The sequence below is a fragment of the Methylocystis suflitae genome, assembly GCF_024448135.1.
In the GTDB taxonomy this organism is placed as follows: domain Bacteria; phylum Pseudomonadota; class Alphaproteobacteria; order Rhizobiales; family Beijerinckiaceae; genus Methylocystis; species Methylocystis suflitae.
This window is the reverse complement of sequence record NZ_JAMRYX010000143.1, coordinates 1-41,187: the sequence shown is the minus strand read 5'-3', so window position 1 is coordinate 41,187 and position 41,187 is coordinate 1. Positions and strand designations below refer to the sequence as shown.

At 63.4% G+C, this 41,187-nt stretch carries 38 protein-coding genes and 1 tRNA gene; 22 read left to right on the top strand and 17 right to left on the bottom strand.

Annotated elements, in window-relative coordinates; translation table 11 throughout:
• The 7 genes from NEI07_RS10900 to NEI07_RS10870 all read left to right on the top strand — a co-directional run.
• The coding region (locus NEI07_RS10900) for an efflux RND transporter periplasmic adaptor subunit (protein WP_256034531.1) at nucleotides 1-621 on the top strand (621 nt) is incomplete at its 5' end.
• A 10-nt stretch (nucleotides 622-631) separates the two neighbouring features.
• On the top strand, nucleotides 632-3,760 hold the full coding sequence (locus NEI07_RS10895; protein WP_256034529.1) for an efflux RND transporter permease subunit: 3,129 nt from the start codon (nucleotides 632-634) through the stop codon (nucleotides 3,758-3,760).
• Nucleotides 3,757-4,401, top strand: coding sequence for a TetR/AcrR family transcriptional regulator (locus NEI07_RS10890; protein WP_256034527.1), 645 nt, complete (start codon nucleotides 3,757-3,759; stop codon nucleotides 4,399-4,401). The genes NEI07_RS10895 and NEI07_RS10890 overlap by 4 nt, the downstream gene beginning before the upstream one ends.
• A gap of 113 nt (nucleotides 4,402-4,514) precedes the next feature.
• Nucleotides 4,515-5,339, top strand: a complete 825-nt coding sequence (locus NEI07_RS10885; protein WP_256034525.1) for a carbon-nitrogen hydrolase family protein — start codon at nucleotides 4,515-4,517, stop codon at nucleotides 5,337-5,339.
• 210 nt (nucleotides 5,340-5,549) lie between these two features.
• Nucleotides 5,550-5,882, top strand: a complete 333-nt coding sequence (locus tag NEI07_RS10880) for an integration host factor subunit alpha (protein WP_124737291.1) — start codon at nucleotides 5,550-5,552, stop codon at nucleotides 5,880-5,882.
• Nucleotides 5,883-5,964: 82 nt separating this feature from the next.
• Nucleotides 5,965-8,064, top strand: coding sequence for an ABC transporter ATP-binding protein/permease (locus tag NEI07_RS10875; protein WP_256034523.1), 2,100 nt, complete (start codon nucleotides 5,965-5,967; stop codon nucleotides 8,062-8,064).
• Nucleotides 8,061-8,756 (top strand): RlmE family RNA methyltransferase, encoded by a 696-nt coding sequence (locus NEI07_RS10870; RefSeq protein WP_256034522.1) that lies wholly within the window; start codon nucleotides 8,061-8,063, stop codon nucleotides 8,754-8,756. The genes NEI07_RS10875 and NEI07_RS10870 overlap by 4 nt, the downstream gene beginning before the upstream one ends.
• A gap of 119 nt (nucleotides 8,757-8,875) precedes the next feature.
• Here NEI07_RS10870 and NEI07_RS10865 read toward each other — a convergent pair whose 3' ends face one another.
• From NEI07_RS10865 to map, 5 genes are all read right to left on the bottom strand, one after another.
• Nucleotides 8,876-9,985, bottom strand: a complete 1,110-nt coding sequence (locus tag NEI07_RS10865) for a hypothetical protein (protein WP_256034521.1) — start codon at nucleotides 9,983-9,985, stop codon at nucleotides 8,876-8,878.
• 263 nt (nucleotides 9,986-10,248) lie between these two features.
• On the bottom strand, nucleotides 10,249-11,271 hold the full coding sequence (locus tag NEI07_RS10860; protein WP_256034519.1) for an adenosine deaminase: 1,023 nt from the start codon (nucleotides 11,269-11,271) through the stop codon (nucleotides 10,249-10,251).
• A gap of 77 nt (nucleotides 11,272-11,348) precedes the next feature.
• Entirely contained in the window at nucleotides 11,349-12,737 is a 1,389-nt protein-coding gene (locus tag NEI07_RS10855; protein WP_256034517.1) for a DHA2 family efflux MFS transporter permease subunit, read from the bottom strand.
• A 61-nt stretch (nucleotides 12,738-12,798) separates the two neighbouring features.
• Nucleotides 12,799-13,524 carry a RadC family protein gene (gene radC, locus NEI07_RS10850; protein WP_256034515.1) on the bottom strand — a complete coding sequence of 242 codons (726 nt, stop codon included), beginning with the start codon at nucleotides 13,522-13,524 and terminating at the stop codon, nucleotides 12,799-12,801.
• Entirely contained in the window at nucleotides 13,521-14,357 is an 837-nt protein-coding gene (gene map / locus NEI07_RS10845) for a type I methionyl aminopeptidase (protein ID WP_256034514.1), read from the bottom strand. Before map ends, radC begins: the two co-directional genes overlap by 4 nt.
• A gap of 257 nt (nucleotides 14,358-14,614) precedes the next feature.
• On the opposite strand from map, the gene NEI07_RS10840 reads away from it, so the two are divergent.
• The 5 genes from NEI07_RS10840 to NEI07_RS10820 all read left to right on the top strand — a co-directional run bounded on the left by NEI07_RS10840 (nucleotide 14,615) and on the right by NEI07_RS10820 (nucleotide 17,656).
• Complete coding sequence (locus NEI07_RS10840) at nucleotides 14,615-15,376, top strand: competence/damage-inducible protein A (RefSeq protein ID WP_256034513.1); 762 nt, start codon at nucleotides 14,615-14,617, stop codon at nucleotides 15,374-15,376.
• 28 nt (nucleotides 15,377-15,404) lie between these two features.
• The gene (gene gpt, locus NEI07_RS10835) at nucleotides 15,405-15,926 is read left to right on the top strand and encodes a xanthine phosphoribosyltransferase (RefSeq protein ID WP_256034512.1); all 522 of its coding nucleotides are present in this window, start codon (nucleotides 15,405-15,407) and stop codon (nucleotides 15,924-15,926) included.
• A 45-nt stretch (nucleotides 15,927-15,971) separates the two neighbouring features.
• Nucleotides 15,972-16,060 (top strand) — tRNA-Leu (locus tag NEI07_RS10830).
• A 181-nt stretch (nucleotides 16,061-16,241) separates the two neighbouring features.
• Complete coding sequence (locus tag NEI07_RS10825) at nucleotides 16,242-17,168, top strand: hypothetical protein (RefSeq protein ID WP_256034511.1); 927 nt, start codon at nucleotides 16,242-16,244, stop codon at nucleotides 17,166-17,168.
• A gap of 143 nt (nucleotides 17,169-17,311) precedes the next feature.
• Nucleotides 17,312-17,656, top strand: coding sequence for a Rieske (2Fe-2S) protein (locus NEI07_RS10820; protein ID WP_256034510.1), 345 nt, complete (start codon nucleotides 17,312-17,314; stop codon nucleotides 17,654-17,656).
• Between the two features lie 119 nt (nucleotides 17,657-17,775).
• Here NEI07_RS10820 and NEI07_RS10815 read toward each other — a convergent pair whose 3' ends face one another.
• The 4 genes from NEI07_RS10815 to NEI07_RS10800 form a co-directional block, all read right to left on the bottom strand.
• The gene (locus NEI07_RS10815; protein WP_256034509.1) at nucleotides 17,776-18,417 is read right to left on the bottom strand and encodes a hypothetical protein; all 642 of its coding nucleotides are present in this window, start codon (nucleotides 18,415-18,417) and stop codon (nucleotides 17,776-17,778) included.
• A 117-nt stretch (nucleotides 18,418-18,534) separates the two neighbouring features.
• The gene (locus tag NEI07_RS10810; RefSeq protein WP_256034508.1) at nucleotides 18,535-19,287 is read right to left on the bottom strand and encodes a hypothetical protein; all 753 of its coding nucleotides are present in this window, start codon (nucleotides 19,285-19,287) and stop codon (nucleotides 18,535-18,537) included.
• A 10-nt stretch (nucleotides 19,288-19,297) separates the two neighbouring features.
• Complete coding sequence (locus NEI07_RS10805) at nucleotides 19,298-19,669, bottom strand: Rieske (2Fe-2S) protein (protein ID WP_018407047.1); 372 nt, start codon at nucleotides 19,667-19,669, stop codon at nucleotides 19,298-19,300.
• Between the two features lie 120 nt (nucleotides 19,670-19,789).
• Complete coding sequence (locus tag NEI07_RS10800) at nucleotides 19,790-20,554, bottom strand: hypothetical protein (protein WP_256034507.1); 765 nt, start codon at nucleotides 20,552-20,554, stop codon at nucleotides 19,790-19,792.
• A gap of 146 nt (nucleotides 20,555-20,700) precedes the next feature.
• Here NEI07_RS10800 and NEI07_RS10795 point away from each other — a divergent pair, with 146 nt between their 5' ends.
• The 3 genes from NEI07_RS10795 to NEI07_RS10785 are packed head-to-tail and all read left to right on the top strand — an operon-like array spanning nucleotide 20,701 to nucleotide 23,765.
• The gene (locus tag NEI07_RS10795; protein ID WP_256034506.1) at nucleotides 20,701-20,991 is read left to right on the top strand and encodes a helix-turn-helix domain-containing protein; all 291 of its coding nucleotides are present in this window, start codon (nucleotides 20,701-20,703) and stop codon (nucleotides 20,989-20,991) included.
• 22 nt (nucleotides 20,992-21,013) lie between these two features.
• Nucleotides 21,014-22,987, top strand: a complete 1,974-nt coding sequence (gene shc, locus NEI07_RS10790) for a squalene--hopene cyclase (protein WP_256034503.1) — start codon at nucleotides 21,014-21,016, stop codon at nucleotides 22,985-22,987.
• A 46-nt stretch (nucleotides 22,988-23,033) separates the two neighbouring features.
• A complete protein-coding gene (locus tag NEI07_RS10785; protein WP_256034502.1) occupies nucleotides 23,034-23,765 on the top strand; it encodes a phosphorylase family protein in 732 nt (243 codons plus the stop codon).
• Here NEI07_RS10785 and hpnH read toward each other — a convergent pair.
• Nucleotides 23,706-24,857 carry an adenosyl-hopene transferase HpnH gene (gene hpnH / locus NEI07_RS10780; protein ID WP_256034499.1) on the bottom strand — a complete coding sequence of 384 codons (1,152 nt, stop codon included), beginning with the start codon at nucleotides 24,855-24,857 and terminating at the stop codon, nucleotides 23,706-23,708. The two genes, NEI07_RS10785 and hpnH, sit on opposite strands and share 60 nt — an antisense overlap.
• Nucleotides 24,858-25,189: 332 nt before the next feature.
• Between hpnH and NEI07_RS10775 the strand changes: the two genes are divergently transcribed.
• Entirely contained in the window at nucleotides 25,190-27,394 is a 2,205-nt protein-coding gene (locus tag NEI07_RS10775; RefSeq protein ID WP_256034498.1) for a hypothetical protein, read from the top strand.
• A gap of 3 nt (nucleotides 27,395-27,397) precedes the next feature.
• On the opposite strand, the gene NEI07_RS10770 is transcribed toward NEI07_RS10775, so the two are convergent.
• The gene (locus NEI07_RS10770; RefSeq protein ID WP_256034496.1) at nucleotides 27,398-28,219 is read right to left on the bottom strand and encodes a hypothetical protein; all 822 of its coding nucleotides are present in this window, start codon (nucleotides 28,217-28,219) and stop codon (nucleotides 27,398-27,400) included.
• A gap of 190 nt (nucleotides 28,220-28,409) precedes the next feature.
• Entirely contained in the window at nucleotides 28,410-29,390 is a 981-nt protein-coding gene (locus NEI07_RS10765) for a hypothetical protein (RefSeq protein WP_256034493.1), read from the bottom strand.
• 102 nt (nucleotides 29,391-29,492) lie between these two features.
• On the opposite strand from NEI07_RS10765, the gene NEI07_RS10760 reads away from it, so the two are divergent.
• From NEI07_RS10760 to NEI07_RS10745, 4 genes are all read left to right on the top strand, one after another.
• Nucleotides 29,493-30,422 (top strand): 50S ribosomal protein L11 methyltransferase, encoded by a 930-nt coding sequence (locus NEI07_RS10760; RefSeq protein ID WP_256034492.1) that lies wholly within the window; start codon nucleotides 29,493-29,495, stop codon nucleotides 30,420-30,422.
• 76 nt (nucleotides 30,423-30,498) lie between these two features.
• Nucleotides 30,499-32,313 (top strand): aminopeptidase P family protein, encoded by a 1,815-nt coding sequence (locus tag NEI07_RS10755; protein ID WP_256034490.1) that lies wholly within the window; start codon nucleotides 30,499-30,501, stop codon nucleotides 32,311-32,313.
• 67 nt (nucleotides 32,314-32,380) lie between these two features.
• Entirely contained in the window at nucleotides 32,381-32,899 is a 519-nt protein-coding gene (locus NEI07_RS10750; protein ID WP_256034487.1) for a hypothetical protein, read from the top strand.
• Nucleotides 32,900-33,007: 108 nt separating this feature from the next.
• Nucleotides 33,008-33,619: a phosphatase PAP2 family protein gene (locus NEI07_RS10745; protein WP_256034485.1), complete on the top strand. Its 612-nt coding sequence runs from the start codon at nucleotides 33,008-33,010 to the stop codon at nucleotides 33,617-33,619.
• A 3-nt stretch (nucleotides 33,620-33,622) separates the two neighbouring features.
• Here NEI07_RS10745 and NEI07_RS10740 read toward each other — a convergent pair whose 3' ends face one another.
• Both NEI07_RS10740 and NEI07_RS10735 read right to left on the bottom strand, forming a co-directional pair.
• Entirely contained in the window at nucleotides 33,623-34,219 is a 597-nt protein-coding gene (locus tag NEI07_RS10740; protein ID WP_256034483.1) for a GNAT family N-acetyltransferase, read from the bottom strand.
• Nucleotides 34,220-34,446: 227 nt separating this feature from the next.
• Entirely contained in the window at nucleotides 34,447-35,592 is a 1,146-nt protein-coding gene (locus tag NEI07_RS10735) for a type III PLP-dependent enzyme (RefSeq protein ID WP_256034482.1), read from the bottom strand.
• Nucleotides 35,593-36,244: 652 nt separating this feature from the next.
• Between NEI07_RS10735 and NEI07_RS10730 the strand changes: the two genes are divergently transcribed.
• Nucleotides 36,245-37,813: a glucan biosynthesis protein gene (locus NEI07_RS10730; RefSeq protein ID WP_256034481.1), complete on the top strand. Its 1,569-nt coding sequence runs from the start codon at nucleotides 36,245-36,247 to the stop codon at nucleotides 37,811-37,813.
• A gap of 3 nt (nucleotides 37,814-37,816) precedes the next feature.
• On the opposite strand, the gene NEI07_RS10725 is transcribed toward NEI07_RS10730, so the two are convergent.
• Both NEI07_RS10725 and NEI07_RS10720 read right to left on the bottom strand, forming a co-directional pair.
• Nucleotides 37,817-38,620, bottom strand: coding sequence for a creatininase family protein (locus NEI07_RS10725; protein WP_256034480.1), 804 nt, complete (start codon nucleotides 38,618-38,620; stop codon nucleotides 37,817-37,819).
• A 68-nt stretch (nucleotides 38,621-38,688) separates the two neighbouring features.
• Nucleotides 38,689-39,873 carry a hypothetical protein gene (locus NEI07_RS10720; RefSeq protein ID WP_256034479.1) on the bottom strand — a complete coding sequence of 395 codons (1,185 nt, stop codon included), beginning with the start codon at nucleotides 39,871-39,873 and terminating at the stop codon, nucleotides 38,689-38,691.
• Nucleotides 39,874-40,041: 168 nt separating this feature from the next.
• Between NEI07_RS10720 and NEI07_RS10715 the strand changes: the two genes are divergently transcribed.
• Nucleotides 40,042-40,512, top strand: coding sequence for a DUF411 domain-containing protein (locus tag NEI07_RS10715; protein WP_256034478.1), 471 nt, complete (start codon nucleotides 40,042-40,044; stop codon nucleotides 40,510-40,512).
• Here the strand turns inward: NEI07_RS10715 and NEI07_RS10710 are convergent.
• On the bottom strand, nucleotides 40,440-41,187 hold a 748-nt coding region (locus tag NEI07_RS10710; RefSeq protein WP_256034477.1), incomplete at its 5' end, for an NAD(P)/FAD-dependent oxidoreductase. The genes NEI07_RS10715 and NEI07_RS10710 overlap by 73 nt on opposite strands.

Here is a 41,187-nt window from a genome sequence, read left to right as displayed (position 1 = left end):
GCCCAACGCGCGGTCGAACTCGCCCGCAACGCGCTGGACTACGCCACGTTGCGGGCCGGGGCGGACGGCGTCGTCACGCAAACGCTGGTCGACCCCGGGCAAGTAGTCGCGGCGGGGCAGCCTGCCGTGCGCATTGCCCATGCCGGCGAATTGGAAGCCGCCGTCTCCTTGCCGGAGGCGTTCGCCGCGGCGGCCGGAAAGGGCGAGGCGACCTTGACGCTCTGGTCGAAGCCCGGCGCCATGTATCGCGCCAAGCTGCGCGAACTGAGCCCCGCCGCCGATCCGATCACGCGCACCTTCGCGGCGCGCTTCTCTATCCTCAATCCGGATGCCGCCATCGCGCTCGGAATGAGCGCCACGCTGCACATCTCCGCATCGGACGCGCAGCCCGTCGTCAGCGTGCCGCTTTCGGCGATCTACAATCAGGGCGCTGGACCCTCGCTTTGGAAAGTCGACGGCGAAGGGAACTTGCAGCTCGTTCCGGTGACAGTGGTGCGCCTCGAAACCGACGCCGCGCTTGTCGCCGGCGGCGTCAAGGACGGCGACAACATCGTCGTCCTCGGCGTCCACAAGCTCGATCCCAACACAAAAGTCCGCGTGATCTCGCGGCAATCGCTTTGAGGATCCCGCCATGGCTGGGGTAAACCTTTCGCGCTGGGCCGTTCAACGGCCGACGCTGATGCTGTTTCTGATGATCGCGATCAGTTTGACCGGCGTCTATTCATACCTGCGGCTGGGACGCGCCGAGGATCCGTCATTCACCATCAAGGTCGCCGTCGTCACCGCCTCATGGCCAGGCGCGACGGCCACCGAGATACGCGACCAGGTCGCCGATCTGATGGAGAAGAAGCTTCAGGAGCTGCCCTTCCTCGACAAGATCGAGACCTATGCCAAGCCCGGCTTCGTGGCGATGCAGGTGACATTCAAGGACACGACGCCGCCAAAGGACGTGCCGCAGCTCTTCTATCAGTTGCGCAAGAAGCTCCACGACATCGCGCCGACGCTTCCGGCCGGCGTGCGCGGCCCGCAAGTGAATGACGAATATGGCGACGTCGACACGGTGATGTACGCGGTGACCGGCGACGGCGCCGACTATCATGTCCTCGACAAGGTGGTCCAGACGCTGCGCCAGCGGCTGCTCGCCGTGCAGGATGTGATCAAAGTCGACGTCTATGGCGATCAGGGACGCCGCATCTTTGTCGAATTCAGCGAGGCGAAGCTCGCGAGCCTGGCGATCCTGCCTCAGGCTGTCTTCGATTCGCTCGCCAAGCAGAACGCCATTACCGACGCCGGCGTTTTCGAGACGTCGTCGAACCGCGTGCGGGTTCAGGTGACGAGCGATCTTAAAGGCGCCGACGCGATCGCCGCGATTCCGATCGAAGCGAACGGCAGGGTGGTCCGCCTCGGCGACATCGCCAATGTCTACGGCGGGTTCGAGGATCCGCCAAGTTTTCTCGCGCGCTTTAAAGGCCAGCCGGCGATCGTCGTCGGCGTCGTTATGGGAAAGGGCGCCAACGTCCTCAAATTCGGCGAGAACGTCGGCGCAGCGGTTCAGGAGATACGCGAAAAGACGCCGGTCGGCATTGACATCGACCAGGTCGCCGATCAGCCGAAGGTCGTCGAGGAGGCGGTCGGCGAATTCACGCGTTCGTTCCTCGAGGCTCTGGTGATCGTGCTCGGCGTGAGCTTTGTCTCGCTCGGCTTTCGGACCGGCATCGTCGTCGCGCTCTCCGTGCCTTTGGTGCTCGCCATTGTTTTCATCTTCATGGGGCCGCTCGGCATCGATCTCCAGCGCATCTCGCTTGGCGCGCTGATCATTGCGCTCGGCCTTCTCGTCGATGACGCGATCATCGCCGTCGAGATGATGATGGTGAAGATGGAGCAGGGCTTCAATCGGATCAAAGCCGCGACCTTCGCCTGGGACTCGACGGCATTTCCGATGCTGACCGGCACGCTCGTGACCGCCGCGGGCTTCCTGCCCGTCGGCTTCGCGAATTCCGCAGTCGGCGAATATACGGGTTCGATGTTCTGGGTATTGCTCGTCGCGCTGATCGCGTCATGGTTTGTCGCGGTGATGTTCACGCCCTATCTCGGCGTGAAGCTCCTTCCCGATTTTACCAAGCTGCATCAGCATCACGATCCGGACGAGATCTATCGGACGCCCTTTTATCGCTGGCTCCGCTCCGTCGTCACCTGGGCGGTTGACTACCGTGGCGTTGTGATCGCGGGCGTGATCGGCGTTTTCGCGCTCGCTGTCTTCGGTTTCTTCGTCGTGCCGAAGCAGTTCTTCCCCTATGCAGAGCGCCTGGAGCTCTTCCTCCAGCTGCGCCTTCCCGAAGGTTCGTCCATCGGCGCTTCGCTCGAGGCCGCGAAACAGGCCGAGACGCTCCTCAAGGACGATCCGGACGCCGCCCTCTACACGAGCTATGTCGGACAGGGCCCGCCGCGGTTCTGGCTCGGCCTCAATCCGCAGCTCCCGAACGAAGCCTATTCCGAGATCGTCATCGTCGCCAAGGACATCGCGGCGCGCGAGCGTTTAAAGAAGAAGCTCGAGGCCGCCATCGCCAACGGCGCTTTGCCGCAGGCGCGCGCGCGCGTCGATCGCTTCTATTACGGGCCGCCGGTGGGATTTCCCGTGCAGTTTCGCGTCGTCGGCTCCGATCCCGCGACCGTCCGCGCCATCGCCTATCAGGTGCGCGACGTGATGCGCGGCGACGAGGGCGTCGATGATCCGCATCTCAACTGGAACGAGCAGACGCCGCGCGTGCGCCTCGTCATCGATCAGGATCGCGCGCGGCTTCTCGGGCTGACGCCGCAGGATGTGTCGAACAGGCTGCGTCTGGCGATTTCCGGCGTGACGATCGCGACATTGCGCGACGGGATCGATCAGGTCGAAGTGGTCGCGCGCGCCACTCCTCAGGAGCGCGGCGATCTCTCGAGGATCGGCGACATGGTGGTCTATGCGCGCGACGGCAAAGCGGTGACGGTCTCGCAGGTCGCGAAGATCGTCTACGACCACGAAGAACCGATATTTTGGAGGCGCAATCGCGACATGAGCATCACGGTGCGCTCCGGCGTCAAGGACGGCGTGCAGGCGCCGGATGTGACGACGCGCATCTGGCCACAGCTTGCGCAGATTCGCGAGCATCTTCCCCCGGGCTATCGCATCGAGATCGGCGGCGCGATCGAGGAATCGAAAAAAGGCAACGCGTCGATCTTTGCGGTTTTTCCGCTCGTCGGCCTCGTCATGCTGACGATCGTGATGTTCCAGCTGCAGAACTTCACGCGCGTCACGCTCGTGATGATGAGCGCGCCGCTCGGCATCATCGGCGCGTCGCTGGCGCTCAATGTCGCTCACGCGCCATTCGGCTTCGTCGCGCTGCTCGGCCTCATCGCGCTCTCGGGCATGGACATGCGCAATTCGATCATTCTCGTCGATCAGGTGCGACAAGACCTCGAGCGCGGCGAGAATTATCGTGAGGCGATCATCGGCGCGACGATTCGGCGCGTGCGTCCTGTCGCGCTGACGGCGCTCGCGGCGATTCTCGCCATGATTCCACTGTCGGGCTCCGCCTTCTGGGGGCCGATGGCGCTGACCATCATGGGCGGGCTTTTTGTCGCCACTTTTCTCACCGTTCTGTTCCTGCCGGCGCTTTACGCGACATGGTTCCGCCGTCATCTTGGCGAGGGATTGGCCGAAGCCAAGGGCGCGCGGGCCCAGACTCTGGCCGACGGGCTTGCGAGGGGAGCGGCCGAATGAGCGTGATGGGAGCAAGCGCGCAGAACGCGCGCGAGACCGAGCAGCGCGCGAGAATCATCGCCACCGCAGAGCGACTCTTCCGCGAGATCGGCTTCCAAAAGACTACGGTCGCCGACATCGCCCGCGAATTGCGGATGTCGCCGGCGAACGTCTATCGATTCTTCAGCGCCAAATCGGAAATCAACGCCGCCGTCGCCCGGCATCTGATGAACGAAGTCGAACAGTCGGCGCAGAGCATCGCGCATGGGCCTGGTTCGGCGGAACAGCGGCTGCGCACGCTCATCCTGTCCAATGAGGCGATGAACGCCGAGCGCTACGTCGCCGACCGCAAGCTCCACGACATGGTGGAAGCGGCGCTGGCCGAGAATTGGCCGATCATCTCGGATCACATCGACCGGATCGACGCCGCGCTAGAGGACGTCATTCGCTCTGGCATGGAGAGCGGCGAATTCGCGGACGGCGATGCGCAGCTCGCGGCGCGGCTGGTGCACGCCGCCTGCATTCGCTACTGCCACCCGCGGCTGATGGTGGAATGCGCCGATCGCCCGACTCCGACGAGCGCGCAAATGGTCGAATTTTGCATTGCAGCGTTGCGCGCCGGCTTTCGCGATCTTAACCGATCGGCGACGTTGTCGCGCTAAACGCGATTCGACCTATACCTTCGGCGCCGGCGACGTATAATGAGCGAGCGGCGCCATTCATTATGGATGCGACTGTGAGTCGCGGGCGCAACGGCGAAACAATCGGGCGGTCGATGAAGGTTACTCTGGTTCAGATGAATTCCGTTGGCGACAAGGCCTTGAACCTCGCCAACGCCCGCGCTTTGATCGAGCGCGCCGTTGTTCAGGAGCGTCCGGACTGGATTTGCCTGCCTGAGGTCTTCGATTTCATCGGCGGTTCGCGCGCCGAGAAGATGGCCGCCGCCGAGGAGCTGCCTGGCGGTCCCGCCTATCAAATGTGCCAAGCCCTCGCGCGCGAGCACAAGGTCTTCATACACGCCGGGTCGATTCTTGAAAAAGCGCCCGGCGAGGAGCGGTTGCACAACACCAGCGTCGCCTTCAACCGCGAGGGCAAGGAGGTCGCGCGCTATCGCAAGATCCACATGTTCGACATCACGGCGCCCGACGGGGCAAAATATCATGAGAGCGCCGCGTTCAAGCCCGGCGACTCTGTCGTCACCTATGATTGCGAGGGCGTCACCGTCGGCTGCGCGATCTGTTACGACCTCCGCTTTTCATATCTCTTCCAGGCGCTCGCGGATAAGGGCGCGGATATCGTCGCGCTGCCGGCGGCGTTCACGCTGGTGACCGGCAAGGACCATTGGGAAGTGCTGTGCCGCGCGCGCGCGATCGAGATGCAGGCCTATCTCTGCGCGCCGGCGCAAACGGGCGCGCATAAAGCCGGGCATGAGACGCGCTTCACATACGGCAATTCTCTGATCGCCGACCCTTGGGGCCAAGTCGTCGCCAAGGCTTCCGAAGGGCCGGGACTCGTATCGTCCTATGTGGACGTCGACCGCATTCGTAAAATTCGCGCCATGATCCCGGTGGCGCAGCACAAGGTGAAACTGGCGGTTTAAGGGTTCCGCTATCGCCTGCCGCAGGCCAGCGTCCCGTCCTTTCGTCGGGACGTTAAACACGTGATCGCCCTTGCAAATCGGTTGTTTATGCGTACTATGCGGCCATGGGCGCAGCGTCCATTTATTGCCATGTTGCGATTGCCAGAAGCTTCGAGGGGGAGTTGTGTTCAGCCCAGTCCCGACAGAACAATCCTTGGGCGCTCTTTTCGCATGGTAAGGAGAACCGCTCCAGGCAGCACCTTGACGCGGGCGGCGCTGCGAGAAGCCGTCTATGGCTGTTGCCCCTCGCTGTCCCGCGCCGAAGCGCGGAAAATCCTGGACGCTACTTTTGACGAGATCAGCGAAGCTTTGCTCCGCGGCGAATCCGTAAAGCTGCGTTCTTTCGGGACTTTCAACGTGCGCGCCAAGCGTGAGCGCATTGGCCGCAATCCCAAAACTGGCGTCGAGGCCACGATAACGTCGCGCCGTGTGCTGACCTTTAAGGCCTCGCCCGTGCTTGTCGCGCATGTCAATGGCGACGCGGTCATTCCTGAAGAGGACTGACTTCTCTATCATGGGGCGAAACGGCTATCGTCGGCGATGCGGTCGCGGCGAGCCGAACGGCTTCTCACATCCAAGGTGAAAGATGCGGAAATTGAGCGTGGCGGTCGCGGTCTTCGCGGCGCTTACCGCGCTGGTCGGCGCCCATAAAGGCGAGTCCAGCCTATTCGTCCTCGTCGCCGCGGCGGCGCTCTGCGCCTACACGACGTGGCGCGCGGCGGACATGTCGAGCTTCCTGAAAATCTTCGCCTTCATTTTTTCAACGGAGACGATCGTCTTCGGACTGGTCAGCCTCGCCCAGGCGGAAGGCCTGTGGCCGGAGTCGCTGAAAGACTATGCGCCGCCCGAAACCATGCCGCTCACCGTGGCGGTGTTCTCGATCATCGTTTACGCGATCTCGCACATTCCCGTCGTGCGGGAGATGACGCGCATCGCCGATCTTTATTTCAGTTCGCGCGATCGTGGCGAAGGGCGCGTCTGGCCATTCCAGCCCTTTGCGGCCCGAGAGAGCGCGATCGCCATCGCCATGGTGGTGGTGCTGGTGCTCCTCAATCAAGGACAGGTCGGCATCACCGTCCGCCTGTCCTTCTTCAATCGCGACTGGTTCAACGCGATTCAGGAGAAAAACGCCGGGGAGTTCTGGCGGCAGCTTCTTTACGTGTTCACGCCATGGGCGTTCGTTTACGTCGCCTCCGTGATTATCGAATTCGTTCTGCAGTCGATGCTGATCATCCGCTGGCGTCGCTGGCTGACGGAACATTATATCGAGCGCTGGCTCGGCGCGCATACGCATTACGGCATGGCGCTCGCCGGGAGCGGCGCTGACAATCCGGACCAGCGCATCGCCGAAGACGTCAATCGCTTCATCAGCGGCGGGGAGGAAGGCTATGGCATTTACTCCTATTCGATCCTGCTGATCGCCACCTTGAGTTCGCTCGTTTCCTTCGCCTATGTGCTGTGGGATTTGTCGGGCAATTATCCGCTGCCCGGAACTGACATTTATATTCCCGGTTTCCTGTTCTGGGTTGTGCTGCTCTATGCGGCTGTGGGGACGCTGGTGACGCATCTTATCGGCCGCACTCTCACCGGGCTCTATTTCGATCGGCAGAGACGCGAGGCGGATTTCCGCTTTTCGCTGGCCCGCATGCGCGAATATAGCGAGCAGATCGCGCTGCTCGGCGGCGAGCCTGCCGAGCGCGGCGCGCTGCTGCGGCGCTTCGCCGGCATTATCGTCAACTATCTGGCGATCGTGCAGAAGCGTAAGCAGCTGATGGCGTTCACCTCCACCTACGGACAGTTGTCGCCGATCATTCCTTACGTGATCACGGCGCCCTTCTATTTCGCCGGGCGCATTTCGCTCGGCGTCATGACGCAAACGGCGAGCGCTTTCGGGCGAGTGGAGAGCGCGCTGACCTTCTTCATCAACTATTACACCTCTCTCGCCAACTTTAAGTCCGTGCTCGACCGCTTGTCGTCCTTTGACCACGCGATCGATACGGCCCGCGCGCAGACGACTGCGACGCAGATTATCTCTCCGACCGACGGCGCTGATATTCGCCTGCGCGGGCTGACGCTTGGTTTGCCCGACGGACGCCAAATCGTGACGGTCGACGATCTAACGCTCGCCGCCGGCCAATCGGCGCTGCTCACCGGCCCGTCGGGCTCCGGCAAGTCGACGCTGTTTCGCGCCATCGCCGGCATCTGGCCTTACGCGTCGGGCGAGGTGCTGACTCCGCGCGGCGCCAAGGTGATGCTCGCGCCGCAGCGGCCTTACATCCCGATGGGCGCGCTGGCCGAAGCGATCGTCTATCCCGGCCACGTCGACGACTATTCGCGCGCCGACGTGCAGGAGGCATTGCGCGCGGCGCGGCTTGCGCCTTTCGTGGAGCGCCTCGACGAGGAAAACAACTGGGGTCAGCGGCTTTCGGGCGGCGAGCAGCAGCGCGTCGCGATCGCCCGCGCGCTTCTCGCCAAGCCGGATTGGCTTTTCCTCGACGAAGCGACGTCGGCGCTCGACGAGCAGCTCGAAGAAGGCATCTACGCCATGCTGCGCGAGCGGCTGCCCAGCACGACGATCGTCTCGATCGGCCATCGCTCGACTCTGCACGCCTTCCACGATCGATACATCGTCATGGAGCCGGGGCCCGGCGGCGTCTTTAGCCCACGCGACAAGGTGCACGCGTGACGAAAGAGTCGGGACGCGAAGGCGGACGATCGCTCAAGACGCGGGTCAAGACCGCGCGCAAGCGGTCGCTCTCCTCGACGCTATGGCTGGAGCGCCAGCTCAATGATCCTTATGTCGCGCGCGCCAAGCGCGAAGGCTACCGCTCGCGCGCCGCTTATAAGCTCATCGAGATGAATGATCGCTACCATCTCTTTAAGCCGGGCGACCGCATCGTCGATCTTGGCGCCGCTCCCGGCGGCTGGTCGCAGATCGCCGCCGCGCATGTGAAGGCGAAAGAGGGGAAGGGCAAAGTCGTCGCGGTCGATCTTCTCGACATGGAGCCGGTCGACGGCGTCAGATTCGCGGTGAAGGATTTCAACGATCCCGACGCGCCGGAATTCATCAAAGAGATGCTGGGAGGCCACGCCGACGGCGTGATGTCGGACATGGCCGCGAACGCCACTGGCCATCGGGCGACCGACCATCTGCGCATCGTCGCTCTCGCCGAGCTCGCCGCTGATTTCGCTTGTGACGTATTGGCCGAGGGCGGCTTCTTCATCGCCAAGGTGCTGCAAGGCGGAACCGAAGGCCAGCTGCTCACGCGGCTCAAGCGCGATTTTTCGACCGTGCGTCACGTCAAGCCGGCGGCGAGCCGCGCGGGTTCCGCCGAACTCTATGTGCTGGCGACGGGGTTTCGGGGGCGGCGCGCCTGAATATCTAACAATTCTTATGCAGAAGCAGTAGCGTGGTCCGGCGCAAAGATGCGCGACTTGATAGAAGCAGCATGTCGTTACCAGCAACATGCTGCTTCGCCTTGCATTAGCCTCGGGTACTAGGCAGGCATTTCCACTATTTGGGCTGCCATCGCGTCAACTGTTCGCGCAAATTTTGTGGGTTCCTCAACTGCGGTTTTCAATGTTTCCGGCCACTCGGGATAAGCCGAATTCCAAGCGAGTAACTTCGAGACGCTGAGTTGGCGATGCCGCAGTAGAAATTGCGAAGAAATCTTCGCTGGTATCGAGTTCCGTACAAAATGAGCATTGTCGGGTCGCATTGCTGCGAACAGTCGATAGGCCTTTGCAAAGGTTTCTATCTCACCAGCCCCAGCGAGTTCGGAAAGCAATTCCAAGACAGGGCCAGATGGTGTGGAATAGGCCCCGGCCCCCCAACGTAGAATGGCATCGGCGACTTTCATTGAGTTCCTTATTCCGATCGCCGCAAGCGCCTGCCGCAGGTCGTCCTTCGCTTCTTCGCCGCTCGCCTCAGCGCTGTACTGCGCCTTGTCGAACCTGTGCTCAGCGACATATGCGAGGACCGCGTCGCGATCCGGCGGCAACACCCGTAGGCGTTGAGGCTGCAGGTCAAGAACTCCGGCTCTGAGCAAAACGTCAAGTTCAATCGCGAAACGTGGGTGCAGGGAATCTTCCTCAAACAGTTCATCTTGATCACCGCTGAAGACCAGTGCCAGAGTGTCCGGATCGAGTCGCGGCCAGAGCCGTGAGCGGCCGTGGACATTCATCAGAAGCCCGAAAACAAGCTTCTCTCTGAAGCGCTGTCCCGCCCCTGACCCAGGGCGCAAGAGCGCGGTGCGGCTGCGATGCAGCGCTGCGGATGCCATGAGATATGGGAAGACGTTGCGATACCAGCTGGGTGAAATAACGTCAGTGGAACTGGTTTCGGCTGACTCCTTGTCTAGCCAAGCCATTACAAGCGAGTGACAGGGCTCAGGCATGGCTGCCAACAATCGCTTCTCATAGGCAGTCGCATCGACCGACCTATCCGCGTGGCGGATGGCGCTTTCGAGGTCGCGCCAGTCCCGAAAGCCGCCCGCCTTGGCGATGGCAGCCTGACACTTGTTGAGAGGAAAATCGAAGCCGGCATTATCAAGTAGCCGCTTCAGGGATTTGGCGCACTTCTTTGCGCCATCGAGCGTCGAATACATGCGAACGTCCTTCATTTCGGCCTAGCAGAAACGCGCTGCTCGTTTCTTGCGGCCGACATGAGGGTTACGGTCGCTGATGACTTAGACTCGTTGGATCAGAGATCCTTCGCCAGGGCAGCGGCCACGCCGACGGTGCACGGCGCTCGGTTCGAAAGTAGCCCATCCACGCTCAATTTCAAGCTTTGACCGGGTGGGACAGAAGAGTTCCCTTATATGCACGCCACGGCACCGACAGGCTTTCGGGAGCCGCGCCGACTAGCCGCTTAGGCGCCATGCGCTTGCGCATAGGCGTCGACCTCGGCGATCCTCTCTTGCTTTTCGTCGTCAGAAAGAAATGACGCCGAGAAACTGTTTTTCGCCAGCTGCGTCAGCTCGGCTGCTTCTAATGCGAAAGCCTGCTGAATGGCGCGGTAGTTCTCGTTCACATAGCCGCCAAAATAGGCCGGATCGTCGGAATTGACGGTCACGACGACGCCTGCCTCGAAGAGCCGCTGAATCGGATGCGCGCGCATATCGGGATAGACGCGAAGGCGTATATTCGACAGCGGACAGACGGTCAGCGGAACCCGCTCGCGCGCGAGCCGCTGAACCAGGGCCGCGTCATCGATCGCGTGAACGCCGTGGTCGATGCGCTCGACCTTCAAGCGATCCAGCGCTTCGGAGACATAGGCGGCGGGTCCTTCTTCGCCCGCATGCGCCACGGCGCGCAGGCCGAGCGAACGGGCGCGCTCATAAACCTCGGTGAACTTGCCCGGCGGATTTCCGGTTTCTGCGGAATCCAGTCCGATCCCGGCAATGCGATCGAGCCAGGGGCGCGCCGCTTCGAGCGTAGCGACAGCGTCCGCGGCATCGAGATCCCGCAGGAAGCACATGAGGAGTCGCGACGTCGGCCCGCCCTCGCGCGCGGCGTCGTTCAGAGCTGCGCTCAATCCCTCCACGACTGCGCGGAAGGGAACGCCGCGGCGCATATGGGCCTGCGGATCGAAAAAGATTTCGGCGTGGCGAACGTTTTCCTCGCGGGCGCGGTCGAGATACGCGCGCGCCAGATCGTAGAAGTCTCGCTCGGTCAAGAGCGCCTGCGTCGCCTGATAATAGAGACCGAGAAAGTCCTCGAGGCTCTGGAAGTCATAAGACTTCCGCATCGCCTCCACCGAAGCGTACGGGAGCTTGACGCCGTTGCGCTCGGCGAGCGCGAAGGCCATCTCGGGTTCAAGCGTTCCCTCGATATGAAGGTGAAGCTCCGCCTTCGGGAGCCCGGCGATGAAGTCTTGGGCTGCGCTCGACATAACATCCTCGTTTCAGCCGATCTGGCGCTCGCGATCCTCATCGACAAGAGCTCTCCGCCCGCCGATCGGCCGTGAGATTACACGCGTTTTCGGCGCCCGGTCAGGTCGTCGCCCGCATTGGGCGCGAGCGGCAGGAAGCTCATCACCGAAAACATCGAGATCAACGCCACGACAATGAAAGCCGGCGTGAAATCCGCCGCCTGTAGCGCGCCGCCGCCGCGCAGCGCGCGCGTCGCCTCCAGCGCCGCCGCGCCAATGGCGACGCCCGTCGACAGCGACAATTGCTGCGCGACGGAGGCGAAACTCGTGGCGCGGCTCATCGCATCCTGATCGACGTCGGCGTAGGCGATGGCGTTAAGCGCGGTGAACTCCAGCGAACGGAAGAAGCCGCCGACGAGCAGCATGCCCATGATGAACAGATGCGGCGTCGCCGCCGTAAAAGTGGCGATAAAGGCGAGAAAGCCGGCGGAGATGAGCGCATTGACGATCAGCACGCGCCGGAAGCCGAATATTCGCAGGATCGGCTGCGCGGTGGTCTTCATCGCCATCGCGCCGGCCGCCGAGATGAAGGTCAGAAGACCCGCTTCATAGGCGGAGAGTCCGAAGCCCGCTTGCAGCAACAGCGGCAGCAGGAAAGGCGTCGCGCCTAGTCCGATGCGAAACAGAAAGCCGCCAAAGACCGCCGAGCGGAACGTCGGGATCTGCAAGAGATCGAGATCGACGATCGGATAGCGCGTGCGTCTGGCGTGGCGAACATAGGCGAAGAGCGCCCCTGCCCCGAGCGCGACGATCAAAACCACGACCGGCGCCGGCGCGAAGCCGCGCCCCGCGATGGTAAAGCCAAAGACGAGGCAGGAAAGGCCGACGCCTGAAAGGATCGCGCCGGCGATATCGAGCGGCGGCGTCCATTCCTCACGCAAATCCGGAATAAAACGCGTGACGAGCATGACGCCGAGCGCGCCGATCGGCACATTGATCCAAAAAATGTAGCGCCAGTGAAAATAGGTCGCGATGAAGCCGCCGATCGGCGGGCCGATCATCGGGCCGACGAGCGCCGGGATGGTGAGATAGGCCATGGCGCGCACAAGTTCGTGGCGCGGCGCGGTGCGCAGCAGCACGAGGCGTCCGACCGGCGTCATCATCGCGCCGCCGAGGCCTTGCACGATCCGGAACGCCACGATCGCGCCGAGCGAATTGGACAGGCCGCAGAGAATGGAGCCGAAGGTGAAGACGATGATCGCCGCGCGAAAGACGCGCCGTGCGCCAAAGCGATCCGCCGCCCAGCCTGAAAGCGGAATGAAGACCGCGAGCGATAGAAGATAGGACGTCAGAGCGAGTTTCAGCGCCACGGGATCTTCATGAAGATCGGCCGCCATCGCCGGCAACGCCGTGGCGAGCACGGTGCCGTCGAGCTGCTCCATGAAGAGCGCAGTGGCGATGATTAGCGGCGTGACGAAATAGGACAATGCGCTCAGCCCGCTTTTGAAAATGTCGCGTCAATCCCGACGCCTGTGCACGGACTTCGCGTCAAATGAGCTTCAGCCCTCTGAAGCTGGAATGGCCATGGCGGCCGACGATGAGGTGGTCGTGGACCGTGATGCCGAACGGCTGCGCGATGGCGGCGATGTCCTTCGTCATGCGTATGTCCGCGGCCGACGGCGTCGGATCGCCGGATGGATGGTTATGCGCCAGAATGAGCGCGCTCGCGCCGAGCTCCAGCGCGCGCCTGACGATTTCGCGCGGATAGACGGGCGTGTGGTCGATGGTGCCGACGCCCTGGACTTCGTCGGCGATCAGCGCGTTGCGCTTGTCGAGGAACAGGATGCGGAACTCCTCGCGCTCGGCGAAGGCCATCGCCGTTCGGCAATAGTCGAGCACCTCCATGAAGGAAGAGAGCACAGGACGCCGTTGCAAGGCGCCGCGCGCCAGGCGTTTCGCCGCAGCCTCGACAAGCTTGATTTCGACGATCGCCGCTTCGCTGAGACCGTCGACTTCGCGAAGTCTCTCCGGCCGCGCCGCCACCGTCTCGGCGAAGGAGCCGAAGCGCGTGATCAAAGCCTTGGCCAGCGGCTTCACGTCGCGCCGTGCGATCGCGCGGAACAACAGCAGCTCCAGCATCTCGTAATCGGCAAGCGCCGCTTCGCCTGCATCCATAAAGCGATCGCGCAGACGCTGCCGGTGACCGTGGTAGTGGGGCGCGGAATCGCGCAGGCCTGAGCCGTCGCTGGATGCGGCGTCAGCCGCCTTCTTCATGCGTCGGCGCGCGCGGCAGAGGGATTGTCGAGCCCCGCCGGCGACTTGGTGAAGACTTCCACGCCCGTTTCGGTGACGCCGACCGAATGTTCGAACTGCGCGGAAAGAGACCGGTCGCGGGTGACTGCCGTCCAGCCGTCCGACAAGATTTTCACCTGCGAGCGGCCGAGATTGATCATCGGCTCAATGGTGAAGAACATGCCCGGCCGCAACTCGACGCCCTCGCCCTTCACGCCATAGTGCAGAATATTCGGCTCGTCGTGGAATACGCGCCCGAGCCCGTGGCCGCAAAAATCGCGTACCACCGAACAGCGCTCGCTTTCGGCATATTGCTGAATCGCCGCGCCGATGTCGCCGGTCGTCGCGCCAGGCTTTACGGCGGCGACGCCACGCTCAAGCGCCTCATAGGTTACGTCGATCAGTCGTTGCGCCCGTCGTGGAATTTCGCCGACGGCGAACATACGGCTGGCGTCGCCGTGCCAGCCGTCGAGGATGAACGTCACGTCGATATTGACGATGTCGCCTTCGCGCAAAGGCTTGTTGTCCGGCACGCCATGGCAGACGACATGGTTGATCGAGGTGCAGATCGACTTCCGGTAGCCGCGATAGTCGAGCGGCGCGGGATAGGCGCCATGCGCCATGGCGAAGTCGAAAACCAGATCGTCGAGCGCCTGCGTCGTCACGCCCGGCTTGACGTGTTCGACCAGCATGTCCAGCGCCTCCGCCGTCAGCCTGCCTGCGGCGCGCATGCCCTCGAAATCCTCAGGACCATGCAGCTTGATCTGTCCGCTTTTGCGCGCGGCGGGCGCGAGATGAGATTCGATAAAGGTCATGTAACGCGGCGGCTCGGCTTTCCTGGGCGAAGGGTATGCTTGACAAGGTAATGGTTTGAGGCGGCAACGCAAGGCTGCCGCGGGATGCCGCCCGCGATTCCGTTGGAAAGAGCGCGGTCTTGGCGGGACGGCGGCGATCCGATGCCGCATCGCCGCCGCCTCCGAGCGTACCCCGGTCGCGCCCGCCGCCGCGGAATGAGCGCCAGGGCTGGCGTTCACGGCCGCCATGGTCATAATCAGCGCGAGGGAGGCCGGCAATGGCGCAAGAAACGGCGGGCGACAGGCCGGCAAGCGCGGCGGTTCTCGTGATCGGCGATGAAATATTATCCGGCCGCACGCAGGACGTGAACACAAGCTATATCGCGAATTATCTGGCGCAGATCGGCGTCGATCTGCGCGAGGCGCGAATCGTGCCCGACGAGACGGAGGCGATCGTCGAGGCGCTGAATGCGCTGCGCGCCCGCTACACCTATGTCTTCACAACCGGCGGCATCGGGCCGACCCATGACGACATCACCGCCGATGCGGTCGCCCGCGCCTTTGACGTCGACATCGGCGAGGATCCGCGCGCCATAGCGCTCCTTCGGGAACGCTTTTCGGAAGGCGAGCTGAATCCGGCGCGCCGGCGGATGGCGCGCATTCCAAAGGGCGCGGAGCTGATTTTCAACGCCATTTCCAAGGCGCCTGGATTCTGGATCGGCAATGTCATCGTCATGGCCGGCGTGCCGACGATCATGCAGAATATGATGGACGTGGTCGGGCCGCGGCTCGCGGCCGGCCCGCCGGTGCTCGTCGAGACCATCGAGGCTTACGGCGTTCCGGAAGGCGCCTACGCCGCCGGACTGGAAGCGATCGCGCGCGGCCATGATGGCGTGAGCGTCGGCTCCTATCCATCCTTTACGAGCGCCGGATTCAGGAATCAGATTGTGCTGCGCAGTCGCGACGCGGCGCTCTTGGCCCGCGCGACGGCGGCGGCGCGTGCGATGCTCGCGTCGCTGTCGAAGGAAAGCGCGCGCTGACGGCGTGATCGCGGGAGGTTTGAAGCTGATGTACGGGTCCGACAAGATCTTTCCGGTCTCCTGGGACATTTTTCACCGCGACGCGCGCGCGCTCGCCTGGCGTCTCGCTTCTATCGGCGGATTCTCGGCGATTGTGGCGGTGACGCGCGGCGGTCTGGTGCCCGCGGCGATCGTGGCGCGCGAACTCGGCATAAGGGTCATCGAAACGGTCTGCGTCGCGAGCTATCACGAGGAAACGGAACGGGGCGAGATACAGGTGCTCAAGCCTCTGACCGACACGATTCTCGCGCGGCCAAGCTCTGAAGTGCTCATCATCGACGATCTCGTAGACACCGGCGCCACGGCGAAGGCCGTGCGCGACATGCTGGCGAATGCGCATTTCGCCACCGTCTACGCCAAACCGCAGGGCCTGCCGATGGTCGACACTTTCGTCACCGAGGTCTCGCAGGACACGTGGATCTTTTTTCCCTGGGACACGGGCCTGTCGTTTCAGGCGCCGATCGGCGCGCCGGACGCCAAGCCCGAGGGCCGGCGACGACGGCGCATATAATCCGCTTGGCGGCGTCGGGTCCGCGCCCCTATATACGAGCGCTCCGCGGGCGTGGCGAAACTGGTAGACGCAACGGACTTAAAATCCGTAGGGCCGCAAGGCCTGTGCCGGTTCGATTCCGGCCGCCCGCACCACGCAAGGGTCTTTCCTGTTTAGCGCCATCGCTGAGATCAGCATTTCCCCATCTCTGCAGGGGCTCCGCCTAGACAAGCGCTACCGAGAGCTATTAGCTTAAGCTCGACAGAACTGCCGTTTTTCGCCGGCGCTCGTTTCGGCGCCTTCGAGTTTTTAATTTCAAAGACGCAGGACGATGAAATGAGAAACGATACATCCTCATTTTCACGATCGCTGTTTCAACTCGCTGCGATCATGGGCGCGCTGATTTGCTTCACCCGATTCGGCCACGCGCAGAATGTCAGCGCTCAGGTGAATTTCATCAACAATGTCGGGCAGCAAATAATCGTCGGAGCCTATGGCCCGACAGGGTCGAATTTGCTTCCGGGAGTTTCCTTTTCCGGCGGATGCACCTCTGACTCGAATAACAACTTAATCGTTCCTCAAGGCGCGACGTGCACTGGCTCGGTGAGCTGGCCTTCCGCGCAAAACAAGGTCTGCGCTAACACGCAGTCGATGACGGGTTGTACGCCTGCCTCTCTGCAACCAATGACGATTATCGAAGTATCCGGCACGGGTTCCGGGCTCGGATATGACATCAGCGTGATCCCGAGGAATGTGGACGCGAATGGCGTCGCCTGCAACGACCCGCAATGGCTTCCGAACTGCACCTATTACGACTACGGCGCCGTACAGTCCGGCTACAACGTGTCCCAGTTGAATCCTAGCCAGGTGAGCCCCGCCAACCAGCAGAATAAAACTTCATCGCCGGGGTATTGCGCCAGCCAGGGGCCCGCGAATTACAATTTCGGCGTTCAAGTCTCCTGCAGCGCCGGTCACGCCACCTTCACCTGCGGAGGGACGCCCTCTTTGGGACCTGCAAACTATCCAAGCAATTGTGGCTACAGCTCGCTCGCGTCGACTCTCCAGAACTGCAAAGGCAGTTTGGGGACGGGCTGCTATCAGGCGTTCTTCAGCCCGATGAGCGACGGCGGCAGCAATCCCATGGGAACACAAACTGGCAACGGTCTCTACTACTGCGGCTATCCGTCGGGTACGGTGCAGCCCTACGACCAATGCGCAAGCCTTAACGATCCGCTCACAATAACCTTCTCTTCGCCGCAGTGAGGCGAAAGCGGGCGGCCCAACGCCCGCGCCGTTCGACTGCGCTATACGACTCTCGTAGTTGCGCCGCCCGGCTTGTCGCCGCACTTTCACTGGTCTGCAATTTGCTATCGCCTTCAGAGGTTGATCTTCTGAAGGCGATCACGATGGCGTTCACCGCGATCTGTAACACCGGGGCCGTGAGCGAAGGCGGCATGGGCCTCTTCCATGCCGGCAAAAAGAGCGTGCTTCTGGTTTGGCCGACCGGCGGCGAACTCAAGGCGTATCGCGGGCGCTGTCCGCATGCGGACATGCCGCTGAGCGAGGCGACGTTCAACGGGCAGACCGTCATTTGTCCGCACCACCAATGGGGGTTCGACAGCACAAACGGCAAATGCGTGACGCATCTCGTCCGCAATGCGCTCCACCCCTATGCGCTTCGCGTGGAGGGCGACGAGATTCAGGTCGATGTCGGACCGGTCAAGCCCGCGCGCACGCCCGCGCCGGCGTAAATTTCAGTTGCACGCACAAACGCTCGATGGCGCTTCTGTCGTCTGTTGATGCTGGAGCGCATTGAGATCATATGCGCAATGAGAGCGGGCGCAGCTTTGCGCCCTGCCCCTCGTCGGATTTACGCAGCCTTCTTTTGCAGCTCGGCGATATAGGCCGTCGCTTTTTCAACCAGCGCGGCGATCCGCTTCTGCACGACCGGCAGATAGTCCTTGCCCTTGAGAAGAACCGGCTGCAACTCGCTCAGCGCCTTTGTCGTCAGCGGATGCGTCTTCAGTCTCGTCCACTCGGCCCGCAGATCGAGATTCGCCAGCCAGGCAAGCGTCTTCTCGGTCAGCGGATGCGCCTTCACCGCCTCGACCTTGGCCTTGAAATCAATCGTCGAGAGATAGGCCAGCGCCGCCTTTGAACTTTCTTCGGCATGCTTGCGCGCGACGGGGAGAAGTTCGACAAATTTCACGGCGCCGCGCTTCGTCTCGCGCAGGGCGATCTCCGTCAGAACATTGGCCTTCAGCAGGGCGTAGAGTCTGGCGTTCAGCTTGCGCAGCTCTCCTTCGAGCCGCAGGATCGTATATTCCTGCTGCCTGAGCTGATTGACGGCGCCCTCATGCAGCGAGTTAACGCGCTGCAGCTCCGTCCTGACGTGTTGCAGCTCGGCGTCGAGCTGATTCACATGATCCCTGATGGAGTCGACCATCGGGAAAGAAAACTTACCGGCCTCGAGGTCGGCCAGTGCGCGTTCGCCTTCCGTGTTCGTAGCCATGCTCGCTCCTCTAGCTCCGTTCGAACGACCATCGGCGGCCGATGGTTAAGACTTCGTTTCGCCCGGCGAAAACATCGGCAGTTTTTTGATCGAATCGTTGCGACGCTACGGCGCGGCCTACACCCGCCGCGACAGCGAGCGCAGAAACCCCTGCATCTCGTCGGTTAGATCGGTCTCGATCGCCGGGGCCATCTTCAGCAACATATTGGCGATGAAGGCCTGATCGTTGCGCGTCTCGGCGAGGCATTCCTGCAACTCCGGCACGCTGTCCTCGATATGCGCCAAGAAGGCGACGCCCTTCTCGAGGGTCTCGGTCCATTTCGCGCGCGTCCACAACGCCAGCGGATAGACGATCTCATGCACGAAATTCGATTTGCGCGCCTTCTCGAAGAAGCGCAGGCCGGCGTTCCAGTTCTCGCGCGCGCGCATCGGCGGCGGCGGGATGTCGCCCGCGAGCATTTTCTGCGCGGCCTGCCCGACATGATCTTCAAGGCTCATTGGCGAGGCGATGGGCGAACGGAAGCTCCACAGCGCCGTCGATCCTGGATATTCCTGGCCGAGCTGTTCGGTGAGCGCCGCGTCGACCGTTTCAACCGCCGCCTTGTCGCCTTTCAGCGCCGCGGCCATGCAAAAGGCAAAGAGCGCGTCTCCCCCGTAATTCACCGCGGCCGCGCCTTTGATCTGCTGCGGCGTCAGCTTCGGCGTCGCGCCGTCGGCGGGGACCTCAACGTCGCCCGCGCGCAGCGCCGTGATGAAACTTGTGATCTCGAGCCACGGCACATAATTGGCGATGAAGGCGTCGGGATCGACATGCACGATCGCGAGGTTGAGCGGTTGCTTTCGCTTTTGCAGTTCCGCCATATCGGTCATAGAGCGCCTTTCATTCTTCGGCGAGCAGCACGCCGGTGAGGCAGACGTCGCCCTCGTCGACGACGAGTTTGATCGGCGTCAGCCGTTGGCCCTGACAGGGGCCGATGAAGCAGTGGCCGGTGTCGATGTCGAACTGCGCATGATGCCTGCCGCATTCGAGGAAATTGCCTTCCTCGTCCATGAACTGGCCGGGATTGACGTCGAGCCGCTCGCCTTCATGCGGGCAGGCGTTCTCGAAGCCGTAGAAATTGTTGCCCTTGCGCGTGATCAGGATCGGATAGGGGGCGGCGTCGCCGCTCGCCTCGGCGCGCATCAGGACGAATCCCGTCGCCTCGGAGTCCTCGATCTCGTCTGTCCGACAAATCACATAGAGTTCGTCCATCGGCGCCTCTTTGCAGACAAAGGCAGGCGCCTCGAGCGCGAGGAGCCGTCATTCCGGACGAGTAGCAATTGGCGAGCCAAGCGGAAAACGAACCGACGAGAAATCTATCGATATGAAAAATTATGGAATTCGATCGTAATCAATTTTTTCAAAGCGGACCGATTCGTTGCGCAATACCGACCAATCGAAGTTATATAATTCATCGTCGATCCAATCCTCGGGATATTTTATTCGAAACAGCGAGCCGATGGCGGCCTTGCCATCGTGGTATTCATCCCCTGAGTAAGCTATCAGGCGGTAACCCGAGGAAAAGGATTCGGCTCCGAACTGAGACGTAAGCACAATTAATAGCGCGGTCACCGCATTGAGTAGCTGCTGCATGTTCGCTCGTTTGAATTCCTCATGTCTGTCGTGTTTGCTTGCGTTGTACGCTTGATACCAAGGAAGTGGAGTTCCTGTACTCCAGCCTGCGAAGGGGCAAAATTCCTTCTGGCCGCCGTTCCAAATTGGTAGCGCCGCCCTATACGACGAAAGGTGATGGGTGACGTTGATCTTGCGGTAGACATCTATGGTAGGATGCCTGCCCTTCGCCAAACCAAATGTATTTTCGGCGAAAATTGCTTTGAAGTTGGCTTCGATCTCTATACACGTTCTCATCAGAAGTTCATGGATTCTATATGAGTACGCGTTTAAGCACTCATCCGATGGCTCGATGTAATCAAATATTTTTTCTAGATCTTTCTGAATTATGATGTAAGCACGAATGTAATGTGCGGGATCCTGCGCATATTCTTTGTCAACGATGTAAGCCCACCCGCTGTAGCCAGAATTGGGTCCTGGTTTCATCGCCCGCAGATTTCTATGGAAAGGTTTTGAATGACTCATTGCGAAGAATCTCTCGTATTGCGAACAGATGCGAGACTGCGCGATCTGAATTGAGCACAACAGACACTCACTTGACGGTATAGTCAATTCACTATAGCCAATATGCATCAGCGCAACCGCGCGCCTCAGACCTCCCCCAAGCCGAGATGACCGAAGACTCGCCCGCGCCCAAGGCGCCGCCCGACGACCACCTCCTCAAGGCGCAGCTCGTTCGCAAGATCGAAGCGCTGCTCAAGGAGCGCGGGTTGAAGCAGGTGCAAGCCGCGAAACTTTTCGGCGTGAAGCAGCCGGATATATCGAAGCTGCTGCACGGCGATTTCCGGCAGTTTTCGCTGGAACGGCTGATGCGATTTCTCGTCGCCCTGGGGCAGGACGTCGAGATCGTCGTGAAGCCGCATCATGAGTCGGCGAAGTCCGCGACGCTCAGCATCGCGTGACCGCACATATAAAGGGATTGCCATGAACGCCGCCGCGCGTATTGACGCTAATTTCACCGCCGTTTCCAGCGAGGCGCTGGAGACGAGCATTCAGAACGCCAAGCGCGCGCTGCTATCGCTCGGCAAAGGCGATGGACATTTCTGCTTCGAGCTCGAAGCCGACACGACCCTCTCGGCTGAATATGTGCTGATGCGCCATTTCCGCGCCGAACCGGTCGACGCCGAACTCGAGCGCAAGATCGCGGTCTATCTGCGCCGTTGTCAGGGCGATCACGGCGGTTGGCCGCTTTATCAGGACGGGCCTTTCCACATCAGCACCAGCGTGAAAGCCTATTTCGCGCTCAAGATGATCGGCGACGACATCGACGCGCCGCATATGGCGCGCGCGCGCGCAGCGATCCTCGCCTATGGCGGCGCGGCTAAGAGCAATGTGTTCACGCGTGCGCTGCTGGCGCTTTACGGCGAAATTCCGTGGCGCGGCGTGCCGGTGATGCCGGTCGAAATCATGCTGCTGCCGAAGTGGTTTCCCTTCCACCTCGACAAGATTTCCTATTGGGGCCGCACCGTTCTCGTGCCGCTGCTGGTGCTGATGACGAAAAAGCCGCGCGCGAAGAACCCCAGGAATATTCACATCGCCGAACTCTTCACGACGCCGCCGGAAGAGGTGAAGGTATGGCCCAAGGGCGAACACCAGACTTGGCCCTGGGCGAATATTTTCGGGCAGATCGACAAGCTTCTTCGTTTGATTGAGCCGCACATGCCCAACGGCCCGCGCGAGCGCTCGATCGAACTTGCCATGAAATGGACGACCGAGCGTCTCAATGGCGTCGACGGACTGGGCGGCATCTTTCCGTCGATGGTCAATAGTCTGCTGATGTATGACGTGCTCGGCGCGCCGGACTCCGACGAGCGCAAGAAACAGGCGCGCGAGGCGATCGAGCGGCTGCTCGTCGTGACCGATACGGAAGTCTATTGCCAGCCCTGCGTCTCGCCGGTGTGGGACACTTGTCTGACGGCGCACACGCTGCTTGAGACGGGCGACGAAGACGCGCGCGCAGAGGCGCGCGAGGCCTGCGAATGGCTCGCGCCCTTGCAGGTGCTCGACGTCAAGGGCGACTGGGCGGCGCAGCGGCCCGACGTTCGGCCTGGCGGATGGGCCTTCCAATACGCCAACGCCTATTATCCGGACGTCGACGACACGGCGGTCGTCGTGACGGCGATGGATCGCCTCACGGCGAATGACGGATCCCGTCCCTATGACGAACGCATCGCCCGCGCCAAAGAATGGATCGTCGGCATGCAGTCGAAGAACGGCGGCTGGGGCGCCTTCGACGCCGACAACACCTGCCACTATCTCAACCACATCCCCTTCGCCGATCACGGCGCGCTGCTCGATCCGCCGACGGCGGACGTTTCCGCGCGCTGCGTGTCCATGCTGGCGCAGCTCGGCGATACGATCGAATCGAGCGAATGTCTCAAGCGCGGCGTCGACTATCTGCTCAAAGAACAGGAAAAGGACGGCAGCTGGTTTGGCCGCTGGGGCGCGAATTACATCTACGGGACTTGGTCGACGCTATGCGCGCTCAACGCTGTCGGCTTGCCGCATGAGCATGACGCTTACCGTCGCGCCGTCGCCTGGCTCGTCGCGATCCAGAACGAGGATGGCGGCTGGGGTGAAGACCTCGCGAGCTACAAGCTCGACTATAAGGGCTATGAAAAGGCTCCCTCGACAGCCTCGCAAACCGCCTGGGCGCTGCTCGCGCTGATGGCGGCGGGCGACGTCGATCATCCGGCGGTCGCGCGCGGGATCGCCTATCTGCAATCGACGCAAAACGGAGCCGGCCTATGGAATGAGGCGCGTTTCACCGCGACGGGTTTTCCGCGCGTCTTCTATCTGCGCTATCATGGCTATGGAAAATTTTTCCCGCTCTGGGCGCTCGCGCGCTATCGCAATTTGAAGCGCGCCAACAGCAAGCGCGTGCAGGTCGGGCTCTAGAAGCGCTTTTTTCGATGGAGCTGACACGGCCTTGGCCGGAGGAGCAATGGCGCGCGCGACTGGCCGCAGAAAAACCGCCGAACTGAGCGCCCTGGCGCCGATTCTCGTCATTGTCGGCATGAAGCGCGAAGCCGCCTGCGCCGCCGGCGAAGGCGTCACGACGCTGTGCAGCGGCGCGAATGTCGCGCGCCTGCGGCAAGCGCTCGATGCGCTCGGCGGAACCGATTTTTCCGCCGTCGTCAGCTTCGGACTGGCTGGCGGACTGGATTACGCGCTGGCGCCCGGCCATGTCGTCGTGGCCGACGCCATCGTCGGGGGCGACGCGCGGCGCGACACCCATTCGCGGCTCTCGTCAGTGCTGATGAAAGGCGCCGCGGCCGCCGGCTGCAAGGTTGCGCCGGGGGCCATCATCGGCGTCGACCAGCCGGCGATGCATCCAGCCGCCAAGGCGGCGCTGCGTGAAGGCGCCCAAGCGGTCGCGGTCGACATGGAATCGCATCTTGCCGAAGAATTCGCGCGGCGGCGCGACCTTCCTTTCGTCGCGCTGCGCGCGATCAGCGATCCGGCGGCGCGCGCGCTGCCGCCGCTCGTCGCCAAAGCGCTGACGCCTGAAGGCGACATCCACGCCCTCGGCGTCGCCCGCGAGCTGATCCGCGGGCCGCATCAACTTGGCGGCATGATCCGGGCGGGCCTCGACTCCCGCGCCGCCTTCGTCTCGCTAAGCCGCTGTGGGCCGTTGCTCGGCCCGCTGCTGCGCCTCGTGCTCGCGGATCTCTGAGAGCTTGGCGATGTTTTCGTCATAGACATATTCGGCCGGGCGCTGATTCTCGAGCGAGACGTCAGGGGCCATCGGCCCCTCGGTGCGCACGCCAAAGAGCGCGACGGCGGCCGCCCGCCAGGGTCGGCGCACTGAGTCGGCGACGGCGGTCGCCTCAAAACCGGAGTGCACCATGCAGTCGGCGCATTTCTCGTAATTGCCGACGCCGTAGGCGTCCCAGTCCGTCTCCTCCATCAGCTGCTTGAACGTCGGCACATAGCCTTCGCCCAGCAGATAGCAGGGTCGCTGCCAGCCAAACACTGTTCGCAGCGGCATCCCCCAGGGGGTGCAGCGATAGCTCACATTGCCGGCCAAAAAATTCATGAACAGCGTCGACTGGGTAAGGTCCCAGGCTTTCCCGCCCCGGCCGCGACGCAGAATGGCGCGAAACAATTCCTTGGTGCGCGTGCGGTTGAGGAAGTGAGTCTGATCCGGCGCCCGCTCATAAGCGTAACCCGGCGAAAGCGTCATCCCGTCGACGCCGAGCGCCGTGGTCGCGTCGAGGAATTTCGCGACGCGCTCGGGATCCGCGTCGGAAAAGAAGGTGCTGTTGGTGGTGACGCGGAAGCCTTTGGACTTGGCGAGTTTGAGCGCCTCGACGGCGCGCTCATAGACCCCGTCCTGACAGACCGCGCGGTCGTGCATTTCCTTGTCGCCATCGAGATGGATCGACCAGGTGAAATAGGGGCTCGGTTTGAAGAGGTCGATCTTCTTGGCGAGCAGTAGAGCATTGGTGCAGACGATCGCGAATTTGCGCCGCGCGACGATCCCCTCGACGATCTGCGGAAGATCCTTGTGCAGAAGCGGCTCGCCGCCGGCGACCACCACCACCGGCGCGCCGCATTCGTCCACCGAGCGCAGCGCGTCCTCGACCGAAAGCCGCTTGTTCAGGATGTGATCGGGGTAATCGATCTTTCCGCAGCCGGCGCAGGCCAGATTGCAGCGGAACAGCGGCTCCATCATGAGCACGAGCGGATAGCGCCGCACGCCCGTGAGGTGCTGCTTGAGCAGATAGACGCCGATCTTTGCGATATAGCGGAATGGAATGGCCACGGCTGACCCCTTGGAGATCTGACGGGATCAAGGCCCGTCAGCGCGAGTCGCGGCCGAACGGCCCAGCCGCAGACAGTAAACTCGCCGTCTAGCACGAATCGTTCAGGAAGGGGAAGCGGGGCGGGCGCCGCGCCGCACCCGCGCCCAAGGTCCGATGCGCGGCGAGCATCCCCCGGGAGCGCCGCCAACGCGCTGCGCCGCAGCGGCGTCCGCCCTTGCGCCGGAGCGCAAATCCGTCTCAATTCGCCGGCAACGTCACCAACCCACATTGCTTTTTCCAAGGGAGCGGACATGCGCAGCCGGCCGGTTCCAGCGTCGAGAGCGTCTGCGCGATGACCGCCTCCGCACAGCAGGCGCGCGTCGCCGACGCCTCGGTCCCGCGGCGGCGCTTTGGTCTTTTCGACGCTCTGATTTCGCCGCTCGCGCGTCTGTGGAGCGGCGATCTCAACCTCGGCCGCGTCGGGATGGCCGCCGCCCTGCCCGTTCTGGGCTGGGTCTTCTACACAACCTCGTCCGGCATGATCGACATCATGCAGAGGGAGCCCGGAGACGTGATCGGGATCGCGGGCACGCTGATCGCGACGACCGCCGTCCTTACGATGCTGGCCGCGACATCCTGGTCGCTCGGCGTCGACCTTGCGGCGCTCATCGCGCGGCGGCGCATGGCCCGCGAACGCATGATCATCAAGACCGGCGTGACGGCGCTGGTCTTCGCCTTCGTCTTCTCGATCTCCGCCTTTTTTTCGTTCACCTACTACTACAACAACATCTTCAAGCTCTCCTCGCGCAAGATCGTCGCCGAGCTTCAGCCGATGGAGCTTGCGACGGAGGTCCTGCTGCCGGCGACGAAAGACATCGGCGCCGCTTATGAAGCGGCCTCCGCGCGCATCGCCGCGACGCCCAGCTACAAGGCCTATCTCGATTCGATCGACGGCCTTATCAACACGGCGCGCCAGGCCGGGCCGGCGCTGCGCGACGCCATTCGCAAGCGGCAGGAGGCGCAGCAGGCGGTGATCGCGCAGGCCGCGAGCCAGGCCGCGCTGGAAATGCAGAGCGCGCAGGCGGCGATGCGTCAGCTCGAGGATGCGCGACGCGAGATCGAGGCGCTTGAGCGCAGCATCGCCGAACTCGACGTCATCATCAAAGCCAAGCAGGACGAAATGACGTCCATGGCCGCTACGGCGCGTCAGGAAGAACAGCTCGCCGTCGACGCTGCGCACGGCTTAGATGGGCTGGGCGCGGCCTGCGGCCCAAATTGCCGCGGGCATCAGGAGAAGGCCGCCGAAGCGATGCGACGCGTGTCGGCGCTCAGGCAGACGCTCGCCGGCCCCGCGAACGAACGCGCCAACGCGGTGAAGCGGCGCGACGCGCTCAATGCGCAGACGATCACGCTCAAACAGAAGGCCGAGACCGCGAGCGCCGCTTCCGGCCGGCCGATGCCGAAGGGCGAAGCAGCGCTCGATCTCGACGCGACGTTGCGCGACCTCGCCGCGCTGCGCGACCAGCTGCGCCTGGAGCCGACGTGGCGCGCCGTGCGCGACGCGAAGCCTCTATGCGAACCGATTCTCGCGGCGGCGCGGCAATCAAATGCGCTGCCGGCAAGCGTGCCCCGGGACTTCACCTGCGAGCCGCAGGGGGAGGCGCGCGATCTGCTCTCGGCGCGCGACGAAACGATCGCCGCGCGCGTGGCCTTCGACAACAAATGCGGGCTTGAAGCCGGGCTGCGCGATGAACTCTCAGCGATCGTCGCCAAGATCCGCGCGGCGCCGGCGTCGGACAAGGCCGCCGCGGCAAACGGCTTCAACGAGGCGAAGACCCTCGTCGACGCCTGCGTCGTCTCCGGCAAGGCGGCTGGGCTGTCAGACGACGAGGTGCGCGAGCTTTTGAAAAAAAGCGACGCCTATTTGCGCACGCACAGTTCCGAGCGCAATAAATTCGAACTGGCGCGCGAAGCCTTCTGGAGCTTCACCCCCGATTCGACGATGGCGATCGGCGTCGCAATGGCGCAGGACGCATTTTTGTTCATCATGAAATTTCTGTCGGAGATTTTCAAACGCGGCTATGAGGCGCGCGAGCGGCGTCAGTTCGCCGCGCCGATCGATCTTTCCGACGACGAGGAGCAGCCCGTCGACGTCCGCGCGATGAAAGCCGTCCTGCGCGCGGCGCGTCCGGTTCACGGCGACATGAGCGAGATTGACCCTGATGCGGAAGCAATGTCGGCGCTGCCGCCGAATGTGCACGACAATATCGTCGCTATTCTCAATCGGCTCGTGCGCGACGAAATCGCTCACGTCGACCGCAAAGGCGCCTATCTCGTCGACAACGTCACCGTCGGGCAGATCGAGGCGCGGCTCTTCGTGGCGCTGAAGCCGCGCTCCGCCCGCGCCATGCATTACTCTGCCGACGGCGGCGTCGTCAGCGGCCCGCGCGCCTATTACTCGGACGCCGCCGCGAACCTGCCACGGCGGCGCTCCGGCGCGCTCGAGCGCTACCTGATCGCCGAACCGGCACAGATGGACAGGCGTTCGCCAGGTTAGAATTCAGGCGGCGACGGGGGTTGCTCGCGCGGCCGCGCGCAGCGACGGAAGGTAGCGCAAGCAGAGCCCCTGCGGCGCGTGAAGCAGGCCCGAGACGACGCTGATCTCGCGCCAGCGCGGATAGCTCGCCGGCAAGAACTGCAGCGCCAGGCCGACAGCGCCGAGAAACTCACTTTCGCACGCAAAATCATCAGCGCCAAAGGTCAGCGTCGCGTCTTTGCCCGTTTCGGCGCCGCGCGCCAGAAACTCAAGCGTTGGCGTCGCCCAGCGCGTCGCTTCCAGCGCATCCTCGAGCGCGCTCCAGACGTCGCGCGGATCGATGAAGCGAACGAGGTAACGCGCCGGCGCGGCGTTGTAGCGCGTCGCCTCGTCCTCGGTCACGAGATCCGGTCGCGCATCGAGCTCGGCGTCCGCCATGGCGAGAAGCGCCGCCGGATGTTGGCGCCAGTCCGCGGCGCTCACGCTCCAGACGGCGCTCTGCTGATAGAGACGTCCGTGGCCGCTTTCGCCGTCTTCAGGCCGGAAACGCGCGCGCAAAAAAATGGCGCGACGGGAATTCGGCTCCGGGGCGACCCGCGCGATGAAGGAGCCGCGTCGTCGAGAAGCGGGATCGACGAGCTCAGGCTCGAAGCGGCGAAGCGCCATCAGACGCGGCGGCGAAAGCAGCCGGTCGTCGGCCGGCTGCAGATTGCAACTGCGCAAGGTCACGCCATAGCCCGCGGTCGCCGGCACGCGCAGCGTCGCGCCAAAAGCGAGCTTCCCATAGTGCAGCCGTTCGAGAGAAATCTCGGCCGTTTCGTCGCCATTCGGCGCAGCTATGCGCATCGCGCGTCCTTTCGCGCGGGAAATCCGCGCGATCACCCTAGGCGCAGAGCCTTAAGCAAGAATTGACGTAAATTCGCTTTAGAGCAGGTTCCGAAAAAGTTGACAGACTTTTTCCATGAGGACCCGCTCCAACATTTTGATTTGAGCGATTCCTTATCGATCACATGATTCCATGTGATCGGGAAGCGCTTCAGGCGATCTCCTCGATGCGCGCGTCGAGCTGCGCATAGGAGAAGGTGAAGGCGCTGTCGAGGCCGAGGGCGGCGTAAAGAAACGGCTCGGCCGTGAGGAATGGCCGCCAATATTCATTATAGGCGCGGGCGCCTTCGAGGCCTGCGCGACGAAACCGGCGCTCGCCAGGCTGATGCGGATCGATGTTGGGATTCTGAAAGCGCTTGACGAAACCATAGGCCGAGCAAACCGTGAAGCGCACCGATGCGCCGCCGCCGTTCGGCGACTCCAGCGCCCGCAGGCGATCCAGCCACTGCGCGGCGCGCAGCGATTTACGCAAGGCGTGCAGCGCCACCGCAGGATCGCAGGCATAGGTGAAGGCGCTCGGCCCGAGGCGCGCGAACAAGCGCTCATATTGCGAGAAAACGACGACGAGCCGCTTGAGCTTTTTCTCAGGCGCCAACGCCAGCCGGTCGATAAGGCGCGCGAGATTGCCCGACCAGCCGGAATCCTCGAGCCGCACCAGTGGCAGCACGATCACGATGGCGTCGGCCTCAAGCATCTGCCTGGCGAGCTTGGCTTTGACGTCATTGAGGATGGCGACCTCGGCGCCGTCCGGCGGCACGGCGATCTCGCCGGCCGAGTCAATGATCTCCAGAAGCCAGGGTCCTCGTAGCACCGCCGCCGGCGGCGCTTCGCCGTTGACCGTCAGGCGGAAGCGATATTCGTAGGTGTCGAGCGTGTCGGTGGCGAGGCCGCCCTCGGCGAATTCGCGCCGCAGCCGCTCATAGTCGCCCTGTTCGACCGACAGCAGATTGGTTTTTTTTGGCTCAGCGCTCTCGGCGAAATATTCCGCCTCGGTGATCGGCTGCAGCGCGGGGCGCAGGCGCGGCGAATAGCCAAAGGCGCTTTGCGCGACGCAGTCGACAAGGGAGGCGAGCAGCGACGACTTGCCGCCCTTCTTCGGGCCGATCAGACAAAGCGAAAGTCTTTCGGTCATTCACGCCTTCAACTCGTTGGGCCCAGCCTCTAGCGCGACAATACAGACCGACGGCGCCGAGCGAAAGGTGACGCACGCGCCCCGGCCGTGGTAAGCGCGCTCATGCTTGAAGGCCTTCCCCCCAATAACGCCAGCCACATGCTGCGCCTCGATTGCGACGAAAAACGCGCCCGCGCCGTCGCCGACCTCATCGTCGAAACCTTTGAGCCGACAGAGACCGCCGCCGCCGCCTTCGAGCTGGACGATGGCCCCCAATGGTCCGTCGAGGTCTATTTCGCGAGCGCGCCCGACGAAGCGCAGATTCTTGCCCTGATCGAGGCCGCCGCCGACGCCGAAACGGCGCAGGCGGCGCGCTTTTCGACTGTCGCCGAGCAGGACTGGGTGGAGAACGCTCTTGCCGGATTGGCCCCTGTCCGCGCCGGCCGCGTCCTGGTGCATGGCGCTCATGATCGGGACCGGCGGCGCCCGAACGACATCGGCGTCGAAATCGAGGCGGCGCTCGCTTTCGGCACCGGCCATCACGGCACGACGCTGGGTTGCCTCAAGGCGCTCGAGAGAATCGCCAGGCGCCGGCGCCCACGCCGCATTCTCGACGTGGGAACAGGCACCGGCGTTCTCGCGATCGCCGCCGCGCGGCTCTTTCACCAGCGCGTCGCCTGCGGCGATATCGATCCCGTCGCCGTGGCGACAGCCTCAGCCAACGCCCGCGCCAATGGCGCCGGCGCCGATGTTCGCCCGGTCGTCGCGACCGGGCTGCGCCACCCGTCGCTGCAAGGCCAATATGATCTGATCTTCGCCAATATCCTGGCGAAGCCTCTGCGTCTGCTTGCGCCGGAGATTGCCCGCGCCGCGGCGGCTGACGCGGAGCTGGTGCTCTCAGGACTGCTGGCCCGCGACGTGCGCGGCGTGCTCGACGCCTATCGCGCCCAGGGGTTTTTCCTGGCCGAGCGGAGCGACATCGACGGCTGGGCGACTCTGGCGTTGAGGAGAGGCGGATCGTCCTGCTCGCCGTCCTTGCCCCTCCCCTATTAAAGCGGGAGAGGGATGGGATGGGGAAAGGCGGGCGCGAAGCATTGCCCTGCGGCAGGCGCGCGACTAGCTTTGCTCCATGTTCGAAGCGAAATTCCAAACATTCGTCGACGACGCCATGCGCGGCGACAGCGCGGCGCGTCTCAAGGCGCTGCGCGCTGAGCTGAAACGGCAAGGACTCGACGGCTTTCTCGTTCCGCGCGCCGACGTCCATCAAAACGAATATGTGCCCAGATGCGCGGAGCGCCTCGCCTGGCTGACAGGCTTCACCGGATCGGCGGGCTTTGCCGTCGTGCTGGAGAAGGAGGCCGCGCTCTTCGTCGATGGCCGCTATGTCATTCAGGTGCGCGGCGAGATCGATGCGAAGCTCTTCAAGCCGCTCGATATCGCCGAAACGACGCCCGCCGCTTGGCTCAGCGAACATGCGCGCGAAGGCGCGCGCATCGGCTATGACCCCTGGGTGCACACCAGCCCGCAGATCGAACGCTTCGGGAAAATTCTCGCGGAAAGGAAGATCGACCTCGTTCCGCTCGACGCCAATCCGATCGATGCGCTTTGGATTGACCGGCCGGCCGAACCGAGAGGCGCGGTGGCGATTCATCCCGCCCGATACGCCGGCGAGAGCGCCGGCGCGAAGATCAAAAAGCTGCGCGCGGCGCTAAAAGATGCGGACGCGGCGTTGATGTCCGATCCGCATGCGATCTGCTGGGCGTTCAACATTCGCGGCGCCGATGTGGCGCATACGCCGATCGCGCTCTGCTTCGCGTTGCTGCCCAAGGACGGCGCGCCTGCGCTCTATATTGATGGAGCGAAGCTTGCGCCGAAGGTGCGCGCGGCGCTCGAAAAATTTCTGACGCTGAAGACGCCTGAAGACCTCGTCGAGGATCTCGTGCAGGCCGGCAAGCGCGGCGCGACCATTCTCTTTGATTCCGCGACGGCGCCGGCGAAACTCGTCGAAACCTTGCGCGCGGCGGGCGGCAAGCCGCGTCTCGCCGACGATCCGGCGACGCTGCCCAAAGCGATCAAGAATGAAAGGGAGCTTGAAGGCGCCCGCGAAGCTCATATTCGCGACGGCGCGGCGCTGACGCGATTCCTCGCCTGGTTTTCCGAAACCGCGCCAAAGGGCGGATTGACGGAAATTTCCGCGGCGGAAGCGCTCGAAACCTTCCGCCGAGAAAACGGCGACCTGCGCGACATCTCCTTCCCGACGATCTCGGCTTTCGGCGAACATGCGGCGATCCCGCATTATCGGGTGACGGAAACGAGCAATCTCAAGATCGGTCGCGGCGTCTATCTCGTCGATTCAGGCGCGCAATATCTCGACGGCACGACCGACGTGACGCGCACCGTCGTCGTCGGTCCGGCGTCGAAACAATTACGCGAACATTTCACGCGCGTGCTCAAAGGCCATATCGCCATCGCCCGCGCCGTGTTTCCCAAGGGCGTCTCGGGCGCGCAGCTGGATGCTTTCGCGCGGCGCGCGCTGTGGGAGGCTGGGCTCGACTTCGATCATGGGACGGGCCACGGCGTTGGCGCTTACCTCTCGGTGCATGAGGGGCCGCAGCGCATCTCGAAGCTCGGGACGACGCCGTTGCAGCCCGGCATGATCCTCTCGAACGAGCCCGGCTATTACCGCGCCGGCGAATATGGCATCCGGCTTGAAAATCTCGTCATCGTCGAGAAGCGCGAAATCAAAGGCGGCGAACGCGAGATGTATGGTTTCGAGACCATCACGCTCGCGCCTTTCGATTTGAATTGCGTCGAGCCGAAATTGCTGTCGCCGGAAGAAATCGACTGGCTCAACGCCTATCACGCGCTTGTGCGCAAGACGCTCTCGTCGCTTGTCGACGCAAAGACGCGCAAATGGCTGCGGCAAGCGACGAAGCCGGTATGAACAATCTCGAAACGGATGACGTTGATCTATTGATCCTCAGAACTCCGCTCGCTCGGAGGAAAATGCCATGAGCATTGGCGCAGAACCAATTTCGCACGAACCCATCGCAGCATTGGCCGGCGAGGCCTTCGCGAAAGCCGTCACGACGCTGGCGCGCGGACACATGCTGACGCCCTTCGGCGTGGCGCGGTCCGACGCTGGCGTCGACCAGCCGCAACAATTCATCGTCAGCGATGCAGGCAAGATTGATATCGCCGAAAGCGTCGAGGCGGCGCTGCAATGGCTTGAAGACGAAGCGCCGAACGCCGACGTCTGCATGATTATCCTCGACGGCTATTTCAGCAGTGATGACGGCCGCATCGACGCGGTGGTCGGCCGCGCGCTGTCGCTGAAGCGACAGCTGATGGTCGAGATCGCGCTGCCGTACGAGAGCGCCGAAGACGAGGAAGGTCTCGAGTTTTCAGACCCGCAATATCGCTTTTCCGGCGTCGCCGAAGACGGCGCGGAGATCGAAACGGTCGACGTTGACGCCGACGCCTTCGACGCGGCGTTTCGCAGCGCCTTCGCGAAATACGCGCCGGCGTAGCGTTGTCATCAATACATCACATAAGCGTCACGCAACCTCTATCCCAACGTCACCGAAACGCAGCCTCCGCGTCGCGAAACCGCAGCGTGTGTCGCGTAGCGTTGCGTCATGGCGTTCACATCGGACCAGCTGGCGAAGCTGACGCGAGACGCGTCAGCAAAGCCGCAAGCAGACATCGGCGTCGCCGCCACTTGGGGCCAACGTCTCTTCGAACTTGACCTCGCGGCGGTTCATCTCTTCTCACGAACGGCGCGCTCCGCGATCGGCAGATTTCTCGCCGTCGCCATCAGCAAGCTCGGCAATGGCTGGATCTATCTGATCCTCGCGCCCATCGTCCTCATCGGCCTTGGCTGGCAAGGGCTGCATGTCGCGGCGCTCGCGGGATTGAACGCCGCGCTGCTGCATATGCTCTATCCGATCATCAAGCGCCGCTTCGGCCGCAAACGCCCCTTCCATGTCGACGCGCGGCTGCCGTCGCTGTTGAAGACGCTCGACGATCACTCCTTCCCCAGCGGCCACGCCATGACGCTCACCGGCGTGCTCGCGCCCATCGTCATCGCCTGGCCGGCGACGACGCTATCGGCCGGCCTTCTTCTGCTGTCGATGGCCTGGTCGCGAATCGCGACGGCGCACCACTATCCGAGCGACGTCGCGGCCGGCGTGGCGCTTGGCGCCGGCCTCTCCTACCCGCTCGCGAGCGGCATTCTCGCCTATTGGTGAGCCTTACGCGGCTTGAGGCATGTCGATCCGATGCGCAGCGGCGGGGATGACGCGTCCTTGCACGCCCGATAGCGCGCCGTCGACAAGCTCCAAGCCAAGAAAGCGCGCGCGCTCGACCGGTCCCGGCATGGTCAGCCGCTCGGCGAATCGCCGCTCGAAACCGAAGCGCGCATAATAGGGGGCGTCGCCGACGAGCAGCACGGCGCGATGGCCGAGGTCGGCCGCGCGCGCGAGCGACTCGCGAATCAGCGCGCCGCCGACGCCGAGCGAACGCGCCTGCGCCGCGACGGCGAGCGGACCCAGCAACAGCGCCGCGCGCCCGCCGGCAAGAACCGGCCAAAGCCGCAGCGTGCCAATAAGCCCGCCGACGCAGTCGGTCGCGACCAGCGCGAGGCCCGGCGCCGGCGCCGATCCGTCGCGCAGCCGCTGGCAGGTCTTCAAGAACCGCGCGGGACCGAAGGCGTCGTCGAGCAAAGCTTCGCGCGACTCTGCGTCGCCCAGCGCTTCATCGCGAATCGCAAGTGGCGCAAGAGCGACACGCGCTTCCGGGGCGACGCGCGAGACGGGAACGTGACTGGGGCATACAAGTTCAAAGGCCATCTTTTCCTCCCTTAAGAAGGACAAGCGACCCTCGCGCCTGGCGCATGACGCGCCCGCCGAACGGGACTGGGTTTATCGGGGAATAAGTTCCCGCTTTCTTGCCGTCATGCCCGCGCTTGGCGCGGGCATCCACGCGATGATGCCGCGGGTTTCCGCGATCTCTCGGCGTGGATGGCCGGGACAAGCCCGGCCATGACGCAATCGCTGCGCAGAGGCGCAGAGCCGGCTCAGATCACATGCGTCTCGAGCGGCGGGAAACCGTTGAAGCCCACGGCCGAATAGGTCGTCGTATAGGCTCCGGTTCCTTCGATCAGCACTTTCGCGCCGATCTCGAGCGAGATCGGCAGCTGATAGGGCTGCTTCTCGTAGAGCACGTCGACGCTGTCGCAGCTCGGGCCCGCGACGACGCATGGACTCGTCGGCGCCCCGTCCGCGGGCGTGCGGATCGGATAGCGGATCATCTCGTCGGTCGTTTCGGCGAGGCCGTTGAACTTGCCGATGTCGAGATAGACCCAGCGAATTTCGCTGTCCTCTTCCGACTTCTTCGAGATCAGCACGACTTCCGCTTCAATCAGCCCGGCGTTGCCGACCATGCCACGGCCCGGCTCGATGATCGTCTCCGGAATGCGGTTGCCGAAATGCTTCGAGAGCGCGCGGAAGATCGCATTGCCATATTGCTTCACCGCCGGCACGTTCTTGAGATATTTCGTCGGGAAGCCGCCGCCGAGATTGACCATCTGCAGATTGATTCCGCGCTCCGCGAGTTCGCGGAAGATTTCCGACGCCGACTTCAGCGCGGCGTCCCACATGCGCGGATTCGTCTGCTGCGAGCCGACATGGAACGAAACGCCATAGGCGTTGAGTCCCAGCCTGTGGGCATGCTCCAGAACGCCCGTCGCCATCTCGGGGACGCAGCCGAATTTGCGCGACAAGGGCCATTCCGCGCCGGAGCCGTCGCAGAGAATGCGGCAAAAGACCTTGGAGCCGGGCGCGACGCGCGCGATCTTTTCGACTTCCGCCTCGCAGTCGACCGCAAAGAGACGCACGCCGAGCGCATAGGCGCGCGCGACGTCGCGCTCCTTCTTGATCGTATTGCCGAAGCTGATGCGGTCGGGCGTGGCGCCGGCTGCGAGGACCTGCTCGATCTCGACGACGGACGCCGTGTCGAAGCACGAACCGAGCGAGGCGAGCAGCGAGAGCACTTCCGGCGCCGGATTGGCCTTCACCGCATAGAAGACGCGCGTATCCGGCAACGCCTTGGCGAAGCCGACATAGTTTTCGCGCACGACGTCGAGATCGACGACGAGGCAAGGTCCGTTGTCGCGCCCATTGCGTCGGCGCTCGGCGAGGAATTCGAGAATGCGATCGGTCATCGTGGCCCCCTTGCGCGGCGAACCGCGCCCAGAATCGTTGAGCGTCAACGGACACGCCGCTCCGGTCGCCCGCGCGCGATGGAGACGCGACGAACGTTGGGTTTAGCTGTCCAAGGCCGCGTGAGCGCAAGCGCTCAAACGGCTGGTTGATGCGCCGTTGACTGGACCGATGCGAAATAATGCACGCCTGAGCGCGCACGCTTCCGCGGGTACAGCCATCGATTGGAAGGGGAGAATCCCGATCCGCACGCCCGGCAAGAAAGACAAGCCTCTTCGGTACGCCGACCTTTGGAGGGTCGACAGAGACGAAAAAGCCCGGTCCGTCGTTGCTTTAAGTCGCGATCCTCCGCAGAGACGGAGTTCGCCGGTTCGCCTCCGGCTGCCGGTTTTACGCTGGCGGTTGACCGGCCTCTTGTCCGGATCCCCGCCTACCGACACACGACCACAGGCACGTGCGATTTGGGCAAGGACTTAGATACGCGCTTTTGCCGCTGAGACAAGCGGTTTTTGCGCCATGCGATTATTTTTTCGGCGGGTGATGCATGTTGGTCGCGCGCCGGCCTTGAGCCGCCAGCTTCTTGCGCGCGCGAGACGATGGGGCTAGAGAGCAGCAGTCAATTAGCGAAGGCAGGACCTTGGTTCGGACGCGGGAATGACGCGAATAACACGGCGCCAATTCGCCGGGGCGCTCTCTGCAATAGGCGCGCAATTTGCGCTCAAAGACCCGGCGCTGGCGGCCTCCGACGTTCCCAAGCCGCGGTTCGGCTTTGAGAACGTCGTGCAGCGGGCGCACGACCTGGCGCTGGCGCCCTTCGACACTACGGTTCCGCCGCGTCTGCCCGATCCCTTCGACGCTTTGGACTTCGACACATGGCGGGGGATTCGCTTCAAGCGCGAGCATGATATTTTCGCGGGCGCGGACGGCGGCTTCCGGCTAGAGACGTTCCATCTCGGCTTTCTCTATCGTCGCCCGATGACGGTGAATATGATCCGCGACGGCATCGCGACGCCGATTCCCTATTCGCCGGCGCTCTTCGACTATGGCCGCCTCAAGATCGACAAGGCTCCCCCCGTCAACACCGGCTTCGCCGGCTTTCGCCTGCATTTCCCGGTCAACGAGCCTCATGTTCACGATGAGGTGATCTCCTTCCTCGGCGCGAGCTATTTCCGCTTTCTCGGCCGCGATCAGAAGTATGGGCTTTCCGCGCGAGCGCTTTGCGTCGAGACCGGCTCCGAGCACGAAAGCTTTCCGTTCTTCCGTGAATTCTGGGTCGAAACGCCGGAGAAGGGCAGCAATCACGCGACGCTCTATGCGCTGCTCGACGGCGAGGCTGCGACAGGAGCCTTCAGATTCGATCTCTTCGCTGGACAGGAGAGCGCGCTCGAAATCCAGGCGACGCTTTTCCCGCGGCGCGCGGGGATGAAGCTCGGCCTCGCGCCGCTCACGTCGATGTATCTGACCGGCGAAAACGACCGGGACGTGCGCGACGGCTTTCGCACGGAATTGCACGATTCCGACGGGCTCTCGATCCACACCGGGGCCGGCGAATGGCTCTGGCGCCCGCTCGCCAATCCTCCCCGCGCGCGGATCTCGTCCTTTCTCGACAACAATAATCGCGGCTTCGGGCTGCTGCAGCGCGACAGGACGTTCGAGTCCTATCAGGATCTTGACCTCGCCTATGAAAACCGCCCGAGCTATTTCGTCGAACCTATGGGCGACTGGGGCGAAGGCCGCGTCGAACTGCTCGAACTGCCGACGCGTGACGAAACAAACGACAATATCGTCGCGAGCTGGACGCCGGCAAAGTCGCCTGAGCCCGGCGCGCCCTTCGTTTACGCCTATCGTATCACCGCCGGGCTCGACATGCCGCAACTCGCGCCCAACGGCATGGTCGTCAACACCTTCGAGGCGCCGGCGCGGGCGCTTGGCTCGGCCGAGCCTTACAATCCCGACGCGCATCGGTTCATCGTCGATTTCGCCGGCGGCGATCTCGCCTATTACGTCGCCGATCCGGGCCAGGTCGAAGCGGTTGCGACGACGAGCGCCGGGCGCGTGCTGCGCGCCAGCGTCGCCGCCAACGCGCATATCGGCGGACTACGCGCGCTCTTCGACGTTTCGGCGCAGCCGGGCCAGACCGCCGATCTTAGATTGTTTCTGCGAACGCACGGGCGCACGCTGACCGAGACCTGGACCTATCCGTGGACAGCGCCGGCGGCGTGACGCTCAGTCGTCCATGCTCTTGAGCCGCGTCAGGTCGAACGCCTCGACGTCGCGCAACAATTCAACGAAGGCCGTCGCCCAATAATCGGCCACCGCTTCGCCCTTTTCAGCGCTGGCTTTGGACGCGTCGCCCATGGCGCCCGCAGGCGAGAGGTCCTGCGCCATCCAGCCGAAGCCGGCGGGTCGATCCGCGCGCAACCAGGCGAAATCGCGCTCGAAGTCGAGCGTCGCCGGCGGGAAGTTTTTGGCGCGCGCCATGTCGACGAGGTCCGGCCGGAAAGCGAGCATGAGCGACGTTTCGATTTCGCCGCCATGAATCCCGTGGCGCAGCTCCGCCGCAGAGAACAGTCCGTCCGGATAGCCGAAACGCGCCCAGGAGACGATGACCGCCAGCGCGCCGAAACGGGCGCGCAGATCGAGCGCGGTCTGCGAGAGGAGCGCCGAATTGCCGCCATGTGAATTGAGGAGCACCAGCTTTCTTACGCCTGCGCGAAGGACGCCCTCGGCGATCTCTGTGAGGAGGCGGGACGCGGTTTCATTTGTCAGCGTCAGCGTCCCGGGAAAATCGCGGTGCTCGGTGGACACGCCGATGCTCTGCATCGGCAGAAAGACGGCTTCGAGATCTTCGGGCAGGCGCGCCGCGACTTGATCGATGCATCCTTCCATGATCATCGCGTCAACCCCGAGCGGCAGATGCGGCCCGTGCTGCTCCACCGCAGCGATCGGCAGAACGGCGATGACGCGCGACATGTCATGCGCGCGCATGTCGCGCAGCGAGAGTTCCGACCAGAAGGGCGACGGCAGCATAGCGGCAGCATAGGCGTCTTGGGCCCCGAGGGGAATGCGGCGCGCCCAACGGAACGGCTTTATGTTCGTCAGAGTCCCGTCAGCTTCATGAAGAGCTTTTGAGCCATCTCGGCGACAGGATATTTGAACAAGAAGAGCGGCGGCATCGGCAGCAGCGCCGCGGCGACAATGATCGCCAACAGGCGAACGCTGACGGGCGCCAGGCGCATGTTTCGCACAACGCCGACGCTATTGCCGAGATCGGCAAGCGATTGCAGGTCCGGCGTCCCCAGCAAAGGCTCTTCGGCGTGAGACGCTTCGCCAAGCCATTTGCGCTCGAAGTCCTCGACGTATCGCGCGGCAAGCACCGTGTAGTCGCGCAGCCCCCGTTCTCTGCATTCCATCAGCTTGAAGGCGAAGAAGCAGGGCGGACCGAGAAACAGCGCGATGTCGATGATCACGATCATGGCCGTCGCCAGATAGATCGGGTCAAACGACGCGCCCGCCGACATTTCCTCGGCGAAACCGGCGGCGACGAGCAGTGACATGGCGAACGCCAGTGGCGCCAAATGGGTTTGGACGACCTCGAGGTATCCGAGCCCCCCAACGCCGTCGGGATGCGTCGGCGTCAGGCGAAGCTCCATTCGGGCCAAGCGCCACAGAAAACGCCACCAGAGCGCTAGCCGCCAAACCCAACGAAACGCCAGAAAGCGAAAGAGCGGCAGACAGACCATCCAGTACCACAAACCCGCCAGCGGCATGAGGGCCAAGGCGCGGCCCGATTCGAGCGAAGCGGTCTTTCCAGACAGATGAAGCTGCGCCGCGAAAAGAAACATCAGCACTGTCGCCGCGAGCGAGGTCGCATCCGGAATCCAGGAATTGCTCCAGCGGGCGAGGCTTCGAACTTCAGCCTGCAAGGCCGGTAGAGTAGTTCTCGACGCTACGCCGGAACGCAGAAGGGTCGAGAGAAACGCCCTCGCTTGCCGATCAAGCGTGGTTTCGCAAAAAAAGAGCAGCGGAATGACTGCCAGCAACCGAACGTGCCCGCCAATGACGGAGAGCGAAAAGAACTTTCCGCGATCGCCTTCAAGCGCCGCCAAGGCGACGAGGACGATCCAGGGGACCAGACCGAGCGCGATCCCCAGGGGCAGCGTATTCGGCCCCGGACGGACAAGGTTGAGCCGCCTTCCCAGCCTCTGAAGGGGGCCGCCAAGAAGCGAGAATTCGCTGAGCAGGTCGTCGGCGATTTGCGGGCTAGCGGCGGATTGGCTCATGCACCCCTTCCGATGGTAAGCGCTGGGTTCGTTCGCGCGACGTCTTGCCGCTTTTGCCGGCGACACCGACATACTACCGCAAGCGACTTCGCGCGAATGCCGCGCCGATGATGCGCCCGCCTTCCGCAGCGCACGCGTAGGGCGCGCGTTAGACAAGGAACGACGCCGATGGCGAACTACCCCTTCACCCGACGCGATACGCTGCGGCTCGCCGCAGTTGCGGCGCTTATCCCTGGATGGGCGCGCGCCGAAGGCGCGACAAAGGTCGTGATGCATAAGAGCCCGACGTGCGGGTGCTGCGGCGCGTGGTCCGCGCGTATGCGCGAGGCCGGCTATGTCGTCGAGGAGATCGTCGAAGCCGACATGCCGTCGGTGAAGAAGCGCCTCGGCGTGCCTGACGCGCTGTCCTCCTGCCACACGGCCGAGATCGACGGCTACATCGTCGAAGGCCATGTCCCCCCACAGGCGGTCGCGCGGCTCCTAAAGGAGCGGCCGAACGCCGTCGGCCTCGCCGCGCCGGGCATGCCGGCGGGATCGCCGGGCATGGAGGGCGGCGCAGCGGAAGTCTACAGGCTGTATTTGTTCGACGCTTCCGGGGCGCGCCCATTTGGCGACTGGCGGGGCGACAAGCCCGTCTGACCAGATTCGGGCGGCGCGGCCGATTGATCGGGCGAAAGGCCGAGATAGCGGGCGGCGCCGCGGCCGGCCGCCAGTCCGGTGGCGAAGGCCGCCTGCAACAGATAGCCGCCCGTCGGCGCGTCATAGTCGAGCATCTCGCCCGCGACGAAAACGCCCGGCAGCTTCTTGAGCATCAGATTGTCGTCGAGTTCGTCGAAGGAGACGCCGCCGGCGGTGGAGATGGCGCGCTCAAGACCTGCGACGCCTGTGACGGTGAGCGGCGCATTCTTGATGAGCCCGGCAAGCGTTTCCGCGTCGCGCGGCAGGCCGTCCCCGCGCGCCTCGCGCAGGAGGCCGATCTCGACTTTCGAGAATCCGGCCTTGCGCAGAAAATTTGCATGCGACTGTTTCTGCGGACGCCGCGACAGCTTGCGCGTCAGACAATCGAGACTGGTGTCGGGCCGCAGATCGATCGACAGCGTCGTCGGGCCGTGTTTTTGCGTGACGTCGCGCAGCTGCGAAGAGAGCGCGTAAACCGGCCCCCCTTCCAGTCCGGCGCGCGTGACGACGACATCGCCGCGCGCCGAAGCCGCGCCGTGGCGCAGCAACGCCGTCTTGATCGGCTGGCCTTCGAAATCGGCGCGAAAGATCGCGCTCCACTCGATCAGGGCGCCGCAGTTGGCGGCGACGAGCGGC

Excerpts from the sequence above, each read along its gene's own strand:
- NEI07_RS10895 (WP_256034529.1), top strand. The coding sequence starts at position 632 with ATGGCTGGGGTAAACCTTTCGCGCTGGGCCGTTCAACGGCCGACGCTG.
- NEI07_RS10890 (WP_256034527.1), top strand. The coding sequence starts at position 3,757 with ATGAGCGTGATGGGAGCAAGCGCGCAGAACGCGCGCGAGACCGAGCAG.
- NEI07_RS10885 (WP_256034525.1), top strand. The coding sequence starts at position 4,515 with ATGAAGGTTACTCTGGTTCAGATGAATTCCGTTGGCGACAAGGCCTTG.
- NEI07_RS10880 (WP_124737291.1), top strand. The coding sequence starts at position 5,550 with ATGGTAAGGAGAACCGCTCCAGGCAGCACCTTGACGCGGGCGGCGCTG.
- NEI07_RS10875 (WP_256034523.1), top strand. The coding sequence starts at position 5,965 with ATGCGGAAATTGAGCGTGGCGGTCGCGGTCTTCGCGGCGCTTACCGCG.
- NEI07_RS10865 (WP_256034521.1), bottom strand. The coding sequence starts at position 9,985 with ATGTATTCGACGCTCGATGGCGCAAAGAAGTGCGCCAAATCCCTGAAG.
- NEI07_RS10860 (WP_256034519.1), bottom strand. The coding sequence starts at position 11,271 with ATGTCGAGCGCAGCCCAAGACTTCATCGCCGGGCTCCCGAAGGCGGAG.
- radC (WP_256034515.1), bottom strand. The coding sequence starts at position 13,524 with ATGAAGAAGGCGGCTGACGCCGCATCCAGCGACGGCTCAGGCCTGCGC.
- map (WP_256034514.1), bottom strand. The coding sequence starts at position 14,357 with ATGACCTTTATCGAATCTCATCTCGCGCCCGCCGCGCGCAAAAGCGGA.
- NEI07_RS10840 (WP_256034513.1), top strand. The coding sequence starts at position 14,615 with ATGGCGCAAGAAACGGCGGGCGACAGGCCGGCAAGCGCGGCGGTTCTC.
- gpt (WP_256034512.1), top strand. The coding sequence starts at position 15,405 with ATGTACGGGTCCGACAAGATCTTTCCGGTCTCCTGGGACATTTTTCAC.
- NEI07_RS10825 (WP_256034511.1), top strand. The coding sequence starts at position 16,242 with ATGAGAAACGATACATCCTCATTTTCACGATCGCTGTTTCAACTCGCT.
- NEI07_RS10820 (WP_256034510.1), top strand. The coding sequence starts at position 17,312 with ATGGCGTTCACCGCGATCTGTAACACCGGGGCCGTGAGCGAAGGCGGC.
- NEI07_RS10815 (WP_256034509.1), bottom strand. The coding sequence starts at position 18,417 with ATGGCTACGAACACGGAAGGCGAACGCGCACTGGCCGACCTCGAGGCC.
- NEI07_RS10810 (WP_256034508.1), bottom strand. The coding sequence starts at position 19,287 with ATGACCGATATGGCGGAACTGCAAAAGCGAAAGCAACCGCTCAACCTC.
- NEI07_RS10805 (WP_018407047.1), bottom strand. The coding sequence starts at position 19,669 with ATGGACGAACTCTATGTGATTTGTCGGACAGACGAGATCGAGGACTCC.
- NEI07_RS10800 (WP_256034507.1), bottom strand. The coding sequence starts at position 20,554 with ATGAGTCATTCAAAACCTTTCCATAGAAATCTGCGGGCGATGAAACCA.
- NEI07_RS10795 (WP_256034506.1), top strand. The coding sequence starts at position 20,701 with ATGACCGAAGACTCGCCCGCGCCCAAGGCGCCGCCCGACGACCACCTC.
- shc (WP_256034503.1), top strand. The coding sequence starts at position 21,014 with ATGAACGCCGCCGCGCGTATTGACGCTAATTTCACCGCCGTTTCCAGC.
- NEI07_RS10785 (WP_256034502.1), top strand. The coding sequence starts at position 23,034 with ATGGCGCGCGCGACTGGCCGCAGAAAAACCGCCGAACTGAGCGCCCTG.
- NEI07_RS10775 (WP_256034498.1), top strand. The coding sequence starts at position 25,190 with ATGACCGCCTCCGCACAGCAGGCGCGCGTCGCCGACGCCTCGGTCCCG.
- NEI07_RS10770 (WP_256034496.1), bottom strand. The coding sequence starts at position 28,219 with ATGCGCATAGCTGCGCCGAATGGCGACGAAACGGCCGAGATTTCTCTC.
- NEI07_RS10765 (WP_256034493.1), bottom strand. The coding sequence starts at position 29,390 with ATGACCGAAAGACTTTCGCTTTGTCTGATCGGCCCGAAGAAGGGCGGC.
- NEI07_RS10760 (WP_256034492.1), top strand. The coding sequence starts at position 29,493 with ATGCTTGAAGGCCTTCCCCCCAATAACGCCAGCCACATGCTGCGCCTC.
- NEI07_RS10755 (WP_256034490.1), top strand. The coding sequence starts at position 30,499 with ATGTTCGAAGCGAAATTCCAAACATTCGTCGACGACGCCATGCGCGGC.
- NEI07_RS10750 (WP_256034487.1), top strand. The coding sequence starts at position 32,381 with ATGAGCATTGGCGCAGAACCAATTTCGCACGAACCCATCGCAGCATTG.
- NEI07_RS10745 (WP_256034485.1), top strand. The coding sequence starts at position 33,008 with ATGGCGTTCACATCGGACCAGCTGGCGAAGCTGACGCGAGACGCGTCA.
- NEI07_RS10740 (WP_256034483.1), bottom strand. The coding sequence starts at position 34,219 with ATGGCCTTTGAACTTGTATGCCCCAGTCACGTTCCCGTCTCGCGCGTC.
- NEI07_RS10735 (WP_256034482.1), bottom strand. The coding sequence starts at position 35,592 with ATGACCGATCGCATTCTCGAATTCCTCGCCGAGCGCCGACGCAATGGG.
- NEI07_RS10730 (WP_256034481.1), top strand. The coding sequence starts at position 36,245 with ATGACGCGAATAACACGGCGCCAATTCGCCGGGGCGCTCTCTGCAATA.
- NEI07_RS10725 (WP_256034480.1), bottom strand. The coding sequence starts at position 38,620 with ATGCTGCCGTCGCCCTTCTGGTCGGAACTCTCGCTGCGCGACATGCGC.
- NEI07_RS10720 (WP_256034479.1), bottom strand. The coding sequence starts at position 39,873 with ATGAGCCAATCCGCCGCTAGCCCGCAAATCGCCGACGACCTGCTCAGC.
- NEI07_RS10715 (WP_256034478.1), top strand. The coding sequence starts at position 40,042 with ATGGCGAACTACCCCTTCACCCGACGCGATACGCTGCGGCTCGCCGCA.